The organism is Stenotrophomonas maltophilia (assembly GCF_006970445.1).
GTDB classification, from domain to species: Bacteria; Pseudomonadota; Gammaproteobacteria; order Xanthomonadales; family Xanthomonadaceae; genus Stenotrophomonas; species Stenotrophomonas maltophilia_AU.
Window position 1 is genome coordinate 1,220,869 of the sequence record NZ_CP033877.1, and the last position, 56,014, is coordinate 1,276,882.

Below are 56,014 nucleotides of genomic sequence, written 5' to 3' on the forward strand. Positions count from 1 at the left end.
ACGCATCGAATTAAGTTCCGCTAATGTTGGTTTAGGAAGTTTAGCTCGTCTTTTTCATGTTGCGGCGCGACAATGGCGCTCGTTCCGGTGCTGTCCGCCTTCGCGAGGCACCGTCCCCCCAGCAATACAAGGCAGTGAATCCCATGTTCTCGGTCATCTCCGCCAGCACCGGCCTCGGTGCCTGGTTCTCTGGTGCAGCCACCGGCATCGGCCTGTTCGCCGTGGTCGGGGCCCAGAGCGCCTTCATTCTGCGCCAGGGCATCCTGCGCAAGCACATCGTGCCGGTGGTCGCCACCTGCGCGGCCATCGATGCCATCTTCATCTTCGCCAGCGTGGCTGGCCTGCGCACGCTCACCTCGGCGCTGCCGTGGCTGACCACCGCCGTGCTGTGGACCGGTGTCGCGTTCCTGGCCTGGTATGCGATGAAGTCGGCACGCCGTGCGATCGCCGGCGGCGGTGGCATGGGCGAGGCCGACAGCGATGACGGCAGCCGCCGTGCGGTGCTGATGGCTGCGGTCGGCTTCTCGCTGATCAATCCGCACTTCTGGCTGGACATGATGGTGATCGGCTCCATCGCCGAGAACTTCGGCAACGCCCGCATGGCTTTCGCCGCCGGTGTGGTCACCGCCAGCTGCCTGTGGCTGACCGCGCAGGGCCTCGGTGCCCGCCTGCTGGCGCCGCTGTTCACCAAGCCCAGCACCTGGCGCGTGCTCGATGGCACCATCGCCGTGATCCTCAGCATCCTGGCCCTCATGTTGGCGGTGCGCGGGGTCCATTGACCCGGCGCACGCCCCCCGAACCCACGTCCTGACTCTCTCTCCAAGGTAGTGGCAACGACGGCACCGGCAACGGTGCCGTCGTCTTTTCCGGCTCTGGCGGGAAACGCATGGCCCTGCCTAGAATCGGCCACCAGGACAAGGTGTCCACAGGAGCAGGGGAAGGATGCACAAGACGATTCTGGCGGCCGCACTGGCTGTCATCGGGGGCGTTGCCGCAGGCAGCGTAGGGGCGGTGGACCTGACGCAGTACCTGCGTCGCGAGACCTTCACCGACATCAAGATTTCGCCGGGGGGCGAGTACGTGGCGGCGACGGTGCCGATGGAGGACGCCACCGCGATCGCCGTGCTGCGGTTGAAGGACAAGCAGATGGTCGGCAGTTTCCGGCCACCCAGCCGCAACCACGCGCAGGAATTCGACTGGGTCAGCAACGAGCGCCTGCTGATCGGCCTGGCCCAGAAGTGGGGCTCGCTCGACCAGCCCAATCCCACCGGCGAACTCTATGCCATCGATGCCAACGGCAATCGCGGCGAACTGCTGGTCGGCTACCGCGTGGAGAGCAACGGCCCGGGAACCCGCATCCAGCCGAAGAAGGTCGAAGCAGTAGCCGCCTTCCTGGCCGACGACCTGCCGGGCGACGAGCGCAACGTGCTGGTCACCGTGTGGCCGCTCGCCGAGGATCCGTTCACCCGCGTCGATCGCATGGATGTGACCACGGGCCGTCGCTCGCGGGTGGCGTCTTCGCCGGTACGGCGTGGTGAGTTCACCACCGACGGCGCCGGCGAGGTCCGCTTCGTGCACGGCTCGGGCAGCGACAACATCAACAAGCTGTATTTCCGCGAACGCAGCGGCGACAGCTGGAAGCTGATCAACGATGAGGCGGTCAGCAAGCGCATCGAAACCGCCCTCGGCTTCTCGGCCGATGACAGCCTGGCCTATCTCAACGTCGAGCAGACCCAGGGCCCGGATGCGATCGTCAGCTGGAACCCGCAGACCGGCGAACGCGCGACCCTGCTGCGCGACGAGGTGGTCAATCCGTACCGCATCATCCACCGGCCCGGCACCCATGTGCCGGTAGGCGCGCTGTACCTGGGGGACAAACCGCGCACGCGCTTCTTCGATGAAGGCTCGGCCGATGCGCGGCTGTATCGCAGCCTGGAGGCGGCCTTCGGCGGCGCGGTCTACATCACCTCCAGCACCCGCGATGGCCGCGTCGTGCTGGTGGAAACCTGGTCGGGCACCAATCCCGGCGACTTCTACGTGTACGACACGGTGGCGCGCAAGGCCGACCACCTGATCAGTCGCAGTGACTGGATCGACGTGGAGCGCAGTGCCAGCGTGAAGCCGATTGCACTGAAGGCGCGCGACGGCCTGCCATTGCATGGCTTCCTGACCCTGCCGGCGGGCAGCAACGGGCGCAACCTGCCGATGGTGGTGTTGCCGCATGGCGGCCCGTTCGACATCTTCGATTCCGGCCAGTACGACCGCGAAACGCAGATGCTGGCCGCCGCCGGCTATGCCGTGCTGCAGGTCAACTTCCGCGGGTCGGGCAACTACGGCCGGGCCCACACCCAGGCCGGCGCGCAGCAGTGGGGCGCGGCGATGCAGGACGACGTCACTGATGCCACCCGCTGGGCGATCAGCGAGGGCATCGCCGACGCCCGCCGCATCTGCATCTATGGCGCCAGCTACGGGGCCTACTCGGCGATGATGGGGGCCGCCCGCGAACCCGGGTTGTACCAGTGCGCGGCCGGCTATGTCGGGGTCTACGACCTGCCGATGATGTATACCCGGGGCGACATCCAGGACCGCGGTTCAGGCGTGACCTACCTGCGCGAATGGCTGGGGGATCCGGCCAGGCTGGGCGCGGTGTCGCCGGTGAACCTGGCCGAACGGATCAAGGTGCCGGTGTTCCTCGCGGCCGGTGGCGAAGACAAGCGTGCGCCGATCCAGCACACCGAACGCATGGAAGCGGCGCTCAAGCGCGCCGGCACGCCGGTGGAAAGCCTGTACTACAAGACCGAAGGCCACGGTTTCTACACCGAGGCCCATCGCAGCGAGTACTACGACAAGCTGCTGGCGTTCCTGGCGCGCAGCCTCGGCGGCAAGACCGCGACGACCGCACCGGCGGCCGGCAAGGACAAGGCGCCCTGAGCTGACAGGGCGGCGGATGATCGTTCCGCCGCCCTGGTTTTCCGCATGCGCGGGGTCTACTTCACCCCGTGCATCATCCGCTTCAGCAGCGGCGCTGCGATGAAGGCGGCCAGCGCACAGCCCAGGCCGATCCACATCAGCAGCCAGAACAGGTGCGCGTAGGCGCCGGCGGCAGCCACCATGTCCAGCGATTCGCCTTCCGGCACCTCGATCGCGGCCAGCTTGCCGAACAGCGCGGCCAGCGTTTCCGAAAACGCGGTGGCCAGGAACCAGGTGCCCATCATCAGGCTCATCACCCGCGGCACGGCCAGCTGGGTCACTGCCGACAGGCCGACCGGCGACAGGCACATCTCGCCGCTGGCCAGCAGGAAGTAGGCCAGCACCAGCCACCACACGCTGGCCATCTCACCGGTGGCGCCGACCTGCTGAGCAGCCAGCGCCAGCGGCACGAACGACAGCGCGCCGATCACCAGGCCCCAGGCCGACTTCACCGGCTTGCCCGGTTCCCAGCCACGGCGGTCCATCCACGTCCACAGCGCGGCAAAAGCCGGAGCGAGCAGTACCAGGAACAGGCCGCCGAGGTAGGTCAGCGAGCCGGCGGTCTGCGGAATCACTAGGCAGTCGCGCACCAGCAGTACCAGCATCAGCACGACGATGGCGGCGAAGAACGTGCGCGGTGCAGCCGAACCCGGGCGCCGTTCGGACAGGCGCGCGCTGACCACGAAGCCCAGCGGTGCCAGCAGCAGCGAGATGATCGACCACGGCAGCGGGGTACCGCCGGTGATCACCAGTGAGGGCACGATGTCCTTGGTCAGCAGGCGGTCGGTGAAGGTCACCCACGAGCCGTAGGACTGCTCGTACATGGTGAAGAACACCAGCGCCATGAAGATCAGCACCATCAGCGCGATCATCTGCTGGCGTTGTACTGGCGTGCACTTGCTGCCGGTGAACCAGGCGAACCAGACCAGCACGCCGCCCAGCACCACCAGCATCAGCATCAGCGCCAGGCTGATTTCACCGCCCAGCGCGAACGCGCCGTTGCCGGCGGCCCACATCAGCCACGCCACCGGCAGTACACCGAGCACCGCGCACAGATAGATGAGCCATTCGCGCGGCAGGCCCAGCACCTTCTGCTTCAGCGCCGCCGGTTGCGGCGGTTCGGCGTGGCCCTGCAGGTACTTCTGGCCCCACAGGAACATCGCCAGGCCGGCCAGCATGCCGATGCCGGCTGCACCGAAACCGTACTTCCAGCCGTAGGCCTCGCCGAGGAAGCCGCACACCAGCGAAGAGAACAGGGCACCGAGGTTGATGCCGGCGTAGAACAGCGAGAAGCCAGAATCACGTCGCGGGTCATCCTTGGCGTACAGCTTGCCGACGATGGTGGAGATGTTCGGCTTGAGGAAGCCGACGCCCATGATGATCAACGCCAGCGACAGGTAGGTCACCGCCAGCGCCGAGGTGTCGCGCACCACTTCGCCGTTCACCCGGTACGCCGCGTGGCCCTCGAAGGCCATGCCGAGGTGGCCGAGCACCAGCAGGATGCCGCCGAACAGCACCGCCCGGCGCATGCCCAGCCAGCGGTCGGCCAGCATGCCGCCGAACACCGGGATGCAGTACACCAGGCCACCGTAGGCACCGAGCAGGTCCAGGCCGGCCTTGTCGCCGAACAGGTGGTACTTGGTCAGGTACAGCAGCAGCAGCGCCTTCATGCCGTAGAAGGAGAAGCGCTCCCACATTTCGGTGAAGAAGCAGACATAGACGCCCTTGGGGTGGCCCAGGAAGTCGTCGGAAGCGGTAGCGGCAACGGTCATCGACGGCGGGGACAGCGGAAAGGGCGCGATTATAGAAGGGGAGGGGCCGGATCACGGCGCTTATGACAAATACGACTTAATCCCCTCCGTCCCCCTTTTTGCGGCAAGTGCTGCGTGGCTTTGCGGGATCGGTTGGTTGGCCTTGCCGCACTGGCCGGGCGGCAGGGTGGACCGGGGCCGGCGGTGACCAACCGCACTGGACTTGCCGCCCCCTGAACGCTAGCGTGCAAGGGATTTTTTGCCAGCAGGGGCTTCCATGAACCACGACGCTGCGCCCAAGCAGCTCACCTTCCGCGCAGTGGCCCTGGCCATCGTGCTGGCGGTGGTGCTGTCGGCCGCAAACGCCTACCTCGGTCTGTTCGCAGGCCTGACCATCGCCACCGCCATTCCCGCCGCGGTGATTTCCATGGGCGTGCTGCGCCTACTGGGCGGTGGCTCCATCCTCGAGAACAACATCGTGCAGACCGGCGCCTCGGCCGGTTCGTCGATCGCCGCCGGTGTGATCTTCACCATCCCGGCGCTGGTGATCATGGGCTACTGGCCGGACTTCAAGTACTGGTGGGTGCTGGGCATCGCCGGTCTCGGCGGCCTGCTGGGCGTGCTGTTCTCGGTGCCGCTGCGCCGTTCGATGATCGTCGAAGACCCGCTTCCGTTCCCGGAAGGCAAGGCTGCGGCCGAAGTGCTCAAGGCCGGTGAGAATCCTGGCCCGGGCCTGAAGATCCTCGGCCTGTCGGCGGTGATCGGCGCCTTCGTCAAGCTGGCCGCGGAAAGCGGCATGCGCCTGATTCCCGATGCCTGGGCCACCTCGGCCTACGTCGGCAGCTCCAAGGTCACCGCCTTCATCGGCACCAACCTGTCGCCGGCGCTGCTGGGCGTGGGCTACATCGTCGGCCTCAACGTCGGCATCGTGGTGGTGTCCGGCTCGATCCTGACCTGGCACATCGCCATTCCGATCTACCAGGCGTTCTTCATGAACACCGATCCGGCATTGGCCGCGTCGGTTGCCGCAGCTTCCTCCACCGAAGCCGCGTTCGCCATCTGGGGCGCGAAGATGCGCTATCTGGGCGTCGGCGCAATGCTGATCGGTGGCATCTGGACCCTGATCTCGCTGCGCAAGTCGCTGCTCAACGGCGTCAAGAGTGGCTTTGCCGCCGCCCGCAAGAGCGGCGGCCCGGTGCTGGCGCACACCGAGCGCGACCTGCCGATGAAGTGGATGCTGGTCGCCCTGGTGGTGTTCGTGCTGCCGCTGCTGGCCCTGTACCAGGCCATCGTGGGCCAGTGGCACGTGTCGATCCCGATGACCATCATCATGATCGTCGCCGGCTTCCTGTTCGTTTCGGTTTCGGCTTACCTGGCCGGCCTGATCGGTTCGTCCAACAACCCGGTCTCGGGCATCACCATCTCCACCATCCTGTTCGCCTCGGCCGTGCTGGTCGTGCTGCTGGGTGCCGACGGCCTCAAGCCGGTCGGTGCCGGCGGTGCGCCGCTGGGTGCGGTGGCCGCGATCATGATCGGTGCGGTGGTGTGCTGCGCCGCAGCGGTCGGCGGTGACAACCTGCAGGACCTCAAGGCCGGTTACATCGTCGGTGCCACCCCGTGGAAGCAGCAGCTGATGCTGGGCATCGGTGCGTTCTCGTGCGCGCTGATCATGGCCCCGGTGCTGAACCTGCTGGCCACCGCCTACGGTATCGGCGTGAAGTCCGAGCTGCACCCGAACGCACTGGCCGCGCCGCAGGCCAACCTGATGGCCTCGGTGGCCAAGGGCCTATTCGGCGGTGAACTGCCGTGGACCTTCATCGGCATCGGTGCCGTGGTCGGTGCCGCCATCATCGCCTTCGACAGCTGGCTGAAGTCGCGCAACGCCCGCTTCCGCGTGCCGGTGCTGGCCGCCGCCATCGGTATCTACCTGCCGTTGGAGCTGATGGTGCCGATCTTCCTCGGTGGCCTGATCGCCTACCTGGTCGAGCGCTTCCACAAGGTGCGTGCCGATGACGAAGAAGGCCGCGACCGCGTGCACAAGCCGGGCGTGCTGTTTGCTGCCGGCCTGATCACCGGTGAGGCACTGATGGGCATCGCCATCGCGATTCCGATCGTGGTCAGCAGCCGCGCAGACGTGCTGGCCGTGCCGTTCCACCTGCCGGGCGCACAGTGGATCGGCCTGGCCGTGCTGTTCCTGGTTGGCTGGCTGATCTACCGCACAGGCAAGCGCGCCGTGGCGTAACACCCACGGGGTCGGATCCCTTCCCACAGGGAAGGGCGCTGACCCGGTAGCGCCGGCCGCTGGCCGGCAACCAGACAGATTGCCGGCCAGCGGCCGGCACTACCGCAAACCGCGCTACGGCGCGGTTTGCCTTTTCTGGCGAAGGCATCGACCCGTCCCCAGCCATGACCGATGGCCTTGGCAGCCCCGGTCATGCGGGCCTACCATCGGTTTTTTGCCGTCCTGCGGAGACCTCGATGAAACTGCGTCATGCCCTGCTGCCACTGAGCCTGCTGGCCGCCCTGCCCAGCGTCGCCGCTGCCCGTGGCCTGGAAGTCCGCGACATGGTGGCCATGGACCGCGTCTCCGCGCCGATACTGACCGCTGACGGCGGCACCGTGGTGTTCGCCAAGCGCAGCGTGGATGCCAACCTGAAGGCCTCCACCGCGCTGTACGCACGCAACCTGCGCACCCGCGACGCAGCGCCGCCGAAGCAGATCACCCCGGCCGGCTGGAGCGTCAATTCCGCTTCGCTGTCGGCCGATGGCCAGACCGTGTACTTCCTCAGCGCCAAGAACGGCAGCCAGCAGCTGTACGCGCAGCCGATCAACGGCGGCACCCCGCGCCAGCTGACTGACTTCCCGGTCGACGTGGACAGCTACCACGTATCGCCGCAGGACGACCGCGTGCTGTTCAGCGCCGGCGTATTCCAGGCCTGCGCCTCGGACCTGGCCTGCACCGAGAAGAAGCTCAAGGACGTGGCCGGTGCCAAGGCCAGTGGCAAGGTCTTCGATTCGCTGTTTGTGCGCCACTGGGACACCTGGAACGACGGCCGCCGCAACACCCTGTTCGTCGCTCCGCTGCCGACGGCCAAGGCCGGTGCGGTCAAGGGCGCGTCGGCGCTGAGCGCGACCATCGATGGTGATGCCCCGTCCAAGCCGTTCGGCGGCAATGATGACTTCGCGTGGTCGCCGGATGGCACCAGCGTGGTGGCCAGCATCCGCGTGGCCGGCAAGCAGGAGCCGTGGTCGACCAACTTCGACCTGTACCGCTTCGACGCTGCGGGCAAGCAGGCGCCGGTCAACCTGACCGCCTCCAACCCGGCCTGGGATGCCGGCCCGGTGTTCAGTGCCGACGGCAAGACGCTGTTCTACCGTGCGATGAAGCGCCCGGGCTTCGAGGCCGACCGCTTCGGCCTGATGGCGATGGACGTTGCCAGCGGCAAGACCCGCGAAATTGCTCCGCAGTGGGACCGTTCGGCTGGTGGCATCAGCCTGTCCGCCGACGGCGCCAGCATCTACACCACTGCCGATGACCTCGGCGAACACCCGCTGTTCCAGATCGACGTGGCCAGCGGCAAGGCCACCAAGCTGATCGGCGACGGCAGCGTGACCGCGGTCGACGTGGCCGGCAACAGCGTGGCGATCACCCGCAACAGCCTGAAGAGCAACGACCAGGTGCTGGTCGGCCTGCTGCCGGCTGCGGGCGAAGCCATCGGCGAACTGCGCGCGCTGACCCCTGCCGCTGGTGAGGTGCTCAAGGATGTCAGCTTCGGCGACTACGAGCAGTTCGAGTTCAAGGGTTGGAACAACGACACCGTGCATGGCTATGTGGTCAAGCCGCACAACTACCAGGAAGGCAAGTCGTACCCGGTCGCGTTCCTGATCCACGGCGGCCCGCAGGGCAGCTTCGGCAATGGCTGGAGCTACCGCTGGAACCCGCAGACCTATGCGGGCCAGGGCTACGCGGTGGTGATGATCGACTTCCACGGCTCCACCGGCTACGGCCAGGCCTTCACCGATGCGATCAGCCAGCACTGGGGTGACCGCCCGCTGGAAGACCTGCAGAAGGGTTGGGACGCGGCGCTGAAGAAGTACACCTTCCTCAACGGTGACAAGGCCTGCGCGCTGGGCGCCAGCTATGGCGGCTTCATGGTCAACTGGATCGCCGGCAACTGGAACAGCCCGTTCAAGTGCCTGGTCAACCACGATGGCGTGTTCGACCAGCGCATGATGGGCTACGCCACCGAAGAACTGTGGTTCACCGAGTGGGAGCAGGGCGGTACGCCGTACCAGAAGGCCGCGAACTACGAGAAGTTCAACCCGGTCAACCACGTGGCGGACTGGAAGAAGCCGATCCTGGTCATCCATGGCCAGCAGGACTTCCGCATTCCGGTCGAGCAGGGCCTGGCTGCGTTCACCGCCGCCCAGCGTCAGGGTATCGAATCGAAGTTCCTGTACTTCCCGGATGAAAACCACTGGGTGCTGAAGCCGAACAACAGCATCCTGTGGCATGACACCGTCAATGCCTGGCTGAAGCAGCACATCGGCGAATAAGCCGGTCCAGCGCCGCCCTCCGGGGCGGCGCTTCTTTTCCAACCGGTGGGTGCCGACCGTTGGTCGGCACGCCTTCCTGATCTGCCGCCTACAGCAGCCGGCCAGCGGCCGGTTCTACCCAGAGCGCCTGCATGCCCTCGACCGCCCTGATCCAGAACGACATCGTCGTCTTCGGTTTGATCGCCGCCACCCTTGGCGCCGTGTTCTGGACCGCCTCGCGCGAGCAGGGGCTGTGGAAGCGCTTCTATACCTTCGTGCCGGCACTGTTGCTGTGCTACCTGATTCCCGGCATCTACAACACCGTCGGCCTGATCGACGGCCAGAACACCAAGCTCTACAACCCGATCGCGCGCGACATCCTGTTGCCGGCGGCGCTGATCCTGCTGACCCTGGCAGTGGACATCAAGGGCATCCTGCGGCTCGGCCCGAAGCTGGTGCTGATGTACCTGGGCGCCTCGGCCAGCATCATGCTTGGCGCGGTGGTGGCGTTCCTGGTGATGCGCGCGATCCATCCCGACACCGTGGCTGGTGATACCTGGGCCGGCATGGCCGCGCTGGCCGGCAGCTGGATCGGCGGCGGTGCCAACATGCTGGCGATGCGCGAAGTGTTCGACGTCAATGCGACCACCTTCGGCCAGTTCGCGGTGGTCGATGTCGGCGTCGGTTACGTGTGGATGGCCGCGCTGATCTTCCTGGCCGGACGTGCGGCGAAGATCGACGCACGCAGTGGCGCTGACACCTCGGCCATCGATGAACTGAAGGAGCGCATCGCGCGCTTCCAGGCCGAGCACGAACGCATTCCCAGCCTGACCGACCTGATGCTGATCGTGGCGGTGGCTTTCGGTGGCGTCGGCCTGTCGCATGCGATCGGTGCGCCGCTGGCGGCATGGTTCAAGGCCAACGTCAGCTGGGCGTCGCAGTTCAGCCTGGACGCGCCGTTCGTGTGGGTGGTGGTGCTGTCGACCACGCTGGGCCTGAGCATGAGCTTCACCCGTGCACGCAATCTGGAAGGCGCAGGCGCGTCGCGGCTGGGCTCGCTGCTGCTGTACTTCCTGATCGCCTGCATCGGCATGCAGATGGATCTGCTGGCGCTGCTGGACCGCCCGTGGCTGTTCCTGCTCGGCATCATCTGGATCGCCGTGCACATCGTGCTGCTGTGGTGCCTGGGCAAGCTGCTGAAGGTGCCGTTCTTCTATTTCGCCATCGGTTCGCAGTCGAACATCGGTGGCCCGGCCTCGGCGCCGGTAGTGGCGGCTGCGTTTCATCCGGCCCTGGCGCCGGTGGGCGTGCTGCTGGGCACGATGGGCTATGCCACCGGCACGTACCTGGCCTACATCGTCGGCATCACCCTGCGCGCGCTGGCCGGGCAGGGCTGATGCGGCGATGGGGTGACGGGGTCAGATCCCTTTTGCGACGCAAAAGGGATCTGACCCCGGTTCCCGGTGAATCACGCCACCGGCAACCCGCGTTCGACCAGCCACGCTTTCGCGTCTTCGGCGTCCTCTTCAAACCACGCTTTCGTAGATCCCAGCCGATACGTATACCCCCAGGCATCCATATCGGCCATCAGCCGCTGGCTGCCTACGCCAGGCAGCTGCCCGGCCAGCACGATCTGCAGGTAGCAGGTCGCGTCTTCCTCGGCCACCGAGTCGGTGGCATCGGTGTGCACCTGCGCCCGCCGCTCCGGCGGCAGTACGATCAGGTGGCAGGCCTCATGCAGCATCGAATGCACCGGCGTGTCATCGCGCACGTACACGTTGCTGGCGATGATGCCCGCCTCGGGCTCGCCCCAGTAGCTGCCGGGAATCGGTTCTCCGGCCGCCACGTGGTGCAGCCGAAGGCCATGCGCGGCGAGCAGGCGCTGCGCATCGGCGAAGGCGATGTCGCCCACGCAGGTGATGTCCACGGCGGTTGTCGTATCGGTCATGCGGGTCGGGCAGCCCCGCCCATGCAGGCACGGGCGGGGCAGGGGATCAGGGTTTGTCCGGGCCTTCCGGCAGCGCCACGGAGATGTCCAGCACGTCGTGCTGGCCATCCTTCACCAGGTCGACCTTCACCGCATCGACGTCGATGTTCACGTACTTCTTGATCACTTCCAGCAGCTCGCGCTGCAGCAGCGGCAGGTAGTCCGGGCCACCGCGGTGGCTGCGTTCCTGCGCAATGATGATCTGCAGGCGGTTCTTGGCGGTTTCGGCGGTGGTCTTCTTCGCTTTGAGGAAATCAAACAGGCCCATGCTTACCCTCCGAACAGCTTGCTGAAGAAGCCCTTCTTCTCGACGCTGGTGAAGCGCATCGGGCGTTCTTCGCCGAGGATGCGCGCGACGGCGTCTTCATAGGCCTGGCCGGCAGCGGATTCGACATCCAGGATGACCGGCTCGCCCTTGTTGGAGGCGTTGAGTACGTCGCCGGATTCCGGAATCACGCCGATCGCCTTCAGGCCGAGGACTTCCTCGACGTCGGCGATGCTCAGCATCTCGCCGCTTTCCACGCGCACCGGGGTGTAGCGGGTCAGCAGCAGGAAGGCCGGCACGTCCTGGCCGGACTCGGCCTTGTGGGTCTTCGAGTCGAGCAGGCCGATGATGCGGTCCGAGTCGCGCACTGAAGACACTTCCGGGTTCACCACCACCACTGCACGGTCGGCGAAGTACATCGCCAGGAAGGCGCCCTTCTCGATGCCGGCCGGGGAGTCGCAGATGATGTAGTCGAAGCCGTCGGCAGCCAGGTCCTTCAGGACCTTGCCCACGCCTTCCTGGGTCAGTGCATCCTTGTCGCGGGTCTGCGAGGCAGCCAGCACGTACAGGTTGTCGAAGCGCTTGTCCTTGATCAGGGCCTGCTTGAGGGTGGCTTCGCCGTGCACGACGTTGACGAAGTCATACACCACGCGGCGTTCGCAGCCCATGATCAGGTCGAGGTTGCGCAGGCCGACGTCGAAGTCGATCACCGCCACCTTCTTGCCGCGCCGCGCCAGGCCGCAGGCCAGGCTCGCGCTGGAAGTGGTCTTGCCGACGCCGCCCTTGCCGGAGGTGACTACGATGATTTCAGCCAAAGGACTTCTCCTGATGATTCTGTTTGGGTGCTGCGTCAGTCCAGCGCAGCGATCTTGATCTGGTCCTGTTCCAGCCACACCTGGACGGCCTTGCCGCGCAGGTTGTCCGGGACATCGTCCAGTACCTTGTAATGGCCTGCAATGGCGACCAGTTCCGCATGGAAATCACGGCAGAAAATGCGTGCCGCGGTGTTGCCCTGGGCCCCTGCCAGCGCGCGGCCGCGCAGGGTGCCGTAGATATGGATGCTGCCATCGGCGATGACCTCGGCGCCGGCGCCGACGGTGGCCATCACGGTCAGGTCGCAGTTCTCCGCGTACAGCTGCTGGCCCGAACGCACGTTGCCCAGCTGCATGCGGCCCGGCTGCGGTGCAGCAGCGTCGGCCACCTTGGCCACCGGCGTCGCCGGGGCCGGCTTCGGTTCGGCACGGGCTGCCCGGCGCGGTTCCGGTGCGGGCGGCGGCGGGGCCGGCTCGGCCTCGGCACGCTCGTACTGCGCGCGGAACTTGGCCAACAGCGGCAGGCCGAGCTGCTGCGAGAGCAGATCGACCGCGCTGGTGCCGTAGGCCAGGGCCACCGGCAGCACGCCCGCGCTGCGCAGGCCGTCGACCAGCGCCTGCGCGGTGGACGCGTCCGGCACCTGGCTCAGGCCGCCGAAGTCGAGGATCACCGCGGCGCGGCCGAACAGCTTCGGTGCACGGGTCACGCGCTCGCGCATTTCCTGCACGAGGCGTTCGACATCAAGGGTACGGATGCGCAGGTTGGCGATGCCCACCTGGCCGATCTTCAGTTCACCCGCCTGTTCGTAATCGAAATTCACCGCCACGCTCAGGTCCCCGTCGGCCGCTGTGCCTGCGCCGGCAGCTGCCTGGCGCGTGTCCATGCCACATCCGGCAGCTTGTCGCCGTAGGTCTCCTGGACCCACGGGTAGCTGCACAGTTCCTTGGCCAGCATGCTGGCGCGCACATCGACCTGCGGCATGGTGTTCTGGCCCAGCTCGCGGAAGCCGAAGCTGCCGTGGAAGAGCAGGGCGGCATCGGCGCCATGGTCGAGGAAGACTTCGCAGGTCATCTGCGGGTAGCGCAGCTCGGCGAAGCTCTGCGCGTCGGCATAGAACGCACGGCCGACGCCACCGCCACGACGGCGGCTGGCGACCACGATGCGGTCGATGTAGAAGAACGGGGTGTCCAGCTGCTGCTTGAACCAGGCGAAATTGCTGCTGTCGTGCTGGCTGTCGCTGCCGAAGCCGATCAGGAAGCCGGCCAGGTTGCCGTCGCGCTCGGCGACGCGGAAATACTCAGCGGTTTCATAGAACAGGCGCAGGCGGGCCGCATCCAGGGGAAGGATGGCCAGGCCAGCGTTGTTGTTCAAAGCCAGGACGGAATCGAGCTCGTGCTCGCGCACGTCGCGGATGACAATCGACATTGTGACTCCGTGGGGTAACGCGGTTGGTCCATCAAGGGACCCTGCGCACGATTATTGCATGCCCGGGGTGGGCTGCGGCATGAACAGGCGACCGCGGAGGCATGACTTCCGTGGGAGTGCGCGACGCAGGCCGGCCCCGTAGAGTGCTGGCATGTTGGGAGTCCTCAGCCATACCCGCGTCCTCCGCCTGGCCGGCCTGTTCACCTGGGTCATGGTCGGCCTGCCCCTGGCGTATTCGCAGTTCGAGAACCTGCACAGCCGCAGCGACATGGGCGGCTGGGCGATCCTGCTGTTCGTCGCCTACCTGTCCTTCGGTACGTCCTACTACTGGTTGACCCGCATCCTGCGCAGCGACAGCCACACCAGCTGGCTGGACCGCGGCCTGCTGCTGTTGCTGACGGCCTCGGCGCTGGGGGTCAGCTTCCTCAGCGGTTCGGGCCTGGGCAGCATCCTGATGATGGTGGCCGCCGGGGTCATTCCGTGGATGCTGTCGGTACGGCTGGGGGTGCTATGGCTGCTGGTCAGCCAGCTGGCGGTTGCTCCGGTCTATTACATGCTGCTGCGCTTCCCGCTGTTTGAAGCGGTGATGCAGTCGCTGCTGTACGGCGGCTTCTCCATGTTCATCTTCGTGACCAGCCTGGTCGCGCGGCAGCAGACCGAGGCGCGCGACGAGCAGCGCCGGCTCAATTCGGAACTGCGCGCTACCCGCGCCCTGCTGGCCGAGAGCGCGCGGGTCAACGAGCGCACCCGCATTTCGCGCGAGCTGCATGATCTGCTGGGCCACCAGCTGACCGCGCTGACCCTGAACCTGGAGGTCGCCGGGCACCTGGCCGAGGGCCAGGCGCTGGATCACGTGAAGCGCTCGCACGCGCTGGCCAAGCTGCTGCTGGGCAATGTGCGCGAGGTGGTCAGCCAGCTGCGCGAGACCGGCGCCATCGATCTGGCCGCGGCGCTGCGCCCGCTGACCGAGAACGTGCCCTCGCTGGACATCCAGCTGGAGATCGAGGATCCGCTGAACGTGGAGGACCCGCAGCGGGCCCACGTCCTGCTGCGCTGTACCCAGGAGATCATCACCAACGCGGTGCGCCACGCCGGCGCCCGCCACCTGTGGATCAAGGTGTACCGTGAAGCCCCTGACCGGGTGGTGGTGGAGGCCCGCGACGACGGCGTCGGCGCGGATATGGTCAATGTAGGCAATGGCTTGCGCGGCATGCGCGAGCGCCTGCAACAATGTGGTGGCCAGCTGCAGATCGAAACCCGTCCCGGTGAAGGCTTCCGGCTGCGGGCGACGGTGCCGGCAACGGTGCTGGTGGCGGCCCTTACCAAGGTTCCTGAAGGAGTGCGTTGATGATTCGCGTCTGCCTGGTCGACGACCAAACCCTGGTGCGGCAGGGAATCCGCTCCCTGCTTGCGCTCGACGACGGCATCGAGGTGGTGGCCGAGGCCGGCGACGGCCGGCAGGCGGTCGAGCTGATACCGCAGGTGCGCCCCGACGTAGTGCTGATGGACATGCGCATGCCGGTGATGTCCGGCCTGGAGGCACTGCAGGTGCTGTCGCGGCAGGAACAGCTGCCGCCGACCATCATCCTCACCACCTTCGACGACGATCAGCTGGTGCTGGCCGGGCTCAAGGCCGGTGCCAAGGGCTACCTGCTCAAGGATGTCACCCTGGCGCAGCTGGTCGGTGCCATCCGCACCGTGGCCGACGGCGGTTCGCTGGTGCAGCCGGCGGTGACCCAGCGCCTGTTGTCCGGCCTGGAGCACATGCGCAACGAGTTCGTCAGCCTGGACCGCCCGGACCCGCTGACCGACCGCGAGACCGAGATCCTGCGGCTGATGGCCAGTGGTTTCTCCAACAAGGAGATCGCCAACTCGCTGGGCGTGGCCGAAGGCACCATCAAGAACCACGTGTCCAACATCCTCTCCAAGCTGGGCGTGCGCGACCGTACGCGTGCCGTACTGAAGGCGTTCGAACTCCAGCTGGTCTGAGGAAAATCGTTCAAGTACAAAGACTTGGATCGAGGTTGGGGGTTCCCGCCAAGGTTGCCCCCTACTTGCCGGGTAGCGGTATGCGTTACCCTTCGAATTCTTTGTCCATACAAATACGCAGCCGGCAGGGAAACCGGTGCGCCAATCCCGATAAACAATGCCCGCGAAGCCTGCTAGGATTGGCGCTTCGCTTCAATCAACCCGGCCGTGGGATCGGCCCCGGAGACTCTCTGAATGACCCGTATTATCGAGTTCCTGATCGCCTTGGGGATCGTGGCTGGCCTGTTCGTCATTATTGGCGTATGTCTGCCGGGCGAGCGTCACATCACCGAAAGCATCGAGACCAACCGCAAGATGACGATCGTGTACGACACGGTCAGCAGCCTGCGCCGCTTCAAGGACTGGAACCCGCTGGTACTGCGCGATCCCGCCGTTGAACTGAAGCTGTCCGGCCCGGCCTCCGGTACCGGTGCCACCCTCGACTTCACCTCCAAGGACCTGGGCACCGGTTCCTGGAAGATCACCGAAGCCGAAGAGAACAAGCGTGTTGTGATCGCCATCGAAGACGCCACCAAGGGTCACGACAAGGTCACCACCTTCAGCCTGGAGCCGACCGGCAAGGGCGGTCGCAACGTCAAGATCACCCAGGACTACTCGGTGAAGTACGGCTTCGACCTGTTCGGCCGTTACGCAGGCCTGTATGTCAGCCGCCAGATCGGCGACGACATCAAGATGGGTCTGTCGCGCATGGCCAACATGCTCGCCAGCGTTCCGAACGTCGACTACCGCACGCCGGAAGCCCCGCTGACCGACCTGGCCATTGTTGAAGTGCCGGCCGAGAACCTGCTGGTCGTCAACGCCGGCAACGTCGATCGCGGTCAGGACACCATCACCAAGTCCATCAAGGACAACCAGGAGTGGATCAAGCGCGTGATGGAGGCCAATGGCCTTGAAGCCGCCGGTCCGTTCCGCATCATCACCACCGACTTCGGTCAGGAGAAGTACGCCTTCGATATCGCCCAGCCGGTGAAGAAGAAGGGTGCTGAAGGTGCTGCTGCCGACGAGCTGACCGTCAAGATCGACGGCGGCGCTCCGGTCAAGTACGTGCACGTTGCTCCGCACCGTTCGGCACATGCGGCCTACACCGGCCACATGGCGGGTCTGGACGTGGCCCGCAACGGCCTGCGTGCCTGGGCCGTGACTTCGGGCAACGAAGTCATCGATCGTCCGTACGAAACCTGGAAGGACGGCATCGACAAGTCGTTCACCCCGGAAGCGACCTACGACATCTACTGGGCCGTCAAGTAAGCCTCGGCTGACCCATGTAATGTTGGACACGAAAACGCGCCGCTTATTGCGGCGCGTTTTTTTTCATCTGGCGCCCGGCAAGGGGCGCTGCGCAAGGAGCCCTCATGTTCAATCTGGAACGTCGCGCGCGTAAGCCTTCCCTTCTGGCCTGCCTGGGCGCGCTGTTGGCCGCCGCCTCGATCGGCCTGTCTGCCTACGCATCGCATGGCGTGGCCGATCCGTTGGCGCAGCAGCACCTGAACATGGCGGCGCTGTATGCGTTCGCGCATGGCGCGGTGCTGGTGGCGCTTGGCCCGCGTGCACAGGGTGCAATCGCACACCTGGCGCTGTATGTGCTGCTGCTGGGCGTGTTGTTGTTTTCCGGCAGCCTGGTGGGTGGGGCGCTGTGGCAGTGGCCGACGCGGATGGCGCCGATCGGTGGCACCAGCATGATGGCCGGATGGGTGCTGCTGGCGATCAATGCGTTGAGGCGGTGAGGGTCGCAGGGCTGTCGCTCCGATCCATACCGATGCGATCGTGATGGTTCATGGGCGTTACTTTTCTTTTCGCGCGAAAAGAAAAGTAACCAAAAGAAACGCGCCGCCGACCGCGAGCCGGTGCTGCGCACCGGTCCCCTGCGCTCCTCGGCCCGTCGAGGGACGGTGCGGGAACTCGCTGCGCTCAGACACCCGCACCTCTTCGCCCTCGCCGGACCTGCGGTGCTCGGCTCGCTTGAAGGCGGACCCAACAGCTGCACGCTGATCCGTTGTTGAGGCTTCGAGCTTTGCCTTTGCCTTCTTGTCCCATTTCGTGGCGGACGCACGCGGAATCCGCCCGGACAGCTCCATGAATTTCGCCGTGCAGCCGCCACGAGGGGCTCAGCCGTTGGCCGGTCTCCAGCACCAGTGCCACGGTTCGTAGACGATCCCGTGCGGGTTGTCGCGTGGGTAGCTCAGATGGAAGCCGTGCGTGCTGGCATGAGTCTGCAGCCACGCGAAGGCGTCTGTGGCTTCGAACGATTCCTCGGCCGGGGCATCGTCCGGTGTACCGATGTCCAGTGCATGGCCGCTGTGGTGTTCGCTGAAACCCGGCGCGGCATTGACCTTCAGGATCTCCGTCACGCTCAGCCCGCGTGCAAGCTTCCGTTCGAAGATGCCCAACTGGTAGGCATGGCTGCGGAAACCGGAGATTGCATCCAGTGCGATGCCATCCCGCGCGGCGTGCAGGCGCATCCGTCGCCAGCCCTGTGCGGCACCACGGCGCAGCCATAGCGGGCGGGCGAAGCGGTCGCGGCCAGCGAAGTGCAGCAGGCACGGTTCGGGTTCCAGGGGCAGGCCGCTGTCATCGGCATAGCGCTGCACATCCAGGCCAAGCTGCTGTAGCCGCTGCTGCAGCCCGGTCAGCGGAAGCCATTGTTCTTCCAGCGCAGCGCCAAACGGGCGCGACGCCGCTGCATCCAGCAGCGCCAGTGCTTCCTCGACCCCGGGCTCGCGCGGCAGGCGCGGCACCATCGAATGCACGCCGTGCGGCAGTACGGCCGCCAGATAGCGGCCATCGCGCTTGCGTCGCAGTACCCAACGCGCCTGCGACAGCAGGCGTGCATCCAGGTTGCTGCGTGCACGCAGCAGGTGGGCGGGCCACAGCTCGATGGCCTCGGTATTGATCAGCAGGGGCGGGCGTCGTTGCATCGCCGCAGCTTACTGCCGTGGCGCCGGCGCGGCCACTTTGCGCAGTGCGTCCAGCAGCACCTGCGGCCGGTCCAGGCTGAGCAGCAGCGTGCTGCCATCGCTGACCGGCAAGGCGAGAACGCGCGTGCGGTCGGTGACCAGCGCAAACCCCTTGCCGCCGCCCTGCAGGCGGAAGTGGCCGGAATAGAAACCCGGCATCGCATAGCCGTTGGTCTTGAAGCGGATGCCATAGCGGGAGTCACGCTGCAGGTCGACCACCTCGGCCTGGTCCAGCCGCAGCTGTGCCACCGGCACGCGACGGCGGTACATCGTCGAGCGCACGTCCAGTACGTCGTCGGCCAACTCCACCCGGCGACGGAAGAACGCCGCGCCCAGCCCGATGCCGAGCGCGGCGATCACCAGCAGGCTCCAGGCGGCACTGCCACCCATCCGGAACCAGGGCGGCGACAGCGTTACTTCGATCCAGGGCGCGGTCGCCGGTGCCTTGTACAACTGCGCATAGAGACAGGCCACGAACGCGGCGAGCAGGGGCAGCACGATCCACAGCACGCGCAACGGCGAGCTCTCGGCCACCTCGTACTGTTTCGGATCGCTGGCGCCCATGGCTCAGGCCTCCTTCTTGAACACCAGCATCGCCGGGCGCATCGGTGCGGGGATGATGATGTTGACCAGCTCCCAGCCCAGTTGGCCCTGGCGGCTCAGTTCGCTCTGGATGTCCTCGGCCTTGAGCAGGCCCATCATGGACGTCTTGACCTCGATCGTCTGGTAGCTCCAGCGCTTGCTCATTCCTTGTCCTCCGAAGATGGCGTGGGTTTCGGCAGGCGTCCTGCCTTGCGCAGGGCGTCGCGCAGCACGTATTCGATCTGTGCGTTGAGGCTGCGCAGCTCGTCGTCAGCCCAGCGTTGCGCGGCGGCCAGGACGTCGGCATTGATGCGCAGCGGGTAGGCTTTCTTCTCACTCATGCAAGCTCCTGGCGGGGCGGTGGGGCGCCCCGTTGCGAGGGTGGTTCAGTACAGCGAACCGGCGTTGACGATCGGCTGGGTACCGCGGTCCGAGCACAGCACGGTCAGCAGGTTGCTGACCATGTGTGCCTTGCGTTCCTCGTCCAGCTGCACCACGCCGTTCTTCTGCAGTTCGGCCAGGGCCATTTCGACCATGCCCACCGCACCGGCCACGATGCGCGTGCGTGCGGCGATCACCGCGTTGGCCTGCTGCCGCTGCAGCATCGCCTGGGCGATTTCGGCGGCGTAGGCGAGATGGCTGATGCGCGCGTCGATCACCTGCACGCCGGCATCGGCCAGGCGCTCGGCCAGTTCGTTCTTCAGGTGCTGGGAGATCTCGCTGGCATGGCTGCGCAGGGCCAGCTGGCCGTCCTCGTGCTGATCGTAGGGATAGCTGGTGGCCATCGCGCGCAGCGCCGATTCGGACTGGATGTGCACGAAGCTCTCATAGTCGTCCACGTTGTAGACGGCCTCGGAGGCATCGACCACCTGCCAGACGATCACTGCGGCGATTTCGATCGGGCTGCCGTCCAGCTCGTTGACCTTCAGCTTGCCGCTCTCGAAGTTGCGCACGCGCTGGCTGACCCGGCGCTTGGCGAAGAAGGGGTTGTTCCAGCGCAGGCCGTTGTCCTTCACGGTACCCACGTACTTGCCGAACAGGCTCAGTACCGCCGCCTGGTTGGGCTGGATGGTGTACAGGCCGGCCAGGATGAACACGCCCAGCGCCACCAGCAGTGCGCCCAGCAGCATCAGCAGCAGGTTGGGCGAGCCGGTGCTGGCCTTGGCTGCCACGCCCACCACGAACAGGGCGGCGCCGGCGAGGCCGACGAGCAGGGCGCCGGCCAGCGTGCCGAGGCCGTTGAGGGAAGACAGTGACTTCTCTTTCATGGCGGTACGTCCTTGAGGGTTCGGAGAAAAGATATCAAAGTGATATCACTTGTCCACTACCGTTCGTCGGATGCCATGGCCGGGGTGCCCGGCCAGCTAGAATGCCCACCCGCCTTCAGATAGCTGCTGGAACCGCCATGGCCAAGCTCGGAACTCCGTTGTCCCCCACCGCCACCCGCGTGCTGCTGCTGGGCTCGGGCGAACTTGGCAAGGAGGTGGCCATCGAGCTGCAGCGGCTGGGCGTGGAAGTGATCGCCGCTGACCGTTATGCCGATGCGCCGGCCATGCAGGTTGCGCACCGCTCGCACGTGATCGACATGCTCGATGCGATGGCCCTGCGCGCGCTGATTGCCCAGGAGCAGCCGCATCTGGTGGTGCCGGAGATCGAGGCCATCCACACCGAAACCCTGGTCCAGCTGGAACAGGAGCAGGGCCTGCGGGTGATCCCGACCGCGCGCGCCGCACGCCTGACCATGGATCGCGAAGGCATCCGCCGCCTCGCCGCCGAAACCCTGGGCCTGCCGACCTCGCCCTACCGCTTCGTCGATACCGAGGCCGAATACCGCGCTGCCGTGGCTGCCATCGGGCTGCCGTGCGTGGTCAAGCCGGTGATGTCGTCCTCGGGCAAGGGCCAGAGCACGCTGCGCAGCGAAGCGGATATCGCCCCGGCCTGGGACTACGCACAGACCGGTGGCCGCGCCGGTGCCGGTCGCTGCATCGTCGAGGGCTTCATCGATTTCGATTACGAGATCACCCTGCTGACCGTGCGCCATGCCGGCGGCACCTCGTTCTGTGCGCCGATCGGGCATCTGCAGAAGGATGGCGACTACCGTGAAAGCTGGCAGCCGCAGCCGATGTCGGGCGCGGCACTGGCGCGTGCCGAAGAGATTTCGCGCGCGATCACCGACGACCTCGGCGGCTGGGGCCTGTTCGGTGTCGAGCTGTTCGTGAAGGGCGACGAGGTGTGGTTCAGCGAAGTGTCGCCGCGCCCGCACGATACCGGCCTGGTGACCCTGGTTTCGCAGGAACTGAGCGAGTTCGCGCTGCACGCGCGCGCCATCCTCGGCCTGCCGATTCCGGTGATCCGCCAGAGCGGGCCGTCTGCCTCGTGTGCGCTGCTGGCACACGGTGAGGGCGTGCCGTACTTCAACAACGTCGCCGCCGCCCTGCAGGTGCCGGACACCGCCGTGCGCCTGTTCGGCAAGCCGAGCGTGCATGGCCACCGCCGCGTCGGCGTGACCCTCGCGCGCGCGGAAACCATCGACGAAGCACGCGCCATCGCGCGTGATGCAGCCGACGCCATCGGCGTCGAACTGCGCCCGTAAAGCAAAAAGGGGACGGAGGGGATTAAGTCGTTTTTCCACAAACGACTTAATCCCCTCCGTCCCCTTTTTGTGTGGGGTTACGGCTTCACGTCCACCCACACCAGGTGGTGGTCGCTGCCGTCGGCGATCTTCGCTTCCGGGCTTTCATTGGCCGGCCAGAAGATGCCGCTGCCCACGTATTCGAAACCGGTCGAGGGCAGCACGTAGTCCAGGCGCATGGTGCCGGACTTCGGGCCGAAATCGCCGGTGGCGTGGAACGGTGCGCCCTTGCGCTCGATGCCCTTGGCCGCATAGGCCAGGCTGGTCTGCTCGCCGCCGACGCTGCGCGGGGTGGGGTAGCGCAGCACGCGGGCGTTCTCGATCAGCTCGACGATCGCCTCATGGCGGCCATCGCCATCGACCGGGTCGTTGTTGAGGTCGCCGAGGATCACGAAGCGCGCGTCCTGCGCCAGGCCGCCGCACTGGCCCTTGTCGTCGCACAGCCACGGCTTGTCACCCTTGGACAGGTATTCCTGCCACAGGCGCAGTTCGTCGTGGTTGCGCGCCGCGTTGCGCTTCTCCGGGCCGTCGAACACCGGCGGGGTCGGGTGCGAGACCAGCGCGTGCACCACACCGGCCGGGGTCTTCACCGGCACGTCCCAATGCGACTTCGACGACAGCCGCAGCTGCGACCACACGTGGTCGTTGTAGAAGCTCTTGCCGGTGCGCGGGTCGACCGGGCGGATGGCACCGGGCATCGCACTCCACTTCAGCAGCTGGAAGCTGCGTACCTTGGCTTCATCGATCGGGTAGCGCGACAGCACCAGCATGCCGTACTGGCCCGGGTGCAGGCCGTAGCCCCATGCATCATTGCCGCGGCTGCGGCCTTCGCCGCCGACCACGCCGTTGTTGTCCAGGTCCAGGCCGCTGGGCACGCCGGTATTGACCGGCGCCAGGTAGCGGTAGGCGAAGTGCAGCGGCTTGCCGCCGCCGGGCTGGGCGACTTCCAGGTAGCGCTTCTGGAACAGGTCGGCGGCGCGATGGGCGTCGTCGAAGTCGAATTCGTTCAGCAGCACCAGGTCCGGGCGCACCTGCTGCAGCACCGCGGCGATCTTGCGCGCGTGCTCGCTGTCGCCTTCCAGTTCCTTGATCAGGCCACCAGCATCGTCGGAGTACAGTGAGGTGTTGTAGGTGGCCAAGCGCAGCGCAGCGGACGGCTTTTCGGTCATCGCAGGGGATTTGGCGAAGGCAGGGGCGGTGGCGCCGCAGAGCAGGGCCAGGGCGAGGATCAGGGGATGGCGGCGGGTCATGTTCATGGACCGTATTGTGCACCCGGCCCGGTGTCAGCGGTTTGTCAGCGCCCGTCCAGATCCTTGTCGAAATCGTGCCAGCGGCGGCCATCGTAGGCTTCCAGCGGATGGAAGCGACGCTTGTAGTCCATCTTCTGGTGGCCGCGGATCCAGTAGCCCAGGTACACGTGCGGCAGGCCCTCGCGGCGCGCCCACTCGATCTGCTGCAGGATCGCGAAGGTGCCCAGCCCGCGAGCGGCGTGGTCCGGGTCGAAGAAGGTGTAGACCGCCGACAGGCCGTGCTCGGTGACGTCGGTCACCGCCACCCCCAGCAGCTGGCTGGGCTGGCCGTCGTGGCCGGGCAGGCGCATTTCCATGAAGCGGGTGTGCGACCAGCTGCCGATCAGGAACTGCTCGAACTCGTGCGGGCCGTGATCGTCCATGCCGCCATTGGCGTGGCGGTGGGTGAGGTAGCGGTGGTACAGCGCGAACAGGTCGTCGCGGGCGGTGGCGGCAGTGATCCGCACCTCCAGGTCGTCATTGCGGGCGGCACAGCGGCGCTGGCTGCGGTCCGGGGCGAAGCGCGCCACCGGAATGCGCACCGCCACGCAGGCCTGGCAGTGCGCGCAATGCGGCCGGTAGACCAGGTCGCCGCTGCGGCGGAAGCCCCAGCTCAATGCCAGCGGGTACAGGCCGCCAAGGCGCCGATCGTGCGGGTCCAACACCAGATCGCGCGCCACCCGGTCCGACCAGTACCCGCAGGGGTGCTCGCCGGTCTGGAAAAGTCGCAGTTCGTCGTCTCTGTCGCCATGCATCGCCATGGGCACAGCATAGCCCCAGCCTGTCGCAGTGGCGGCGACTGTCCGCCGGATGAATGGAACTGGCGGCGGCGTCAACCGATGTCGCGCCCGGGCGTTGTTGTCCCCCGAGGGTGAACTGATCACCCCGACGCTGTTCCCATCCCCAGGAGTGACCTCATGATCCGTACCCCCCTGCTGCTGGCCCTGCTGCTCGGCACCTCCGCTTCCGGTATCGCGCTGGCGGCCGATACCCCGGCCACGCCGGCGCAGCGCCCGGCCAAGCTGGACACCAATGGCGACGGCGTGATCGACCGCAGCGAGGCGGCTGCCAATCCGCGCCTGGCCGCGAAGTTCGACGAGCTGGACAAGAACAAGGACGGCAAGCTCTCGCGCGATGAACTGCCGCGCTGGCAGCATGGCCGCCGTGGCCACGGCGGTGAGCGCTGGGCAAAGCTGGATGTCAACAAGGACGGCCGCATCAGCCGCGAGGAAGCCAAGGCCGATCCGCGCCTGGCCGCGCGCTTCGACCAGCTTGATCTGAACAAGGATGGCTACCTGGACAAGGCCGACCGCGAGCTGCGCATGAAGCAGCGTCGTGACGCCTGGTTCGCTGCCGCCGACACCAACAAGGATGGCCAGCTGAGCAAGGCCGAGTTCGACGCCGCCAAGGGCCCGATGCACGGTGGCCCGCGCCATGGCGGTCCGCGCGACGGCGGCGCACCGAAGCCGCAGCACTGAGGTTCAACACAATGATTGATGACAACGCCGGCGCACTGCCGGCGTTGTCCGTTACAGGCCGCCGCCGCGTAGCAGTGAGTACAGCACCAGCGCGATGACCATCAGGTTCATGGCGATGATGCCGGTGCGGCCGTACATGGACTCGTACTTCCAGTTGGTCCCGCTGCGTCCGCGACGCGCCGAGTCGCGCACGATCATCGGTGCCATCACCCGTTGCAGCGTCACCAGGCATTGGTAGTTGACCACGACCAGGCCGACCGCCAGCGCCAGCAGCTGCCCCCAGACCGGCGCCCGCAGCATCACCGCCAGCAGGATCGCCAGGCACCAGACCATGCCGGTGATGATGTTGAGGTAGAGGAAGCGACGGACCTGGCTGCGCTCACCTTCGGTCTCGGTGTACGACATCAGGAAGCGCCCGCCGAGATAGCTGCCGATCGCGCCACCGACCACACCGCCGATCACCGCCCCCCAGCTTTCAGCCGGCAGCACATGCAGCTGGCCCAGGGTGGCGGTCAACGAGCCCATCGCGGTGCCACCGGCAACGCTGGCGCCGCCGAGGCCGAGCTTGCTGCCGCCGAGGCCGACGCCGGTGCCGAGCAGGATCGCGGCACTTGCGGTTCCGGGCGCGGCCACCAGCACCATCGACACCACAGCGGTGGCGAATGCGGCGCTCGGCGCGCTGCTGCGCGCGAATTCGCCGAAGCGCTGCAGCAGGCCTTCGCGCACCAGGGCACGTGCACGCGACAGGCGCTTGCGCACGGCCGCATCGCTGAGCCCGAGCAGGTCGGCGACCTGTTGCGAGCGCTGTCCTTCGCGGTAGTACAGCAACAGGACTTCGCGGCTGTCGGCGGGCAGGGTGGAGATGATGTCCTCGGCGGCAATCTCCTCTTCCACCCGCTGCAGGCGATCGGCCGCCCCTGGGCTCGGGTCGGCGGCCATGCCCATCGCGACCTCGGCCGCCTCGCCGGTCAGCGGCCGGCCACGTTGCGCACGCAGCCAGTCACGGGCCAGGTTGCGGGTGATCTGCCGCAGCCACGGCAGGAAGCTGGTCGCGCTGCGCAGCTGGTGCAGCTGCTGCCAGCCCTTCACGAAGGCTTCCTGGGCGATGTCCTCGCTGGCCTGGCGGTCGCGGGTGATGGCCAGGGCGATGGCGGTAACCGTGTTCTGGCAGGCCAGCACGATGCGGCCATAGGCGTGCTGGCAACCGCTGGCAGCGGCAGGCAGTTCGCGTTCCAGGGTCTGGTCGATCGATGCGGCGAACGTCGTCATGGCGGCGGCTCTCCTGCTGGGATTGTGTCCCAAGACGGAGCTGAGTTCCCGATGTGACCAGAAAAAAGGGGACGGAGGGGATTAAGTCGTTTGTGCCACAAACGACTTAATCCCCTCCGTCCCCTTTTGGAGACTGCCGGCCAGCGGCCGGCACTACCCGTGTGTCATTTCGAGGGCTGGATGCGGACCCGGACTTCTTCCTCTTCCGGCGCTGCCTGCGGGGCCGGTTGCGCCTGCTGCGGCTGTGCCTGCGGGGCAGGGGCCGGTACGGCCGGAGCCGGAGCGCCGCGATGGCGCAGGCCGATCACCAGCGCCACGCCGGCGATCACCACCAGCAACGCGATGCGGATGCGCCAGGCCCAGCCGCGGCCGCCGCCCGTGGTTTCCTGCGTGTCGCGGAAGGCGAATTCGGCCGTCGGGTGGTCGCGGCGGGTGGTGTCGAGCAGGCGTGCCTCACGCAGGATCTCGCGTGCGCGCGGCTGGTCGTCAGCGCGCACGATCCACACCGCCGGGTAGGCGTTGGCGTTGCCCAGGTCGGTATAGCTGAACTGACCGCGGCGGCGGGTCTTGTACGAGCGCCCATTGGTCACCTTGACGTCGATGCCATGCCCGCGCAGGAGCTCGGCCACGCCTTCGACGGTTTCCACGCGCTGGCTGCTGAAAATCTGGCGCATCGGATCAATCCTTGGCCGGCACGGCTGCCGCCGCTGCCTGGTCGGGAACCACGCGGATCAGGCCTTCCTGCGCAGTGCTGGCCACCAGCACGCCATTGCGGGTGAAGAACTGGCCGCGGGCCAGGCCGCGCGAATCCTGCGCGCTGGGACTGTCCAGCGAGTACAGCAGCCAGTCGTCGGCGCGGAACGGGCGGTGGAACCAGATCGCGTGGTCGAGCGAGGCCATCTGCACGTGCGGGTGGTAGTAGCTGATGCCATGCGGGAACGTTGCCGTGCCCAGCAGGTGGAAGTCGGAGGCATAGGCCAGCAGCGCCTGGTGCAGCTCGGGCGCATCGCCGACCGGCTCGCTCAGGCGCAGCCACACCTGGTGGTAGGGCGGGCGCTTGGGCGGGTTCAGTTCGTCGCGCGGGTAGACGTGGCGGAACTCGAACGGACCACCGCGCGACAGCCAGCGCTGCACCTTGATCGGCAGCCGCTCCAGCACTTCGGCCGGCAGCGGACGGTTCGGTTCGATGTCTTCCGGCTGCGGCACTTCAGGCATCTTGTGCTGGTGCTCGGCGCCGGTCTCGGCCTGCTGGAACGAGGCCGCGCAGAAGAAGATCACCTTGCCGTGCTGGATCGCGGTGACCCGGCGCACCGAGAAGCTGCCGCCATCGCGGGTGCGGTCCACGTCGTAGACGATCGGGTGGTCGATGTTGCCGGCGCGCAGGAAGTAGGCGTGCAGCGAGTGCACGTGGCGGCCGTTGTCGACCGTGGCCTGTGCCGCAGCCAGCGCCTGGCCCAGCACCTGCCCGCCGAACACGTACTTGGTGCCGATGTCGCGGCTCTGCCCGCGGAACAGGTTGTCCTCCAGCCGCTCCAGGGTGAGCAGGTCGATCAGCTCGGAGACGACGGGTTCGGGCGTGTCGTTCAAGGGGGCGGCCACAGCAATGAAGAGGCCCCGATTATACCGTTGCAGCCCAGTCCATCATTGGTAGTGCCGGCCGCTGGCCGGCAACCTCATGATCCTCCTGGGGTGCCTGCGGCTGCCGGCCAGCGGCCGGCACTACCGTTTACTTGCCCAGCCGGGCCACCAGCGCCTGCAGCGCATTCTGGGCGTCCGGGGCAAACCAGGCTTCGACGAAGCGGTCGAGCTGGATCAGGTCCGGCTGCAGCGCCACATGCAGGTCGGCACGAGCGATGGCGCGGGTCAGCAGCATCGGCTGCCGCGGCTGCTTGAGCAGGTTCTGCAGCCAGGCCACGGCACGCGCGACCACCAGGTCACCCTCGGCCAGTTCATCGACCAGGCCGATCTGCACCGCCTGTTCGGCCGGCACCAGCGAACCGGTGGTCAGCAGGACGCCGGCGCGGTGCACGCCCACCGCACGGCGCAGCAGGCGCTGGATGCCCTCCGGTGCGATCAGGCCGACCTGCACTTCGTTCAGACCGATGGCATACGGCCGCGACGGATCGGCGCTGCGCGCCATCACCCGGTAGTCGCAGCACAGGGCCAGTACGCAACCGCCGGCCGGGGCGTGGCCGGTGATCGCCGCGACCACCGGGATCCGGCTCTCGGCCAGTGTGCGCACGGCGCCAAAGAAGGCGTTCCAGGTGTCCAACAGCTTGTGCTTGTCATCGCCATGCGAGAGCAGGTGCGGCACGTCCATGCCACCGGTGAAGATGCGCTCGCTGCCCGACAGCACGATGCCGTGCGCGTCTTCGGCCATGGCCAGCTCGATGGCATGGATCAACTGTCGGCACAGTTCGGTGTCCAGTGCGTTGACCGGCGGCCGCGCCAGGCGCAGTTCGCGGATGGGGCCATGGTTGATCACCTCGATGAGCGTCGTCATGCTGCGGTCTCGTTGCGAAGAAGGAACCTGGGCGATGATAACCAAACCATTCGTTGGCGTATTGTTGGTTCTGTGTGCGGCCGCAGCATCGGCCTCGGCTGCGGAATCGGGCTGCGTCACGGTGGAGCAGGGCTGGGCGCGGTTGCCACCGAATCCGGCGATGCCGATGACCGCCGGCTACGGCGTGATCCACAACGGCTGCAGCAAGGCGGTGGTGATCACCGGCGCGGCCAGCAGTGGCTTCGGGGATGTGTCGCTGCACGAGACCACGATCGTCGACGGGGTCAGCCGCATGCGGGCGATCGAGCGCATGCCACTGGCACCGGGTGCGCGCGCCGAGCTCAAGCCCGGTGGCCTGCACCTGATGCTGATGCAGGGCAAGGGCGCATTGAAGGAAGGGCAGGCGCTGCCACTGCGGCTGCAGCTGGAAGGCGGTGGCGAAGCGAGTACGACGTTGACCGTGCGCAAGGCTGCGAAATGACGGTCGGGTAGTGCCGGCCGCTGGCCGGCAACACAGGAAATGCCGGCCAGCGGCCGGCACTACCAAAGGGGCTTAGGTCCAGTCGTACGAGAACAGCACCGTGCGGCTTTCCGGCTCGTACAGCATCACGATCGCATCGGCGCCGGTGGCGCACCAGTTGTATCCGGCAACGTCGGCCACGGCGAAGAACTTGCTGCCATTGCGGGTGATGATCACCGTTTCGGCATCGTCCGCAGCGTTGGGGTCATCGGCAGCGTCGGTGAAGCCCAGCTCGAAGGCGGCGGGGATCTCCGCGGTCTCGGTCCAGTTGCCGAAACCAATCGGTCCCCCCAGCGTATCCAGGTAATCGCGCTCGCTGGCCTCACCCTTGCCATAGCGCGAGTAGCAGGCGAGGCGACCGTGTGCGGCATGGTAATCGCGGGCCTTGGCGTAGCTCTCGCGCATCTGCGCGATGTGCTCCTGCGCGTCCTTGTCCTGCGCCGCGTCGCCGATGAAATAGCCCTCGTTGCCGAGGAAACGCATCTCGTTGCCGGCGGTCAGTTCGAAGGCGATCCAGTTGGTGCCGGTGAAGTCGTTGTGGTGTTCTTCGGTTGTCTCGCCGATGCAGCCGTCATACGGCTCGATCGGGCACAGCATCGTCGCCACCTGGCCGGCCAGTTCCGGGCGCAGCACCCCAAGGTCGATCTTCAGCAGCGGCAGCAGGTGCTGGCCGAGCCAGGCCTGGTCTGCGGGGAAGACGTCGGTGGGGAAGGGGACCATGCCTGGCAGCAGGTCGCTCAGTTCAGTCTGGTGGATCATGTCAGTCCTTTGAATTGGATCGGTAGTGCCGGCCGCTGGCCGGCAACCTCATTGCCGCCGAAGCGTGCCGACCAAGGTCGGCACCTACCAGAGCGCGTCAGGTAGAGGCGTTGCGGATCGCGTCCGGCAGCGGTGCGCTCTTGCCGGTCTGCGTATCCATCCACACCACCACTACGTTGCCATCCGAGTACAGCTTCGACTCGTCCTGCTGGTCGACGATGCGGTGGCCGATGGTCACGCTGCTGTTGCCCAGGCGCTCGACGAACAGCTCGACCAGGATGTCGTTGGGCCACACGATCGGCAGCCGATAGTTGACGTTGGTCGCGGCCACCACCGGGGCGATGCGGTCGGTCATCGACACGCCGTCCACGCCCAGCATCCAGCGCACGCGCGCTTCTTCCAGGTAAGAGATGTACTTGGCGTTGTTGACGTGGCCCATGCTGTCCATGTCACGCCAGCGCACGCTGATCGGGATGCGGGCCAGGATCTTGTGTTCGCTGCTCATCAGGCGTCCTTCTTCTTCGTCGTGCTCTTGCTGGCCTTGCCGGTGCTCTTGGCGGCCACGGCCTTCTTCGCCACCTTGGCCGGCTTCTCAGGCTTCACCTTGCGCGGCGGGCGGGCATCGGGCTTGTTGGCCACCGCGGCCGGCTGCTCGGGGCGCGCGCTGGTGGAGGGCAGCATGCGGGCCAGGAACTGGCCGGTGTACGACTGCGGGCAGGCCGCCACGTCTTCCGGCGTGCCGGTGACCAGGACGGTGCCACCACGATGGCCGCCTTCCGGGCCCAGGTCGACGATCCAGTCGGCGGTCTTGATCACGTCCAGGTTGTGCTCGATCACCACCACCGTGTTGCCTTCGTCGCGCAGCTTGTGCAGCACGCCCAGTAACGCTTCGATGTCGTGGAAGTGCAGGCCGGTGGTCGGCTCGTCGAGGATGTACAGGGTGCGGCCGGTATCGCGGCGCGACAGTTCCTTGGACAGCTTCACGCGCTGCGCTTCGCCACCGGACAGCGTGGTCGCGCTCTGGCCCAGCTTGATGTAGCTCAGGCCGACGTCGACCAGTGTTTCCAGCTTGCGTGCGATCGACGGCACCGGCTCGAACAGCTTCAGTGCATCCTCGACGGTCATTTCCAGCACGTCGTTGATGTTGAAGCCCTTGTACAGGATCTCCAGCGTCTCGCGGTTGTAGCGCTTGCCATGGCAGACGTCGCACGGCACATACACGTCCGGCAGGAAGTGCATCTCGACCTTGATCAGGCCATCGCCCTGGCAGGCTTCGCAGCGGCCACCACGCACGTTGAAGCTGAAGCGGCCCGGCGAGTAGCCGCGTGCACGCGCTTCGGGCACCTGTGCGAACAGTTCGCGCAGGGGGGTGAACAGGCCGGTATAGGTGGCCGGGTTCGAACGCGGGGTGCGGCCGATCGGCGACTGGTCGATGTCCACCACCTTGTCGAACAGGTCCAGGCCATCGATCTCCTTGTACGGGGCGATCGGGTGCGAGGAACCATTGATCTCGTTGGCAGCCAGCGAGAACAGGGTGTCGTTGATCAGGGTCGACTTGCCGGAGCCGGAAACACCGGTCACGCAGGTCAGCAGGCCCGACGGAATCGCCAGGTCCACGCCCTTCAGGTTGTTGCCGGTCGCTCCGCGCAGGTGCAGGGTCATCTTCGGGTTCGGCTTGTGCCGGCGCGCCGGGATCTCGATCGCGCGCTTGCCCGACAGGTACTGGCCGGTCAGCGAGCGCGGTGAATCCAGGAGGTCCTGCAGGGTGCCCTGGCCGACGATTTCGCCACCATGCACGCCCGCGCCCGGGCCGATGTCCAGCACGTAGTCGGCCAGGCGGATCGCATCCTCGTCATGCTCGACCACGATCACCGTGTTGCCGAGGTCGCGCAGGCGGGTGAGGGTGCCGAGCAGGCGCTCGTTGTCGCGCTGGTGCAGGCCGATCGATGGTTCGTCGAGCACGTACATCACGCCGACCAGGCCGGCGCCGATCTGGCTGGCCAGGCGGATGCGCTGTGCCTCGCCACCGGACAGGGTGTCGGCCTTGCGCTCCAGGGTCAGGTAATCCAGGCCCACATCGACCAGGAAGCCGAGGCGTTCACCGATTTCCTTGACGATCTTCGAGGCGATCTCGCCACGCCAGCCGGGCAAGCTCAGCTCGCTGAAGAACTTCAGCGCCTCGTCGATCGGCAGCACCACCAGGTCCGGCAGCGGGCGGTCGGCCACGAACACATTGCGTGCCGCCTTGTTCAGGCGCGCGCCATGGCATTCCGGGCACGGCTGTTCGCTGATGTACTTGGACAGCTCTTCGCGCACCGCCGGCGATTCGGTTTCCTTGTAGCGGCGCTCGAGATTGGGAATGATGCCTTCGAAGCGGTGCTTGCGCTGGGTGCGGCCACCGGCTTCGGTGAAGTAGGTGAAGGTGATCGCCTCCTCGCCACTGCCATACAGCACGGCCTGCTGCACGTTCTGCGGCAGCGAGTTCCACGTCGCGTCGACGTCGAACTTGTAGTGCTTGGCCAGCGAGGCGATCAGCTGGAAGTAGTAGGCATTGCGGCGGTCCCAGCCGCGCACCGCACCGGCGGCCAGCGACAGCTCGGGATGCACCACCACGCGCGAAGGATCGAAGAATTCGGCGATGCCCAGGCCATCGCAGCCGGGGCAGGCGCCCATCGGTGCGTTGAACGAGAACAGGCGCGGTTCCAGCTCCGGCAGCGAGTAATCGCAGACCGGGCAGGAGTACTTGGAGGAGAACAGGGTCGGCGCGGCATCGGTGTTGTCCAGGCTCTGCACCGAGGCCATGCCGTCGCCCAGTTTCAGCGCGGTCTCGAAGCTCTCGGCCAGGCGCTGCTTGATGTCCTCGCGCGGGCGGAAGCGGTCGATCACCGCCTCGATGGTGTGCTTCTGGCGCAGCGCCAGCGGCGGCACCGCGTCGATTTCATGCAGCTCGCCGTCCACGCGCACGCGCACGAAGCCCTGCGCGCGCAGCTGGTCGAACACCTGCGCGTGCTCGCCCTTGCGGTCGCGGATGACCGGGGCCAGCAGCATGTAGCGCTGTTCCGGGTCCAGGGTCAGCACCTGGTCGACCATCTGGCTGACCGTCTGCGCTTCCAGCGGGTAGCCGTGGTCCGGGCAGCGCGGGGTGCCGACGCGGGCGTACAGCAGGCGCAGGTAGTCGTAGATCTCGGTGATGGTGCCGACCGTCGAACGCGGGTTGTGCGAGGTCGACTTCTGCTCGATCGAGATCGCCGGGGACAGGCCCTCGATGTGGTCCAGGTCCGGCTTTTCCATCACGCTCAGGAACTGGCGCGCATAGGCCGACAGCGACTCGACGTAGCGGCGCTGGCCTTCTGCATAGATGGTGTCGAACGCCAGCGAGGACTTGCCCGAACCGGACAGGCCGGTGATCACGATCAGTTTGTCGCGGGGCAGGTCGAGGTCGATGTTCTTGAGATTGTGCGTCCGCGCGCCGCGGATGCGGATGAAATCCATCGCCATGGGGGATCCGGTTGTGGGGGCGTTGGCTGGGTGCCGGGCCAGCAGGGAACGGCAATCGGTCAGCCTACCGAGGTGACCAGATGGGGGCAATGGGCGACAATGCCAGCCCGGTGTCTCACCTTGTGAGACAGGCCGTCAGGCAGGGGTCAGATCCCTTTTCACGGGGTGGAAAGGGATCTGACCCCGTTCCGGTGCCGTCCCCCGCGGCGTTCAGGGGTTGACTTGACCCGCGCCCGCTGATCTGCGTACAATTCCGCTCCTGTCCGCCCTCGATGGCGGCAGCTCAGACCACAATAACTACAGAGGAAGGCCTGGTCATGTACGCAGTACTGGTCACCGGCGGTAAGCAATACCGCGTGGCGCAGGGCGAAAAGCTCCGCATTGAAAAGCTCGAAGTCGAAGTCGGCAGCGAGATCAAGTTTGACAACATCCTGATGCTGGGTGACAGCGACGGCGTGAAGCTGGGCGATGCGCTGAAGGGCGCTGCCGTCACCGCCAAGGTCCTGTCCCAGGGTCGTGCTGACAAGGTCCGGATCATCAAGTTCCGTCGCCGCAAGCACCACATGAAGCGTCAGGGTCACCGTCAGTACTACACCGAAATCGAGATCACCGGCATCGCCGGCTAAGCATCAGGAGAAGCAGTCATGGCACATAAAAAGGGCGTAGGCTCCTCGCGCAACGGTCGCGACTCCAACCCGAAGTACCTGGGCGTCAAGATCTTCGGCGGCCAGGCCATCGAAGCCGGCAACATCATCGTGCGTCAGCGCGGCACCCAGTTCCACCCGGGTTCGGGCGTTGGCCTGGGCCGTGACCACACCCTGTTCGCCCTCGTGGACGGCAAGGTGGAGTTCTCGGTCAAGGGCGCCAAGAAGCGTCGCACCGTCAGCATCGTCTCGGCCGACGCCTGATCCAGGCATCGCCGGCACCCGTGCCCCGGCATGGGAGTGCTGCATGAAGAGCCCCGCTTCGGCGGGGCTTTTCGTTAGAGTGGAAGCAAGACCGGCCAGGCCGGGCTGCCGGCCATCGGCAGGCATAACATTCAAGGCGGCGGCCGGCAGGCCGCGCCCATCGCAGGCATCGAAACAATGAAACTGGTAGACGAAGCAGAAATCGAAGTGTTCGCCGGCAACGGCGGCAACGGCTGCATTGGCTTCCGTCGCGAGAAGTTCATTCCGCTCGGCGGCCCGGACGGCGGCGACGGCGGTGCGGGCGGCAGCGTGTACATCCGCGCCGACGAAAACCTGAACACCCTGGTCGACTTCCGCCATGACCGCATCTTCAAGGCGCAGCGCGGCGAGAACGGCATGGGCCGCCAGGCCTATGGCAAGGGCGGCGAAGACCTGACCATCACCGTGCCGGTCGGCACCGTGGTCATCAATGTCGCCACCGATGAAGTCATCGGCGACCTGACCCAGCACAATGACCGTCTGCTGGTGGCCCAGGGTGGCCGCGGCGGCCTGGGCAACATGCACTTCAAGAGCTCGACCAACCGCTCGCCGCGCCAGGCGCTGCCGGGCGAGCCGGGCGAAGAGCGCACGCTGAAGCTGGAGCTGAAGCTGCTGGCCGACGTCGGCCTGCTGGGTTTCCCCAACGCCGGCAAGAGCACCCTGATCCGCGCCGTTTCGGCGGCGACGCCGAAGGTGGCTGATTACCCGTTCACCACGCTGTACCCGAACCTGGGTGTGGTGAAGGTGGAGAACTACCGCAGCTTCGTGATCGCCGACATTCCGGGCCTGATCGAAGGCGCGGCGGATGGCGCCGGCCTCGGTGCGCAGTTCCTGCGCCACCTGCAGCGCACCCGCCTGCTGCTGCACCTGGTGGACATCTCGCCGATGGAAGGTGGCGTGGAAGGCATTTCGCCGGTGGAGCAGGTGCGTGCGATCGAGCGCGAGCTGGAGAAGCACGATCCGGAGCTGCTGAACAAGCCGCGCTGGCTGGTGCTGAACAAGGCCGACCTGATGTTCGAGGACGAGGCGCAGGCGGCAGCCGAGCAGATCGTCGCCGAGCTGGGTTGGAAGGAGCCGTGGTTCCTGGTCTCCGCGCTGGGCCGCGAAGGTACCTTCCCGATCATGAGCCGGATCATGGCCTTCTTCGATCGCCAGAAGGAAGATGAGCTGGAAGCCCGCAACGCGCAGTAATGCTGTTGTGGTTCCATGCGAAAAACCCGGCTTCGGCCGGGTTTTTCATTTTCCGGTAGTGCCGGCCGCTGGCCGGCATTCCTCGGGGTTGCCGGCCAGCGGCCGGCACTGCCGGATCGCAGGCAACAAAAAACCCGGCCGGGGCCGGGCTTTTGTCTGCAGCCCAACCCCGAAGGGCAGGGCGGCAACGCCGGATCAGGCGGCCTTGAGGGCCTTGATGCGGTCGTTCAGGCGGCTCTTGTGGCGAGCAGCCTTGTTCTTGTGGATCAGGCCACGCGCGCTGAAGCGATCCAGGATCGGCTGGGCAACGGCGAAGGCGGCTTCGGCGCCGGCGGCATCGTTGGCGTCCAGCGCCTTGATCACTTTCTTGACAGCGGTGCGCAGCATCGAGCGCTGAGCCACGTTGCGCGCGTTGCGCACGACGGTCTGCTTGGCGCGCTTCTTGGCGGACTTGATATTGGCCACGGTGGTGGTTTCCTGAAAAAATCGGTGTTATGGGAACAGCAAGCTAGCTAGTATGATGGCCCGAGAAATGCACGTCAAGTCGATTGTCAAGAGGGACGCTGAGTGAGTTCACCGAAGATGTTGCGGGGCCTGCTGTCGTTCAGCAGCATGACCATGGTCTCGCGGGTGCTCGGACTTGTCCGGGATCAGGTGATCACTACCACGTTCGGCACCAATGCGGTTACCGATGCGTTCTGGGTTGCCTTCAGGATACCCAATTTCCTGCGCCGGTTGTTCGCGGAGGGGTCCTTCTCCACCGCCTTCGTGCCGGTGTTCACCGAGGTGAAGGAGACCCGCAGCCACGCCGAACTGCGCGAACTGATGGCCCGGACCGCCGGCACCCTGGGTGGGGTGCTGATGCTGGTCACCGCGCTGGCGCTGATCTTCGCGCCGCAGCTGGCGGTCGCATTCTCAAGTGGTGCTGATACCGACCCGGTCAAGCAGACCCTGCTGGTCGACCTGTTCCGCCTGACCTTCCCGTTCCTGCTGTTCGTCTCGTTGACCGCACTGGCCGGCGGTGCGCTCAACAGCTTCCAGCGCTTTGCCATGCCGGCGCTGACCCCGGTCATCCTCAACCTGTGCATGATCGCCGGTGCACTGTGGCTGGCACCGCGGCTGGGCGGCACCCCGGAAAAGCAGATCCTGGCGCTGGGCTGGGCGGTGCTGGCCGCCGGCCTCCTGCAGCTGCTGTTCCAGCTGCCCTCGTTGAAGGGCATCAACCTGCTGACCCTGCCGCGCTGGGGCTGGAGCCATCCGGGCGTGCGCAAGGTGCTGACGCTGATGGTGCCGACCCTGTTCGGTTCGTCGGTGGCGCAGATCAATCTGCTGCTGGATACCCTCATCGCCGCCAAGCTGACCGACGGCTCGCAGTCGTGGCTGTCGCTGGCCGACCGCTTCCTGGAGCTGCCGCTGGGTGTGTTCGGCGTGGCCCTGGGCACGGTGATCCTGCCGGCGCTGGCCCGCCACCATGTCAGCACCGACCGCGAGGGCTTCTCGCGCTCGCTGGACTGGGGCCTGCGGATGACCCTGCTGATCTCGGTGCCGGCCATGCTGGGCCTGGTGCTGCTGGCCGAGCCGCTGATCGCCACTTTGTTCCAGTACCGCCAGTTCACCGCCTTCGATACCCGCATGACCGCGCTGTCGGTGTACGGCCTGAGTTTCGGCCTGCCGGCATTCGCCCTGCTGAAGGTGGTGCTGCCGGCCTTCTACGCCCGCCAGGACACCAAGACCCCGGTGCGCGCCGGTGTGGCGGCACTGGTGGCGAACATGGTGTTCAACTTCGCCCTGCTGGCCGTGCTGTACCAGGTGATGGTGCCGGACGTGCTGAAGGCACAGGGCGTGATGGCAGCCATCGGCAAGCAGCCGGGCCTGCATCTGGCGCTGGGCATCGCCAGTGCGCTGTCCAGTTACCTGAACCTGGGCCTGCTCTGGTACTGGCTGGGCAAGACCGACGTCTACCAACGCCGGCCGGGCTGGGGCGGCTATCTGGCGCGGCTGGGGGTGGCCTGCGTGGCCATGGTCGGCGTGCTGCTGGCCCTGCTGCACTGGGTTCCCGACTTCACCGACATGGACAAATGGCACCGTATCGGTGGCCTGATGCTGCTGGTCGGTGGTGGCGGTGCGACCTACGCGGTGGCCATGCTGGCGATGGGCTTCCGCCCGCGCGACCTGCGCGGGCATTGATCGCGGCCCGTGGCGGCTATACTTCAGGGTTACACCATTGAAGCGGCGGCCCCGGTCGGGCCGGAACGAGAGTTGATGAGCAGGCTGTTCAGAAGCGTCGAGGGCGGGGAGCTGTTCCCCAACGGAAGCGTGGTCTGTATCGGTGCATTCGACGGCCTCCACCTGGGCCATCGTGCGCTGGTCCGCCACGCGGTTGCCCGCGCGCGCGCCTTGGGCGTGGCCGCAGTGGCCGTGGCGTTCGAGCCGTTGCCGCGTGAATTCTTCGCCCAGGGCACGCCGCCGCCGCGGCTGACCCTGGCGCGCAGCAAGGTCGAGATCCTGCGCGAGCTGGGCGTCGATGCGATCGGCCTGCTGCGTTTCGATGCGGCGATGGCGGCGATGCCGGCCGAGACCTTCGTGCGCCAGTTGCTGGTGCACCGGCTGGGCGCCCGCGAAGTGTGGATCGGGCCGGAGTTCTGCTTCGGCAACCGCCGCCGCGGCGACCTGGCCCTGCTGCAGGAGATGGGCGCCGAGCTGGGCTTCAGCGCCGGCGAGATCGAAGCGGTCGACCTGCATGGCGAGCGCATTTCCAGCACCCGTATCCGCCAGCTGTTGCAGGACGGTGATTTCACCCGTGCCGGCGACCTGCTCGGCCGTCCCTACGCGATCAGCGGGCGGGTGGTGCGCGGGCGCCAGCTCGGCCGTACGCTGGGCTTCCCCACCGCCAACCTGCGGTTCCCGAAGACTCCGGCGCTGTCGGGCATCTATGCAACCTGGGTGCACGGCGTGTTCGACCAGCCGTGGCCTTCGGTGTCCAGTTTCGGCACCCGGCCGACCGTGGAGGGCGTGGAGCCACTGCTGGAAGCCCATCTGTTCGATTTCCAGGGCGACCTGTACGGGCGCCACATCGAGGTGGAGTTCGTCGCCAAGCTGCGCGACGAAGAGAAATTCAATGATCTGGCGGCCCTGACCGACCAGATGCACCGCGACGCCGAACAGGCGCGCGCCATCCTTTCCGAACATAGATTGCGAGCCACTGCGTGAGCCAGGACTACAAGACCACCCTGAACCTGCCAGCCACCGAATTCCCGATGCGCGGCGATCTGCCCAAGCGCGAGCCGGGCATTCTGGCGCGGTGGGAAGAGCAGGGGCTCTACCAGCAGCTGCGCGACAACGCCGCCGGCCGCCCGCTGTTCGTGCTGCACGACGGCCCGCCGTACGCCAACGGCCGCATCCACCTGGGCCACGCGGTCAACAAGATCCTGAAGGACATCATCGTCAAGTCGCGCTACCTGGCCGGCTTCGATGCGCCCTACGTGCCGGGCTGGGATTGCCATGGCCTGCCGATCGAGATCGCAGTGGAAAAGAAGTGGGGCAAGGTGGGCGTGAAGCTCGACGCCGTCGAGTTCCGCCAGAAGTGCCGCGAGTTCGCCGAAGAGCAGATCAACATCCAGCGCGTGGACTTCAAGCGCCTGGGCGTGACCGGCGACTGGGACAACCCGTACAAGACCCTGAGCTTCGACTTCGAAGCCAACGAGATCCGTGCGCTGGCCAAGATCGTGGCCAACGGTCACCTGGTGCGCGGCGCCAAGCCGGTGTACTGGTGCTTCGACTGCGGATCGGCGCTGGCCGAGGCGGAGATCGAGTACCACGAAAAGGAATCGCCGGCGATCGACGTGGCCTACGCCGCGCGTGACGCGCAGGCCATCGGCCAGGCGTTCGGCGTGAGCGTGCCGGCTGACGTCGAGGTGGCGGTGCCGATCTGGACCACCACCCCGTGGACGCTGCCGGCCTCGCTGGCGGTGTCGCTGGGTGCGGAGATCAACTACGTGCTGGCCGAAGGCCCGGCCCACAACGGCAAGCGCCGTTGGCTGGTGCTGGCCGCGGCCCTGGCCGAGCGCGCGCTGCAGCGCTATGGCGTGGACGAGGTGGTGCTGCACGGTGAAACCACCGGCGCGGCGCTGGAAAACCAGCTGCTGGCGCATCCGTTCTACCCGGAACGCGAGATCCTGGTGCTCAACGGCGACCATGTGTCCGATGAGGACGGTACCGGTGCGGTGCACACCGCCCCCGGCCACGGCCAGGAAGACTTCGTGGTCAGCCAGAAGTACGGCCTGCTGGACAAGTACAACGCCGGGCAGGTGACCCCGATCGACGGCCGCGGCGTATACCTGGAATCGACCCCGCCGGCCGGTGACGTGGTGCTGGCCGGCCAGCACCTGTGGAAGGCGCAGGAGGCCATCGTCGGCGTACTGCGCGACAACGGTTCGCTGCTGGCATTCCACCCGATCCGCCACAGCTACCCGCACTGCTGGCGCCACAAGACGCCAGTGGTGTTCCGCGCCACCCCGCAGTGGTTCATCTCGATGGACAAAGCCAACCTGCGCAACGATGCGCTGGCCGCCATCGACACCGTCGGCTGGTTCCCGAGCTGGGGCAAGGCGCGCATCCAGAGCATGGTCGACGGTCGCCCGGACTGGACGATCTCGCGCCAGCGCACCTGGGGCGTGCCGATCGCACTGTTCACCCATCGCCAGACCGGTGAGATCCATCCGCGCTCGGTGGAGCTGATGCAGCAGGTCGCCGACCGCGTCGAAGCCGAGGGCATCGACGTGTGGTACTCGCTGGATGCCGCCGAACTGCTGGGTGCTGAAGCGGCCGACTACGAGAAGGTCACCGACATCCTCGACGTCTGGTTCGATTCGGGCGTGACCCATGAAGGCGTGCTCGCCGCGCGTGGCTTCGGCAAGCCGGCCGACCTGTACCTGGAAGGTTCCGACCAGCACCGCGGCTGGTTCCAGTCCTCGCTGCTGACCGGCGTGGCGATCGACAAGCGCGCGCCGTACAAGCAGTGCCTGACCCACGGCTTCACTGTGGACGAGCACGGCCGCAAGATGTCCAAGTCGCTGGGCAACGGCATCGAGCCGCAGGACATCATGAACAAGCTGGGCGCGGACATCCTGCGCCTGTGGATCGCCTCGGCCGACTACAGCAACGAGATGTCGCTGTCGCAGGAGATCCTGAAGCGCAACGCCGACGCCTACCGCCGCCTGCGCAACACCGCACGCTTCCTGCTCGGCAACCTGGATGGTTTCGATCCGGCCCAGCACCTGCAACCGCTCGACCAGATGGTCGCGCTGGACCGCTGGATCGTGCACCGTGCGTGGGAGCTGCAGGAGAAGATCAAGGCAGCCTACGACGGCTACAACATGGCCGAGATCGTGCAGCTGCTGCTGAACTTCTGCAGCGTGGACCTGGGCTCGCTGTACCTGGACGTGACCAAGGACCGCCTGTACACGATGCCGACCGATTCGCACGGTCGCCGTTCGGCACAGAGCGCGATGTACCACATCGCCGAAGCGTTCACCCGCTGGGTGGCGCCGATCCTGACCTTCACCGCCGACGAGCTGTGGGGTTACCTGCCGGGCGAACGCGCCGAGCACGTGCTGTTCACCACCTGGTACGACGGCCTGGCGCCGCTGCCGGCCGATGCCCAGCTCAACGCCGCCGACTTCGACCAGCTGCTGGCCGTACGCGAGCAGGTGGCCAAGGTGCTCGAGCCGATGCGTGCCAACGGTGCGATCGGTGCCGCACTGGAAGCGGAGATCACCATTGCCGCCAACGAAGAGCAGGCGGCGCGCTGGCAGCCGCTGGCCGATGAACTGCGTTTCCTGTTCATCAGTGGCGACGTGCAGGTGCGCCCGGCGACCACCGACGAGGTGTTCGTCAGCGCCCAGCCGACCACCAAGGCGAAGTGCGTGCGCTGCTGGCACCACCGCGCCGACGTCGGCAGCAACGCCGACCATCCGGAACTGTGTGGCCGCTGCGTGAGCAACATCACCGGTGCCGGTGAAGTGCGGAGCTGGTTCTGATGGCCGCGCCCCGTCCGCATCCGAACGCCCTGGTCTGGCTGCTGCTGTCGGCCGCCATCATCGGCCTGGACCAGTGGTCCAAGGCCTGGGTGCTGTCGAGCCTGCCGGAGTTCCAGCCGGTGGTGGTCATCGACGGCTTCTGGAACTGGTACCGCACCTACAACACCGGTGCGGCGTTCAGTTTCCTGAGCGACGCTGGTGGCTGGCAGAAGCACTTCTTCACCGTGCTGGCGATCGCCATCAGCGGCCTGATGGCCTGGTGGCTGCGCGGCACCGCCCGCGGCAACTGGAAGGCCGCGGTGCCGTATGCACTGATCATCGGCGGCGCCATCGGCAACGTGATCGACCGCCAGGTGCACGGTCACGTGGTTGATTTCATCCAGTGGTACGTGGGCAGCTATACCTGGCCCTCGTTCAACATCGCCGACTCGGCCATCGTGGCGGGTGCCATCGGCATCGCCCTGTTTGGCCTGTTCGACGGCAAGTCCGCCAAAAAGGCGGATAATGCCAACCCGAAACCGTAAGCCGGCCGCTGCCGGGAGATTGAACTGATGGATGTGCTGCTCGCCAACCCGCGTGGTTTCTGTGCCGGTGTCGATCGTGCGATCGAGATCGTCAAGCGCGCGATCGAAACGCTGGGTGCACCCATCTACGTCCGCCATGAAGTGGTGCACAACCGCTTCGTGGTCGACGACCTGAAGCAGCGCGGCGCGATCTTCGTCGAAGAACTCGACGAAGTGCCGGACAACAACACGGTGATCTTCAGTGCCCATGGCGTGTCCCAGGCGGTGCGCCAGGAAGCCGAGCGCCGTGGCCTGAAGGTGTTCGACGCCACCTGCCCGCTGGTGACCAAGGTCCACTTCGAAGTCGCCCGCCACTGCCGTGCCGGCCGTGACGTGGTGCTGATCGGCCACGCCGGTCACCCGGAGGTGGAAGGCACCATGGGCCAGTGGAACCGCGAAGCCGGTACCGGCCAGATCTACCTGGTCGAGGACGTGGAGCAGGTCGCCACGCTGCATATCAACCAGCCGGAAAACTTCGCCTACACCACCCAGACCACGCTGTCGGTGGACGACACGCGCGGCATCATCGATGCACTGCGCGAGCGCTTCCCGGCGATGCAGGGCCCGAAGAACGACGACATCTGCTACGCCACGCAGAACCGCCAGGACGCCGTGCGCGACCTGGCCAAGCGCTGTGACCTGGTGCTGGTGGTCGGCTCGCCGAACAGCTCCAACTCCAACCGCTTGAGCGAGCTGGCCCGTCGTGAGGGCGTGGAGTCGTACCTGATCGACGGCGCGCACGAGATCGACCCGCAGTGGGTGGCCGGCAAGCAGCACATCGGCGTGACCGCCGGCGCCTCGGCACCGCAGGTGCTGGTCGATGGCGTGCTGGCGCGCCTGGCCGAGCTGGGCGCGACCGGCGTCGGCGAGCTGGACGGCGAACCGGAATCGATGGTGTTCGCGCTGCCGAAGGAACTGCGTCTGCGCCTGGTCGACTGACCGGGAAAGGCCGCATCCACGCATGGCGTGGATCTACTGAAAGCGCTCTGGTGGATGCAAACCAGCACAAGGTGGGTGCGCACCTTGGTTCGCACGCCTTTGGCATGCACGGATGGGCGCACCGCCCATGACCTTTGGCCATGGGGCCGGCCACCACACAGGCCTAGCATCGGAGGATTCTCCGTTGTTGGAAGTTGCCCGATGAAGACCCGAGCCCTGGCGATGTCGTTGCTGTTCGCGCTGGCCGCCGCGCCTGCGCTGGCGCAGGCCCCGCCATCGGGTGACGCCGCCGCCCCGGGCCTGCTGCGCATCGATGTGGACGCGCGCGATCTGGCCAGGCGCATCTTCAAGGTGACCGCTACGGTGCCGGCCAAGCCCGGCCCGATGACCCTGCTGTACCCGCAGTGGATTCCCGGCAACCATTCGCCCACCGGCCCGATCGATAAATTGGCAGGCCTGCGCGTGACCGCCAACGGCAAGCCGCTGGCCTGGCAGCGCGACCAGTACAACGTCTATGCGTTCAAGGTGGATGTGCCGGAGGGTGTCAGCGAGATCGTCGCCCATTTCGATTTCCTGTCCTCGCAGGGCGGCAGCCAGGGCCGGGTCGTGATGACCCCGGAGATGCTCAACCTGCAGTGGAATGCCAACTCGCTGTACCCGGCCGGGGTGGATGCACGCAACCTGCAGGCGCAGGCCAGCGTGACCCTGCCCAAGGGCTGGTCGTTCGCCACTGCATTGGAGACTGCGCGCCGCGACGGTGACACTGTGGTGTTCAAGCCGATCTCGTATGACCATCTGGTCGATTCGCCGTTGTTCGCCGGCGAGCACTACCAGCGCATCGATCTCGATCCGGGCGCGAAGGTGCCGGTGCACCTCAATGTGTTCGCCGACGACGCCAAGTCGCTGAAGCCGAGCGAGGCGCAGATCACGATGCACCGCGCGCTGGTGCAGCAGGCCGACAAGCTTTACGGCGCGCGGCACTACAACCACTATGAGTTCCTGCTGGCATTGACTGACCGCCTCGGTGGCATCGGCCTGGAGCATCATCGTTCCAGCGAGAACAGTGCCGACCCGGGCTACTTCACCGAGTGGGACAGCAACGCGTGGATGCGCGATCTGCTGCCGCACGAGTACACCCATTCCTGGAATGGCAAATACCGTCGCGGCGCCGATCTGGCCACCGCCAACTTCAACACGCCGATGGGCGACAGCCTGCTGTGGGTGTACGAAGGCCAGACCCAGTTCTGGGGACAGGTGCTGGCGGCACGCTCGGGGCTGTGGTCGGCCGCGCAGGCGCGCGACATGCTGGCCAATGTGGCCGCGACCTATGATCGTGGTCGCCCCGGCCTGGCCTGGCGCCCGCTGCAGGACACCACCAACGACCCGACCATCGCGCAGCGCCGCACGCTGCCTTACCGCAACTACCAGATGAGCGAGGACTACTACTCCGGCGGCCAGATGCTGTGGCTGGAAGTGGAGGGCAAGCTGCGCGAACTGAGTGGTAACCGCCGCAGCCTGGATGACTTCGCGCGCGCCTTCTTCGGGGTTGGCAACGGTGACTGGGACGTCAACCCTTACACCTTCGATGACGTGGTTGCGACCTTGAACGGCATCACGCCGTACGACTGGGCGACGTTCCTGCGCGGGCGCCTGGACGGCCATGGTTCGTTGACCGGTGGCCTGGAACTGGCGGGCTGGAAGCTGGTCTACCGCGATACTCCGAACGACGCCTACAAGGCACAGGAAAAACGCGCCAAGGCGGCGCTGCTCGCCTATTCGCTGGGCGCGACCGTGCTCGACAGCGGCGTGGTCGGCGACGTGATCTGGGACAGCCCGGCCTTCAATGCCGGCCTGGCGCCGGGCATGAGGGTGATCGCGGTTGGCGGGCGCGAGTACAGCAGCCAGCGCTTGAAGGATGCGGTAGCTGCGGCGGCGAAGGACAAGGCGCCGATCGTGTTGCTGGTGAAGCAGTTCGACCGCATCGAAACGATGAACATCGCCTACCACGGTGGCCTGCAGTACCCGGTGCTGGAGCGTATCACCGGCAAGCCTGACCGCCTTGCGGACCTGTGGAAGGCACGATGACGCCGCGCGCCCGCGATGGCGTGATCCTGCTGATGGCGACGCTCGCCATCATTGGCGCGTTCCTGCACGGTGATGGGCGCTGGCTGCATTGGCTGGCCAAGCCGACGACCACGCTGCTGATCGCTGCCATCGCCTGGCGCGTGCATGATCCGGCGCAGCCGTTCTACCGCCGTGCGGTGCTGGCCGGCATGTTGCTGTCGTGCGTGGGCGACATCGCGCTGATGCTGCCGATGGATGCGTTCGTACCGGGGCTGGTCGCGTTCCTGCTGGCGCACCTCTGCTACATCGTGGCCTTCCGCGATGGCGTGCGTGCCGGACGTGGCCTACTCGCCGCCAGCGTCCTGCTCGGCGCGTTCGCTGTGCTCAATGTACTTGGCCTGTGGCCGCACCTGCCCGCACCGATGCGCATTCCGGTGCTGGCGTACGTGGTGGTGCTGGCGTCGATGGCGGTACTGGCGCTGGCACGCCAGTGGCGCCGGCCACCGCCCGCTGCCGTGGAAGCCAGCAGTACACGCTGGGCGGCCGCCGGTGCACTGCTGTTTGTCGCCAGCGATTCGCTGCTGGCCTGGGACCGCTTCGCCGGCGGCCTGCCGCTGGCCAGCCTGCTGGTGCTGTCCACCTACTACAGCGCGCAGTACGCCATCGCCCGCTCGGTGAAATAGCAAAAAGGGGACGGAGGGGATTAAGTCGCAGACGGCACCAAGGCACAAACGACTTAATCCCCTCCGTGCCCTTTTTGCGTTGACTATCGGAGGCTTGGGTTGCCGGAGCGTCCCTGTGCGTCGAAGGAGAGGCGTGCGGACTGGCGATCACCGGTGACTTCGTCCGGCAGCCAGGCCAGGGTGCCGCCCTTGCGCACGATCACATAGACGTGGCCGACTTCACCCGGTGTGCCCATCAACGCATTGCGCTGTGCCTGCAGCGCCTGGGCGACGCGTGGCACCGCCTCGAAATCGATGTTGGCCAGCGCCGTACTGCTGCGACGCAGGGTGATGGTGGGCGCGAAGCGCTGCGGATTGACCGGGTCGCCCTTGCGCCACTGGCCGCGTTCGAAGTGGTAGCTGTCCACGCGTGACGGTTGCTGCGGATCCACCAGGTCCAGATTGATCCGGCCATCGTCGTAGAAGTGGATGCTGTGGAATACCGTTAACCGATGCCCGGCCAGCGCCGGCAGCTCTTCGAGTGCCTGGCGCGCGGCCAGCAGATGGTCGGCATCGAACAGGCGGTTGCTGCGCGTGGGAATCGGTGCGGGCTGCGGCCCGGCAGGCACGGTGACGCCGGGCGCGAGCGATGCGGGCTGCTCGCGCGGCGGCTGCGACGAAACGAACGGCGGCAACCGATCGGCCTGCACCGAATGGCCCATCGTTTCACCAAGCGTCTGCAGCGCACCACCGGCAACGGCGACGCCGGCCAGCACCAGCAGCACCATGGAAAACACCAGCCGGGTCGAGGGCGGCTGCTTCATACACCCACCAGGCGAACGTTGCGGCGATCTTCCGGGTCGTACAACAGCGTGACCTGCTCGCGTGGAAGGTTGGCCAGCTCGATCAGCGGGATGAAGCGGCGCACGCTCACCTGCTGCACACCGCCTTCGCGGTCGATGTACTCCAGCTGGAACTCCACCTGCGGCTGCTCGTTGAGGTAGGTTCCGGTCTGGCGCAGCTTCAGCACCTTGGCATCCACGCCGATGCCGCGATACTTCAGCGCATCGCCGCGTGCATCGGCCTGCAGCAGGCGGCCGAGCAGGCGCAGGCCCAGCGCATAGCCGCACAACACCAGCGGGCACACCAGCAGGGGATGGCCGAGGGACAGGAAGGTCCAGCCCAGGCCCTCGCTCTGCAGCCGGTAGGCAAACACGTAGGCGCTGGCAACCGCCACGATGCCGATCGCCGCACCGACGCCACGACGCCAGAGGCTGGCGACATCCAGTTCTGGTTGTGCCCCCTCCAGCACCACATTGGGAAACGCGCCCGGTTCGCGGCTCAGGCGCACCTCGATGCGCTTGCCGGCAACGAAGCGCTGCAGCTGCGGCTTGCTGTCCACCACCAGCATCTGTTCGTTGATCGGCGTGCCGGACAGGTTCTGGAAGCCCAGCTGCAGCGTCCACTGCGCGAAACCGCGCACCTGCACGGCGGTCTGTTCTGCCTGTTCGATCATCGCATCACGCGGCTCGCCGTCGGCGAGGATCGAGCGCACCCGATGCAAGGCACGCGGCGGGCCCAGCAGCAGGTAGTGCAGGAAGGCGAGCAGCAACGCCAGCCACAGGGCCAGCGACAGGGCGAGCAACAGCAGTGCCAGCCAGGGTGCGCTGCGATCGGCCAGCTGCACCGGCCACGACGTGCCGAAGTAGAGAATGCACGGGAAGGGCAACGCGAAGAACAGCAGGAACGCGCCCCAGAACCAGAGATAGGCCTTCATGGGGTGGTGGGGTACCGATGGAACAGGGCGCGTAGGGTACTACGCTCAGCGGATCTGCAGGGTCAGCAGGAAGTAGCGGCCGAGTGGGTCGTCCAGCCCCGGCATCTGCCCGCCATTGCCGACCAGGTAGTTCACCGGTTGCGTGTCGAGCACGTTGTGCACGTCCAGTGCGGCGACCACGCGCGGCCCCAGCCGCCGTGCGAGATGCAGGTTCCAGCGCAGCTGCCGCGGGTTCATGCAATGGTTCTGCTCGCGCTGCTCCTCCGGGCATTCCGCACCGGGCAGCCAGGCACGCGTGCGCCCCACCTGGTTGCCGCGCAGGGCGATGTCCCAGTTGCTGTTCTGCCACTGCACATTGAGCACGGCGGCCATCGTCGGCGTGACATGGCCGCGCAGGTCCACTGTTGCCTCGCGGCCACGCTCGCGGCGCAGCTCCTGCTGCTTCAGCGCATCGAGCGAGAACAACCATTGGCCGGTGCTGCCGGTGTCGATGTGGTACTCACCGCGCAGTACAAAGTTGCGCGACGTAGTGCGGCCGATGTTGTCGAACGACAGGCGCAGGCTGTTCAGGTGGCCGTCCTCGTCCAGCTCCCAGGTGCTGGGGTTCCACACCGCGTCGACCGGTTGCAGGGCCAGGATCTCGTTGCGCAGTTCGACGATGTTGTGGGTCAGCGACAGCGAGAACGCCTCGGTTGGCGTCCAGGTGGCGGCCAGGGAATGGCTGCGCGACCGCTCGGCCTTCAATGCATCGTTCTCCACCACGTCCACGGTAACGCTGCAGCGTCCGTTGCCGGTACTCTGCGCGCAGTCGGGCAGAGCGCTGGAAGCGGGCAGTTCGATCGCGCCGAAATAGCCCGGTGGTCGCCGCTGCTCGAACAGGCTGGGGGCACGGTAGCCGCGCCCGGTGGCAAGCAGGAATGACCACTGCGGTGTTGGGCTCCAGCGCACGCCCACGCGGGGCGAGAAAGCCTGGTAGCCACCATCTCGATCCCAGCGTGCGGCCAGGTCCATGCGCAGCGTGCGTGCCAATGGCAGGCCGAGTTCGGCGTAGGCGCCGCCACTGCGGCGCGACAGGTGGCGTTGTTCCTGAGGCAGCCCCAGCGCCAGGTCACCCTGGCTCAGCAGCGCGTCGGGATGCGACGTCCAGCGTTCCTGGCGCAGGTCGATGCCGGTGGCCAGTTGTACAGCACCGCCGGCCAACGGCATCAACTCGCGCTGCATGCCCCACCAGCCCTGCCACTGCTCGGTACGACCGCGGTTGCGGATCGACGGGAACAACTGCTCGGCCGCGCCCGCCGGCAACGTGGTGAAGCCGGGCAGGAAATCCAGTGTCTCGGCTACACGCAGCAGTGGTTCGGCGCGCACGGTGCCCGAGGTGGTCAGGGTGACATCGCTGCGCTGTGCGCTGATGCCGGCATCCCAGCTGCGCCGGCCCTGATCGCGGCCGATGCCGAAGGTGACGTCGGCATCGGTGGCGCGCACATGCGGACGCACGTTGCCGGCTTCGCGCAGCACGCTGTTGAAGGTGTATCCATACAGACCGATGGCAACGGCGGTCGGGCCGAGGTCGAAGCGTTGCCGGTTGTGGCTGGCCCGCGCTTCGGCGTAGGCATAGCGACCTTCGCCGCGCTCGTGCCGATAGCGCAGGTAGGCCGAGGCGGTGTCCGAGGCCGGTTGCAGCGAGCGCGGGCGCGCGCTGTCGAACCAGCAGGCACCATTGCGCCGCTTCAATGGCCCCTCGCAGCGTTTTGCCGGCCAGTAGCGTCCATCGCGGAACGCGCCGATCAGGTACTGCGAGGTTTCCGCATGCCATTCGCGGCGATCGCCGGCGACGTGGTCGATGCGGTGCAGGTCGACGCCGGCGAACCAGCGGTCCCCTCCGTCGCGCACGCCGCCGGTGGCCGCCTGCAGGCGATACTGGCCGGCGTCACCGCGCCCGCTCAGGCCGGTCTGCAGCATGGCTTCAGGGCCATCGGCCTGGTCACGCAGGATGATGTTGACCACGCCGGACATTGCATCGGCACCATAGATGGCCGAGGCGCCGCCACGTACCAGTTCGATGCGTTCGACGAAGCTGAGCGGGATGCCCCCCAGGTCGGTGAGCCCGCCCTGTTCCAGCGACACCATGGGATAGCGCGGCAGGCGCCGGCCGTTGACCAGGAACAAGGTCGCCCGCGGGCCCATGCCGTCCAGGCTGGTGGTGGTGGCCGCACCTACTGGCAGGTATTGCGAATCGCCGCTGCGCGAGGTGCTCATCGCCGGGTGGCCGTTCATGCCCGGCAAGTGCCGCAGCAGGTCGAACAGGCTGCCGTAGCCGCTGCGCAGGATGTCATCGCGGTCGATGATGGTGACCGGCAACGTCGTCTGTACGGAGGTGCGCGGCAGCCGGCTGCCGGTGACATGGATCGGCGCCAGTTCCACCTGCGGTGGCGCTTCGGCAGCCTTGTGTGGCGGAGGTGCTGCGGGCGTGGCGCGTGCCGCGACCGGCGGTGGCGATGGCAGCGCGGGGTGGGTACGGCGGACGACGAATCCGCCAGATGACGTGCGCAGGATGTTCACCGGCATGCCGGCCACCAGTTCCTTCAGGGCCGCAGCCGCGTTGCTATGGCCGTGGGTGCCCGAGGTGCGCAGGCCATCCAGCTCACGCGCGTCGAACAGCAGGGCGATGCCACTCTGGCGTGCCCATTGCTGCAGGGCCGGTGCCAGCGGACCTGCATCGACATGGACCTCCAGGGTGCCGGCCTGTTCGGCTGCATCGGCAGAGGGCAGCGCGGTGAAGCTCAGCGCGAAGCAGAACAGGGTGCGGAGCAGCCCCCCCTGCAGCGCGCCCGGTACTGCCATCACTGCAGGCCTCCTCAGTACGTGCGGCGCAGTTCCAGCGCGCCATCCGGTCGCGTCTGGCCAGCCACCGACCAACCCAGTTCCAGCGCCGACAGCAGTTCCTGCGCGTCGCCGGCACGGAACGTGCCACTCACGGCCAGGCTGGCGATCTCGGGATCGGCGATGACCAGCGGCGTGCGGCCGTAGCGGTTCATGCGCTCGACCACGATCGACAGCGGCGTGGCATCGAACACCAGCTGTCCCTGCAGCCAGCCTTCGGCAGCGGCATTGGACGACAGCGCCGGGCCAGGCTGGATGCGGCCCGATGGCAGCACCTGCAGCTGCTGACCGGGCGCCAGGGTGTGCTGGGTCCCCCCATTGCTGACTTCCACCGCACCTTCCAGCAGTGCGACTTCGACCAGGCCATCATGCAGGCGTTCCACCTGGAAGGTGGTGCCGATGTCGCGGATGGTGCTGTCGCCGGCGCGCAGCTGCAGCGCCTTGCTGGACGGTGCGACCTGCAGTTGCAGACGGCCACGATCCAGCACCAGGTTGCGATGGCGCCAACCGAAACGGGCGTGCAGGGTGGTGCCGGCATCCAGCGTCGCTACGCTGCCATCGGCCAGCGTCTGTTGCCGGGGCTGGTGGGAATCGTTGGCATAACGCAGCGGCGCGGGGTTGCCGTCGACCGCTACCATCCAGCCGATCCCGACGGCCAGGCAGACGCCTGCGGCAGCGCCCAGCGCCGGCAGCCAGCGGCGCCGCACCGGCCGCGCCACGCGTGCCGCGGCAGTGCGCAGCCACGGGTCGGCGGCCAGTTCTTCGCTCTGCTGGAACAGGCTCTCGGCCTCGATCCAGGCGCTGACATGGGCCGGGTCTTCGGCCAGCCAGTCCTCGAACGTCTCGCGCTCGGCCGGCGTACAGTCCGCAGCTTCCAGCCGCGCCACCCAGATGCTGGCGCGTTCGAACAGCTGGGTGTCTTCCCTGGGCCTGGCGTGACTCATCCGTTGTCCCTGTCGTTGTGCAGCGGATCCGATCCGAGTTCCTGGCGCAGGCCCTGCAGGGCGCGGGCGATATGTTTTTCCACGGTCTTGGCGGTGATTCCACAGTGCCGCGCGATCTGCGTATAGCTCATGCCGGTGATCCGGTTGAGCAGGTACACCTCGCGCGCGCGCTCGGGCAGCTTGAACAGGGCCTGCCGCAGCAGGGACAGCATCTGCCCGGACTCGGCCTGGCGCAATGGATCGGGCGACGTGCTGGAAGGCTCGTTGCCGCCATCATGTTCGGCGAGGGACAGATGCGGCCGCGACTGCGACGAACGGCCGCGGTCTGCCAGGCGGTTGCGGGCGATACGATACAGCAGCAACCGCAGCTCGTCGGCACTATGCGCGCGATAGCGGATCAGCCGCTCCATGCAGTCCTGCGCGATGTCCTCGGCATCCTCCGGCCCAACACCGCGCGTGCGCAGGAAGGCGCACAACGGCGCGCGTTCTTCCCGCACGAACGCAATGAACGCGTCCGTCGGCACGGACAGGTCCGGCGCGCGATGGATCAGAGGAGAGGGGGTGGACAGGGCTGGCCTCGTGCTTCGGTGGCAGGTGCGTCTTCGAGTTTTACGCGACGATGACCGGATGGGGAAGAGTGTGCAGGGCCCCTGATTCCATTGTGAATGCATTCATGTTTCGGGGGGCGGTGCGCTGGGGGAGATCGCATCGCCCGGACGTTGAACTCTTGACCCGTGTGTTGCGGGTGGAGAGAGAGAACACATGAAGCATTCGAAGTTGAGCCTGGCCCTGGCAGGGCTGATGGGTATCACCGTCATCGCGGCGGCTGATGACGTCATGGCGATGAATTATCACGTGCAGGATGATCGCGTCTTCCTCAGCGGCGGCGTAACCGTTGCCGATGTGGTGGCGCTGCCCGCGCTGCTGGCCAAGGCACAGGCCGAAGGCCGCCCGATCCGCGAAGTCGTGCTGCGCACGTCCAATGGTGGCGCGCTGATCGCCGGCGAGTGGCTGCAGGCGGTGATCCGCACCCAGGGCCTGGACACCATCGTGTCGGGCCACTGCATTTCGTCCTGCTCGATCATGCAGTCCGGTGGCGTCAACCGCTACCTTGGCGGCGATCTGCCGCTGGTCGATTCGGTGCAGATCCATGCCGCCAGCAGCGGTGGCAGGATCACCTACGCACCGTCGCCGCGCATGACCCAGATCTACACCGGCAATTACGGTGGCGGCATGGATGCGGGCCTGCTGCACAAGGCGATGTATGAAGTGGTGCAGCCCAATGGCCTGCTGGTGTTCCGCGACCCGGCGCGCACCACGGGTACCTCGGTCACCTTCGATCCGGATGGCAGTGGCAGCAAGCTGGAGTCGTTCCCGGGCCAGGACATCCGCGGCAACAACATCATCAACACGGCAGGCTACCGCGATCCGGGCGACACCCTGCATGTCACCAGCAACGTCAGCGGCGACATCAACCCGGGCTACCTGCGTACTGCGCGCCAGCTGCAGGCCTTCGTCGACGACGATTTCGCGCGCTGGAACACCGACTGGGCCAGCACCTACATCAACTACGCGGTGAGTCTGTACAACGTCTCCACGCGGGGACCGAACGGCATCGGCGCACAGTCACTGCAGCAGATGCTCGCCGATCCCGACCTCCAGGACGCGTTGCGCGGCCAGCTGCGGCTGGCCGATCTGGATGCCTCGACCCTGGCCAGTTCGGCCGGCGTGATCCGTGTCAGCAATGGCGCCACCTGGCGCACCGCCGAAACCACCGGCGCCGATTTCATGCTGGTCGACAACGGCACCATCGCACTGGAGGGTGGCGCGCTGCGCACCCCCGAGCTGCGGGTGATGCCGGGCAGCATCGTGGTTGGCCATGGCGATATCGCATCGGTCGGCACCGACAGCGATGCGTTGCTGGATGGCACCGGCCCGTCCTACCGCGAAGACGGCTTCAACCGCCTGCGCGTGTTCGGCACGCTGATGCCGCGTGGCGGTGATCTGGTGACCCACGGCTACGTCAACATCATGCCCGGCGGGCAGGTGCTGTTCGATGTTACCGAGGCCGGTGGCACCGGCAGTGGCCGCCTGCGCGTTGGCAGCTTCTACGATGGCGGTGCCGAAGAGGGGGCGCTGGTGATCGCGCAGGGCGCACACCTGGCGTTGAACGTGGCCCAGGGCTTCTATGCCGGTGCCTACCGCCGCGACCTGGTGGAAGGGCCGATCTACCAGGGCGGTTTCCAGGATGTCGTGCGACTGGGCGACACCGGCTACAGCGCCAGCATCACTGCGGGCGAAGTATTCCGCCCGCGCCACAATTCGCTGCTCAGCTTCAACGTCAACCAGACGGCCGACGGCCTGTGGCTGACCGCCAACCCGGGCTTCGACCAGCTGGGGCTGTTTGCCAACGGCACCTCCGGCGATGGACTGGGGCGCGCGCTGGCAGCCGCATCGGATCGCCAGGACAGCGGCCTGAAGTCGCTGCTCGGCGCGCTGCAGTTCACCGACCGCGATGTGATCGCACAGCAGGCCGGCGCCCTGCGCGGTGATGCGCATGCCAGCCTGCGCCTGGCCGACAACGCACTGCTGGGCAGCATCGGCAACGTGGTGCAGCAGCACCAGGCGGCGATGCGCAGTGGCGGCGATGCCGATGGCCTGGCCTCGCAGGCAGCGCAGTCGGTCTCGGCGCAGCCGGGCATGCGCCATGGCAGCCTGTTCAACCAGCTGGCCATGCATCTGGTCGAACCGGCCGGCGAGGGGACTGGCGGTGGCGGTGCGACGGGACGCAGCCATGGCCTGTGGGCGCGCGGTTTCGCCAGCCATGGCCGCATCGACGCCGACGGTGGCGTGGCCGGCCTGAGCCATAACATCGGCGGTATCGTGGTCGGTGCCGACACCCGCGTGGCCGATGACCGCGTCACCCTCGGCGTCAGCGTGGCTGCGGCCGACATGTCGACCAAGGCCAGCGATGGCTCCGGTTTCAGTGGCGACGTGCGCGCGCTGGATGTGGGCGGCTACCTGGATGCGACCTATTCGCGTGGCTACCTGTCGGCGGCCGTGCGCTATACCGATCTGCGCCATGACACCCGCCGCAACCTCTCCGCCATCGATGGCCTGCAACAGCCGCTGCGCGCCCGGTACAGCAACGATGCGATCTCGGCGCGGGTCGAACACGCGTTCTCCTTCACCACCGGCAAGGGACTGGTGATCCAGCCGCTGCTGCCGGTGGTGGATTACGCGCGGACCTCGGCCACCCGCTTCAACGAAGGGCAGGGTGCTGGCGCGCTGGTGGGGCGTGGCGGCAGCCTGGAGAGCATCCGCGTGGGTGCCGGCCTGCAGTTGTTCAAGACCTTCGAGGGCAACAACGGCGAGCGCATCACCCCGCGTGCCCGCGTGGTCTGGCAGAAGGAGCTGGGCGATTCACAGGCGCGCTACAGCACCGGTTTCGCTGCGGCCCCGGACCTGGTGTTCGGTGCCAGCAGCCAGGCCGTGGGCGAGCAGGTGCTGGCCTGGAACGTGGGCGTGACCAGTCGCGCCAGCGAGCGCCTGTCGATCATGGCCGACTACGTGGGTGAGCGCCGCGACGGTCAGATCCAGAATGGCGTGATGCTGGGCCTGGGCTACCGGTTCTAAGTGGTACGCGGCCCCGGCGATATCCGTATCGCCGGGGCCATCCCATCAGGGCAGGTGCTGCGGTATGGTCGGCAGGGAACTCCAGCCAGGCCTGTCCATGCAGATCGCCGTTTTCAGTGCACGCCCCTACGATCGTCGCTTCCTGGACGAGGCCAACCAGCGCGATGCGGCCGGGCAGGGCTTCGCGTTCGTGTACTTCGATGCCGCGCTGGACGTGCATACCGCCGCGCTTGCGCAGGACTGCGCCGCCGTCTGCGTGTTCGTCAACGACCGTCTCGACGCGTCGGTGCTGCATGCCCTGCATGCGTTGGGCGTACGCGCCATCCTGCTGCGCTGCGCCGGCTTCAACAATGTGGACCTGGCAGCCGCGAAAGCGCTGGACCTGTTCGTCGCGCGGGTGCCGGCCTATTCCCCCGAAGCCGTGGCCGAGCACGCGCTGGCGCTGGTGATGACGCTCAACCGGCAGACCCATCGCGCCTACAACCGCGTGCGCGAGGGCAACTTCATGCTCGATGGCCTGCTCGGGCGCACCCTGCATGGGCGCACGGTCGGCATCGTCGGCACCGGCAAGATCGGCCTGGCCACCGCGCGCATCTTCAACGGCATGGGCTGCACCGTGCTGGGGCACGACCCGTACCCGTCGCCGGCCTTCGCCGGCGTGGGCGACATGGTTGGACTGGACGAACTGCTGGCGCGCGCCGACATCGTCTCGCTGCATTGCCCGCTGACGCCCGACACCCAGCACCTGATCAACGACGTCTCGCTGGCGCGGATGAAGACCGGCGCGATGCTGGTCAACACCTCGCGCGGCGCGCTGGTCGATACCCATGCGGTGATCCGCGCGCTGAAGTCGCGGCGGCTCGGCCATCTGGCAATCGATGTCTACGAGCAGGAAAGCGCACTGTTCTTCCAGGACCTCTCGGGCGAGATCATCGACGACGAGGCCTTCCAGCGTCTGATGACCTTCCCCAATGTACTGGTGACCGGCCACCAGGGCTTCTTCACCGTGGAGGCGCTGCAGGAGATCTCGGCGATCACGCTGGGGAACCTGCAGGATTTCGCCGAGGGGCGGGTGTGTACGAACCGGGTGGGG

The 56,014-nt window shown here is 66.8% G+C and carries 52 protein-coding genes (2 of these 52 running past the window's edge); 24 read left to right on the plus strand and 28 right to left on the minus strand.

The genetic code is table 11. The features are described from left to right. A protein-coding gene (locus EGM71_RS05610; RefSeq protein WP_006424060.1) for a LysR family transcriptional regulator ArgP crosses the window boundary here: on the minus strand, positions 1-6 show its start. Its footprint begins 900 nt before the window's first position; 6 of the gene's 906 nt are visible here — the first part of the coding sequence; its start codon is at positions 4-6; its stop codon lies off the left edge, out of view. A 137-nt stretch (positions 7-143) separates the two neighbouring features. Between EGM71_RS05610 and EGM71_RS05615 the strand changes: the two genes are divergently transcribed. Together EGM71_RS05615 and EGM71_RS05620 are read left to right on the plus strand one after the other, a co-directional pair. After that, positions 144-779 (plus strand): LysE/ArgO family amino acid transporter, encoded by a 636-nt coding sequence (locus tag EGM71_RS05615; protein ID WP_005415673.1) that lies wholly within the window; start codon positions 144-146, stop codon positions 777-779. A gap of 163 nt (positions 780-942) precedes the next feature. After that, entirely contained in the window at positions 943-2,931 is a 1,989-nt protein-coding gene (locus EGM71_RS05620; protein WP_188488338.1) for an alpha/beta hydrolase family protein, read from the plus strand. A 56-nt stretch (positions 2,932-2,987) separates the two neighbouring features. On the opposite strand, the gene EGM71_RS05625 is transcribed toward EGM71_RS05620, so the two are convergent. Next, positions 2,988-4,742 carry a peptide MFS transporter gene (locus EGM71_RS05625; protein ID WP_188488340.1) on the minus strand — a complete coding sequence of 585 codons (1,755 nt, stop codon included), beginning with the start codon at positions 4,740-4,742 and terminating at the stop codon, positions 2,988-2,990. A 256-nt stretch (positions 4,743-4,998) separates the two neighbouring features. On the opposite strand from EGM71_RS05625, the gene EGM71_RS05630 reads away from it, so the two are divergent. From EGM71_RS05630 to EGM71_RS05640, 3 genes are all read left to right on the plus strand, one after another. Then, complete coding sequence (locus EGM71_RS05630; RefSeq protein ID WP_100439294.1) at positions 4,999-6,963, plus strand: OPT family oligopeptide transporter; 1,965 nt, start codon at positions 4,999-5,001, stop codon at positions 6,961-6,963. A gap of 236 nt (positions 6,964-7,199) precedes the next feature. Next, positions 7,200-9,278 carry an alpha/beta hydrolase family protein gene (locus EGM71_RS05635; protein WP_188488342.1) on the plus strand — a complete coding sequence of 693 codons (2,079 nt, stop codon included), beginning with the start codon at positions 7,200-7,202 and terminating at the stop codon, positions 9,276-9,278. Positions 9,279-9,409: 131 nt separating this feature from the next. After that, entirely contained in the window at positions 9,410-10,654 is a 1,245-nt protein-coding gene (locus EGM71_RS05640) for a DUF819 domain-containing protein (RefSeq protein ID WP_188488344.1), read from the plus strand. A gap of 71 nt (positions 10,655-10,725) precedes the next feature. Here the strand turns inward: EGM71_RS05640 and EGM71_RS05645 are convergent, their stop codons facing one another. From EGM71_RS05645 to EGM71_RS05665, 5 genes are read right to left on the minus strand one after another with little or no spacing between them, the layout of a single operon-like run. After that, positions 10,726-11,205, minus strand: a complete 480-nt coding sequence (locus EGM71_RS05645) for a hypothetical protein (protein ID WP_188488346.1) — start codon at positions 11,203-11,205, stop codon at positions 10,726-10,728. A 46-nt stretch (positions 11,206-11,251) separates the two neighbouring features. After that, positions 11,252-11,512, minus strand: a complete 261-nt coding sequence (gene minE / locus EGM71_RS05650; protein ID WP_005408532.1) for a cell division topological specificity factor MinE — start codon at positions 11,510-11,512, stop codon at positions 11,252-11,254. A gap of 2 nt (positions 11,513-11,514) precedes the next feature. Further along, positions 11,515-12,324: a septum site-determining protein MinD gene (minD, locus tag EGM71_RS05655; protein ID WP_188488347.1), complete on the minus strand. Its 810-nt coding sequence runs from the start codon at positions 12,322-12,324 to the stop codon at positions 11,515-11,517. Between the two features lie 35 nt (positions 12,325-12,359). Further along, a complete protein-coding gene (minC, locus tag EGM71_RS05660) occupies positions 12,360-13,205 on the minus strand; it encodes a septum site-determining protein MinC (protein WP_188488349.1) in 846 nt (281 codons plus the stop codon). Continuing rightward, positions 13,151-13,747 carry a GNAT family N-acetyltransferase gene (locus EGM71_RS05665; RefSeq protein WP_014036357.1) on the minus strand — a complete coding sequence of 199 codons (597 nt, stop codon included), beginning with the start codon at positions 13,745-13,747 and terminating at the stop codon, positions 13,151-13,153. Before EGM71_RS05665 ends, minC begins: the two co-directional genes overlap by 55 nt. A gap of 151 nt (positions 13,748-13,898) precedes the next feature. Between EGM71_RS05665 and EGM71_RS05670 the strand changes: the two genes are divergently transcribed. The 4 genes from EGM71_RS05670 (at position 13,899) to EGM71_RS05685 (ending at position 17,520) form a co-directional block, all read left to right on the plus strand. After that, the gene (locus tag EGM71_RS05670; protein ID WP_188488351.1) at positions 13,899-15,095 is read left to right on the plus strand and encodes a sensor histidine kinase; all 1,197 of its coding nucleotides are present in this window, start codon (positions 13,899-13,901) and stop codon (positions 15,093-15,095) included. Beyond that, complete coding sequence (locus EGM71_RS05675; protein ID WP_006424175.1) at positions 15,095-15,736, plus strand: response regulator; 642 nt, start codon at positions 15,095-15,097, stop codon at positions 15,734-15,736. Before EGM71_RS05670 ends, EGM71_RS05675 begins: the two co-directional genes overlap by 1 nt. A gap of 234 nt (positions 15,737-15,970) precedes the next feature. Beyond that, on the plus strand, positions 15,971-17,044 hold the full coding sequence (locus tag EGM71_RS05680; RefSeq protein ID WP_014036359.1) for an SRPBCC family protein: 1,074 nt from the start codon (positions 15,971-15,973) through the stop codon (positions 17,042-17,044). A 104-nt stretch (positions 17,045-17,148) separates the two neighbouring features. Next, entirely contained in the window at positions 17,149-17,520 is a 372-nt protein-coding gene (locus tag EGM71_RS05685) for a DUF423 domain-containing protein (RefSeq protein ID WP_019659313.1), read from the plus strand. 57 nt (positions 17,521-17,577) lie between these two features. Here the strand turns inward: EGM71_RS05685 and EGM71_RS05690 are convergent, their stop codons facing one another. From EGM71_RS05690 to EGM71_RS05715, 6 genes are read right to left on the minus strand one after another with little or no spacing between them, the layout of a single operon-like run. Continuing rightward, positions 17,578-17,871, minus strand: a complete 294-nt coding sequence (locus EGM71_RS05690; protein WP_188488353.1) for a hypothetical protein — start codon at positions 17,869-17,871, stop codon at positions 17,578-17,580. 30 nt (positions 17,872-17,901) lie between these two features. Further along, positions 17,902-18,711: a M15 family metallopeptidase gene (locus tag EGM71_RS05695; protein ID WP_188488355.1), complete on the minus strand. Its 810-nt coding sequence runs from the start codon at positions 18,709-18,711 to the stop codon at positions 17,902-17,904. A 9-nt stretch (positions 18,712-18,720) separates the two neighbouring features. Next, positions 18,721-19,314: a PH domain-containing protein gene (locus EGM71_RS05700; protein ID WP_188488357.1), complete on the minus strand. Its 594-nt coding sequence runs from the start codon at positions 19,312-19,314 to the stop codon at positions 18,721-18,723. Between the two features lie 3 nt (positions 19,315-19,317). Next, positions 19,318-19,497, minus strand: coding sequence for a DUF4177 domain-containing protein (locus EGM71_RS05705; RefSeq protein WP_005415690.1), 180 nt, complete (start codon positions 19,495-19,497; stop codon positions 19,318-19,320). Then, on the minus strand, positions 19,494-19,673 hold the full coding sequence (locus EGM71_RS05710; protein WP_005415691.1) for a hypothetical protein: 180 nt from the start codon (positions 19,671-19,673) through the stop codon (positions 19,494-19,496). The genes EGM71_RS05705 and EGM71_RS05710 overlap by 4 nt, the downstream gene beginning before the upstream one ends. A gap of 45 nt (positions 19,674-19,718) precedes the next feature. Beyond that, positions 19,719-20,600 carry an SPFH domain-containing protein gene (locus EGM71_RS05715; RefSeq protein ID WP_135966099.1) on the minus strand — a complete coding sequence of 294 codons (882 nt, stop codon included), beginning with the start codon at positions 20,598-20,600 and terminating at the stop codon, positions 19,719-19,721. A 137-nt stretch (positions 20,601-20,737) separates the two neighbouring features. On the opposite strand from EGM71_RS05715, the gene purT reads away from it, so the two are divergent. Then, positions 20,738-21,925 carry a formate-dependent phosphoribosylglycinamide formyltransferase gene (gene purT, locus EGM71_RS05720; RefSeq protein WP_188488359.1) on the plus strand — a complete coding sequence of 396 codons (1,188 nt, stop codon included), beginning with the start codon at positions 20,738-20,740 and terminating at the stop codon, positions 21,923-21,925. A 77-nt stretch (positions 21,926-22,002) separates the two neighbouring features. Here purT and EGM71_RS05725 read toward each other — a convergent pair whose 3' ends face one another. Both EGM71_RS05725 and EGM71_RS05730 read right to left on the minus strand, forming a co-directional pair. Next, positions 22,003-23,220 carry an endonuclease/exonuclease/phosphatase family protein gene (locus EGM71_RS05725; RefSeq protein ID WP_188488361.1) on the minus strand — a complete coding sequence of 406 codons (1,218 nt, stop codon included), beginning with the start codon at positions 23,218-23,220 and terminating at the stop codon, positions 22,003-22,005. Positions 23,221-23,258: 38 nt separating this feature from the next. Further along, complete coding sequence (locus EGM71_RS05730) at positions 23,259-24,014, minus strand: arginyltransferase (RefSeq protein WP_188488363.1); 756 nt, start codon at positions 24,012-24,014, stop codon at positions 23,259-23,261. 156 nt (positions 24,015-24,170) lie between these two features. Between EGM71_RS05730 and EGM71_RS05735 the strand changes: the two genes are divergently transcribed. After that, complete coding sequence (locus EGM71_RS05735) at positions 24,171-24,731, plus strand: EF-hand domain-containing protein (RefSeq protein ID WP_188488365.1); 561 nt, start codon at positions 24,171-24,173, stop codon at positions 24,729-24,731. A gap of 51 nt (positions 24,732-24,782) precedes the next feature. On the opposite strand, the gene EGM71_RS05740 is transcribed toward EGM71_RS05735, so the two are convergent. The 4 genes from EGM71_RS05740 to EGM71_RS05755 all read right to left on the minus strand — a co-directional run bounded on the left by EGM71_RS05740 (position 24,783) and on the right by EGM71_RS05755 (position 28,503). Next, entirely contained in the window at positions 24,783-26,000 is a 1,218-nt protein-coding gene (locus EGM71_RS05740) for an RNA polymerase sigma factor (protein WP_188488367.1), read from the minus strand. Between the two features lie 164 nt (positions 26,001-26,164). Then, a complete protein-coding gene (locus tag EGM71_RS05745) occupies positions 26,165-26,674 on the minus strand; it encodes a pathogenicity-like protein (protein ID WP_188488369.1) in 510 nt (169 codons plus the stop codon). A 4-nt stretch (positions 26,675-26,678) separates the two neighbouring features. Further along, positions 26,679-27,599 carry an acyl-CoA thioesterase II gene (tesB, locus tag EGM71_RS05750; protein ID WP_004148214.1) on the minus strand — a complete coding sequence of 307 codons (921 nt, stop codon included), beginning with the start codon at positions 27,597-27,599 and terminating at the stop codon, positions 26,679-26,681. 127 nt (positions 27,600-27,726) lie between these two features. Beyond that, the gene (locus EGM71_RS05755) at positions 27,727-28,503 is read right to left on the minus strand and encodes an enoyl-CoA hydratase/isomerase family protein (protein WP_087921878.1); all 777 of its coding nucleotides are present in this window, start codon (positions 28,501-28,503) and stop codon (positions 27,727-27,729) included. Between the two features lie 34 nt (positions 28,504-28,537). On the opposite strand from EGM71_RS05755, the gene EGM71_RS05760 reads away from it, so the two are divergent. Further along, on the plus strand, positions 28,538-28,984 hold the full coding sequence (locus tag EGM71_RS05760) for a copper chaperone PCu(A)C (RefSeq protein WP_188488371.1): 447 nt from the start codon (positions 28,538-28,540) through the stop codon (positions 28,982-28,984). 72 nt (positions 28,985-29,056) lie between these two features. On the opposite strand, the gene EGM71_RS05765 is transcribed toward EGM71_RS05760, so the two are convergent. The 3 genes from EGM71_RS05765 to uvrA form a co-directional block, all read right to left on the minus strand. Continuing rightward, positions 29,057-29,782, minus strand: coding sequence for an enolase (locus EGM71_RS05765; RefSeq protein ID WP_188488373.1), 726 nt, complete (start codon positions 29,780-29,782; stop codon positions 29,057-29,059). Between the two features lie 97 nt (positions 29,783-29,879). After that, positions 29,880-30,287, minus strand: coding sequence for an acyl-CoA thioesterase (locus EGM71_RS05770; RefSeq protein WP_100439276.1), 408 nt, complete (start codon positions 30,285-30,287; stop codon positions 29,880-29,882). Continuing rightward, positions 30,287-33,280, minus strand: a complete 2,994-nt coding sequence (gene uvrA, locus EGM71_RS05775; RefSeq protein ID WP_188488375.1) for an excinuclease ABC subunit UvrA — start codon at positions 33,278-33,280, stop codon at positions 30,287-30,289. The genes EGM71_RS05770 and uvrA overlap by 1 nt, the downstream gene beginning before the upstream one ends. 317 nt (positions 33,281-33,597) lie before the next feature. On the opposite strand from uvrA, the gene rplU reads away from it, so the two are divergent. The 3 genes from rplU to cgtA all read left to right on the plus strand — a co-directional run bounded on the left by rplU (position 33,598) and on the right by cgtA (position 35,418). Continuing rightward, entirely contained in the window at positions 33,598-33,906 is a 309-nt protein-coding gene (rplU, locus tag EGM71_RS05780; RefSeq protein WP_005408557.1) for a 50S ribosomal protein L21, read from the plus strand. A gap of 18 nt (positions 33,907-33,924) precedes the next feature. After that, positions 33,925-34,188 carry a 50S ribosomal protein L27 gene (gene rpmA, locus EGM71_RS05785; RefSeq protein WP_005415704.1) on the plus strand — a complete coding sequence of 88 codons (264 nt, stop codon included), beginning with the start codon at positions 33,925-33,927 and terminating at the stop codon, positions 34,186-34,188. 177 nt (positions 34,189-34,365) lie between these two features. Then, positions 34,366-35,418, plus strand: coding sequence for an Obg family GTPase CgtA (gene cgtA, locus EGM71_RS05790; RefSeq protein ID WP_075675046.1), 1,053 nt, complete (start codon positions 34,366-34,368; stop codon positions 35,416-35,418). Positions 35,419-35,613: 195 nt separating this feature from the next. On the opposite strand, the gene rpsT is transcribed toward cgtA, so the two are convergent. Beyond that, on the minus strand, positions 35,614-35,883 hold the full coding sequence (gene rpsT / locus EGM71_RS05795; RefSeq protein WP_005408560.1) for a 30S ribosomal protein S20: 270 nt from the start codon (positions 35,881-35,883) through the stop codon (positions 35,614-35,616). Between the two features lie 117 nt (positions 35,884-36,000). Here rpsT and murJ point away from each other — a divergent pair, with 117 nt between their 5' ends. The 7 genes from murJ to EGM71_RS05830 all read left to right on the plus strand — a co-directional run bounded on the left by murJ (position 36,001) and on the right by EGM71_RS05830 (position 45,705). Continuing rightward, positions 36,001-37,605 carry a murein biosynthesis integral membrane protein MurJ gene (murJ, locus tag EGM71_RS05800; protein ID WP_188489755.1) on the plus strand — a complete coding sequence of 535 codons (1,605 nt, stop codon included), beginning with the start codon at positions 36,001-36,003 and terminating at the stop codon, positions 37,603-37,605. 75 nt (positions 37,606-37,680) lie between these two features. Continuing rightward, positions 37,681-38,628, plus strand: coding sequence for a bifunctional riboflavin kinase/FAD synthetase (locus tag EGM71_RS05805; RefSeq protein ID WP_188488378.1), 948 nt, complete (start codon positions 37,681-37,683; stop codon positions 38,626-38,628). Then, the gene (gene ileS / locus EGM71_RS05810; protein ID WP_188488380.1) at positions 38,625-41,456 is read left to right on the plus strand and encodes an isoleucine--tRNA ligase; all 2,832 of its coding nucleotides are present in this window, start codon (positions 38,625-38,627) and stop codon (positions 41,454-41,456) included. Before EGM71_RS05805 ends, ileS begins: the two co-directional genes overlap by 4 nt. Beyond that, on the plus strand, positions 41,456-41,980 hold the full coding sequence (gene lspA, locus EGM71_RS05815) for a signal peptidase II (RefSeq protein WP_188488382.1): 525 nt from the start codon (positions 41,456-41,458) through the stop codon (positions 41,978-41,980). Before ileS ends, lspA begins: the two co-directional genes overlap by 1 nt. 27 nt (positions 41,981-42,007) lie before the next feature. Further along, entirely contained in the window at positions 42,008-42,958 is a 951-nt protein-coding gene (gene ispH / locus EGM71_RS05820; protein WP_188488384.1) for a 4-hydroxy-3-methylbut-2-enyl diphosphate reductase, read from the plus strand. A gap of 201 nt (positions 42,959-43,159) precedes the next feature. Continuing rightward, positions 43,160-45,043, plus strand: coding sequence for a M61 family metallopeptidase (locus EGM71_RS05825; protein WP_188488386.1), 1,884 nt, complete (start codon positions 43,160-43,162; stop codon positions 45,041-45,043). Next, positions 45,040-45,705, plus strand: a complete 666-nt coding sequence (locus EGM71_RS05830) for a lysoplasmalogenase (RefSeq protein WP_188488388.1) — start codon at positions 45,040-45,042, stop codon at positions 45,703-45,705. Before EGM71_RS05825 ends, EGM71_RS05830 begins: the two co-directional genes overlap by 4 nt. An 83-nt stretch (positions 45,706-45,788) precedes the next feature. On the opposite strand, the gene EGM71_RS05835 is transcribed toward EGM71_RS05830, so the two are convergent. The 5 genes from EGM71_RS05835 to EGM71_RS05855 are packed head-to-tail and all read right to left on the minus strand — an operon-like array spanning position 45,789 to position 51,809. Beyond that, complete coding sequence (locus EGM71_RS05835) at positions 45,789-46,508, minus strand: hypothetical protein (protein ID WP_188488390.1); 720 nt, start codon at positions 46,506-46,508, stop codon at positions 45,789-45,791. Beyond that, positions 46,505-47,461 (minus strand): hypothetical protein, encoded by a 957-nt coding sequence (locus EGM71_RS05840; protein WP_188488392.1) that lies wholly within the window; start codon positions 47,459-47,461, stop codon positions 46,505-46,507. The genes EGM71_RS05835 and EGM71_RS05840 overlap by 4 nt, the downstream gene beginning before the upstream one ends. Positions 47,462-47,506: 45 nt before the next feature. Continuing rightward, on the minus strand, positions 47,507-50,302 hold the full coding sequence (locus EGM71_RS05845) for a TonB-dependent receptor plug domain-containing protein (protein WP_188489757.1): 2,796 nt from the start codon (positions 50,300-50,302) through the stop codon (positions 47,507-47,509). A gap of 14 nt (positions 50,303-50,316) precedes the next feature. After that, positions 50,317-51,285 carry a FecR family protein gene (locus tag EGM71_RS05850; RefSeq protein ID WP_188488394.1) on the minus strand — a complete coding sequence of 323 codons (969 nt, stop codon included), beginning with the start codon at positions 51,283-51,285 and terminating at the stop codon, positions 50,317-50,319. After that, on the minus strand, positions 51,282-51,809 hold the full coding sequence (locus tag EGM71_RS05855; RefSeq protein WP_188488396.1) for an RNA polymerase sigma factor: 528 nt from the start codon (positions 51,807-51,809) through the stop codon (positions 51,282-51,284). Before EGM71_RS05855 ends, EGM71_RS05850 begins: the two co-directional genes overlap by 4 nt. A gap of 238 nt (positions 51,810-52,047) precedes the next feature. Here EGM71_RS05855 and EGM71_RS05860 point away from each other — a divergent pair, with 238 nt between their 5' ends. Both EGM71_RS05860 and EGM71_RS05865 read left to right on the plus strand, forming a co-directional pair. Next, positions 52,048-54,921, plus strand: coding sequence for an autotransporter domain-containing protein (locus EGM71_RS05860; RefSeq protein ID WP_188488397.1), 2,874 nt, complete (start codon positions 52,048-52,050; stop codon positions 54,919-54,921). Positions 54,922-55,018: 97 nt separating this feature from the next. After that, positions 55,019-56,014, plus strand: partial view of a 2-hydroxyacid dehydrogenase gene (locus EGM71_RS05865; RefSeq protein WP_188488399.1) — the 5' portion only. 45 nt of this gene lie beyond the right edge of the window; the window shows 996 of its 1,041 coding nt (coding positions 1-996); it begins with the start codon at positions 55,019-55,021; its stop codon lies off the right edge, out of view.

Excerpts from the sequence above, each read along its gene's own strand:
- EGM71_RS05640 (WP_188488344.1), top strand. The coding sequence starts at position 9,410 with ATGCCCTCGACCGCCCTGATCCAGAACGACATCGTCGTCTTCGGTTTG.
- purT (WP_188488359.1), top strand. The coding sequence starts at position 20,738 with ATGGCCAAGCTCGGAACTCCGTTGTCCCCCACCGCCACCCGCGTGCTG.
- uvrA (WP_188488375.1), bottom strand. The coding sequence starts at position 33,280 with ATGGCGATGGATTTCATCCGCATCCGCGGCGCGCGGACGCACAATCTC.
- EGM71_RS05735 (WP_188488365.1), top strand. The coding sequence starts at position 24,171 with ATGATCCGTACCCCCCTGCTGCTGGCCCTGCTGCTCGGCACCTCCGCT.
- EGM71_RS05620 (WP_188488338.1), top strand. The coding sequence starts at position 943 with ATGCACAAGACGATTCTGGCGGCCGCACTGGCTGTCATCGGGGGCGTT.
- EGM71_RS05805 (WP_188488378.1), top strand. The coding sequence starts at position 37,681 with ATGAGCAGGCTGTTCAGAAGCGTCGAGGGCGGGGAGCTGTTCCCCAAC.
- EGM71_RS05670 (WP_188488351.1), top strand. The coding sequence starts at position 13,899 with ATGTTGGGAGTCCTCAGCCATACCCGCGTCCTCCGCCTGGCCGGCCTG.
- EGM71_RS05740 (WP_188488367.1), bottom strand. The coding sequence starts at position 26,000 with ATGACGACGTTCGCCGCATCGATCGACCAGACCCTGGAACGCGAACTG.
- EGM71_RS05695 (WP_188488355.1), bottom strand. The coding sequence starts at position 18,711 with ATGCAACGACGCCCGCCCCTGCTGATCAATACCGAGGCCATCGAGCTG.
- EGM71_RS05615 (WP_005415673.1), top strand. The coding sequence starts at position 144 with ATGTTCTCGGTCATCTCCGCCAGCACCGGCCTCGGTGCCTGGTTCTCT.
- minE (WP_005408532.1), bottom strand. The coding sequence starts at position 11,512 with ATGGGCCTGTTTGATTTCCTCAAAGCGAAGAAGACCACCGCCGAAACC.
- EGM71_RS05745 (WP_188488369.1), bottom strand. The coding sequence starts at position 26,674 with ATGCGCCAGATTTTCAGCAGCCAGCGCGTGGAAACCGTCGAAGGCGTG.
- EGM71_RS05685 (WP_019659313.1), top strand. The coding sequence starts at position 17,149 with ATGTTCAATCTGGAACGTCGCGCGCGTAAGCCTTCCCTTCTGGCCTGC.
- EGM71_RS05835 (WP_188488390.1), bottom strand. The coding sequence starts at position 46,508 with ATGAAGCAGCCGCCCTCGACCCGGCTGGTGTTTTCCATGGTGCTGCTG.
- EGM71_RS05845 (WP_188489757.1), bottom strand. The coding sequence starts at position 50,302 with ATGGCAGTACCGGGCGCGCTGCAGGGGGGGCTGCTCCGCACCCTGTTC.
- EGM71_RS05710 (WP_005415691.1), bottom strand. The coding sequence starts at position 19,673 with ATGAGTGAGAAGAAAGCCTACCCGCTGCGCATCAATGCCGACGTCCTG.
- EGM71_RS05665 (WP_014036357.1), bottom strand. The coding sequence starts at position 13,747 with ATGTCGATTGTCATCCGCGACGTGCGCGAGCACGAGCTCGATTCCGTC.
- EGM71_RS05725 (WP_188488361.1), bottom strand. The coding sequence starts at position 23,220 with ATGAACATGACCCGCCGCCATCCCCTGATCCTCGCCCTGGCCCTGCTC.
- minC (WP_188488349.1), bottom strand. The coding sequence starts at position 13,205 with ATGGACACGCGCCAGGCAGCTGCCGGCGCAGGCACAGCGGCCGACGGG.
- EGM71_RS05765 (WP_188488373.1), bottom strand. The coding sequence starts at position 29,782 with ATGATCCACCAGACTGAACTGAGCGACCTGCTGCCAGGCATGGTCCCC.
- EGM71_RS05860 (WP_188488397.1), top strand. The coding sequence starts at position 52,048 with ATGAAGCATTCGAAGTTGAGCCTGGCCCTGGCAGGGCTGATGGGTATC.
- rplU (WP_005408557.1), top strand. The coding sequence starts at position 33,598 with ATGTACGCAGTACTGGTCACCGGCGGTAAGCAATACCGCGTGGCGCAG.
- EGM71_RS05625 (WP_188488340.1), bottom strand. The coding sequence starts at position 4,742 with ATGACCGTTGCCGCTACCGCTTCCGACGACTTCCTGGGCCACCCCAAG.
- EGM71_RS05690 (WP_188488353.1), bottom strand. The coding sequence starts at position 17,871 with ATGGAGCTGTCCGGGCGGATTCCGCGTGCGTCCGCCACGAAATGGGAC.
- EGM71_RS05645 (WP_188488346.1), bottom strand. The coding sequence starts at position 11,205 with ATGACCGATACGACAACCGCCGTGGACATCACCTGCGTGGGCGACATC.
- rpmA (WP_005415704.1), top strand. The coding sequence starts at position 33,925 with ATGGCACATAAAAAGGGCGTAGGCTCCTCGCGCAACGGTCGCGACTCC.
- EGM71_RS05700 (WP_188488357.1), bottom strand. The coding sequence starts at position 19,314 with ATGGGCGCCAGCGATCCGAAACAGTACGAGGTGGCCGAGAGCTCGCCG.
- lspA (WP_188488382.1), top strand. The coding sequence starts at position 41,456 with ATGGCCGCGCCCCGTCCGCATCCGAACGCCCTGGTCTGGCTGCTGCTG.
- EGM71_RS05630 (WP_100439294.1), top strand. The coding sequence starts at position 4,999 with ATGAACCACGACGCTGCGCCCAAGCAGCTCACCTTCCGCGCAGTGGCC.
- cgtA (WP_075675046.1), top strand. The coding sequence starts at position 34,366 with ATGAAACTGGTAGACGAAGCAGAAATCGAAGTGTTCGCCGGCAACGGC.
- EGM71_RS05760 (WP_188488371.1), top strand. The coding sequence starts at position 28,538 with ATGATAACCAAACCATTCGTTGGCGTATTGTTGGTTCTGTGTGCGGCC.
- EGM71_RS05830 (WP_188488388.1), top strand. The coding sequence starts at position 45,040 with ATGACGCCGCGCGCCCGCGATGGCGTGATCCTGCTGATGGCGACGCTC.
- EGM71_RS05770 (WP_100439276.1), bottom strand. The coding sequence starts at position 30,287 with ATGAGCAGCGAACACAAGATCCTGGCCCGCATCCCGATCAGCGTGCGC.
- EGM71_RS05730 (WP_188488363.1), bottom strand. The coding sequence starts at position 24,014 with ATGGCGATGCATGGCGACAGAGACGACGAACTGCGACTTTTCCAGACC.
- EGM71_RS05675 (WP_006424175.1), top strand. The coding sequence starts at position 15,095 with ATGATTCGCGTCTGCCTGGTCGACGACCAAACCCTGGTGCGGCAGGGA.
- EGM71_RS05755 (WP_087921878.1), bottom strand. The coding sequence starts at position 28,503 with ATGACGACGCTCATCGAGGTGATCAACCATGGCCCCATCCGCGAACTG.
- EGM71_RS05705 (WP_005415690.1), bottom strand. The coding sequence starts at position 19,497 with ATGAGCAAGCGCTGGAGCTACCAGACGATCGAGGTCAAGACGTCCATG.
- EGM71_RS05715 (WP_135966099.1), bottom strand. The coding sequence starts at position 20,600 with ATGAAAGAGAAGTCACTGTCTTCCCTCAACGGCCTCGGCACGCTGGCC.
- ispH (WP_188488384.1), top strand. The coding sequence starts at position 42,008 with ATGGATGTGCTGCTCGCCAACCCGCGTGGTTTCTGTGCCGGTGTCGAT.
- EGM71_RS05635 (WP_188488342.1), top strand. The coding sequence starts at position 7,200 with ATGAAACTGCGTCATGCCCTGCTGCCACTGAGCCTGCTGGCCGCCCTG.
- murJ (WP_188489755.1), top strand. The coding sequence starts at position 36,001 with ATGTTGCGGGGCCTGCTGTCGTTCAGCAGCATGACCATGGTCTCGCGG.
- EGM71_RS05680 (WP_014036359.1), top strand. The coding sequence starts at position 15,971 with ATGACCCGTATTATCGAGTTCCTGATCGCCTTGGGGATCGTGGCTGGC.
- EGM71_RS05840 (WP_188488392.1), bottom strand. The coding sequence starts at position 47,461 with ATGAAGGCCTATCTCTGGTTCTGGGGCGCGTTCCTGCTGTTCTTCGCG.
- EGM71_RS05825 (WP_188488386.1), top strand. The coding sequence starts at position 43,160 with ATGAAGACCCGAGCCCTGGCGATGTCGTTGCTGTTCGCGCTGGCCGCC.
- EGM71_RS05850 (WP_188488394.1), bottom strand. The coding sequence starts at position 51,285 with ATGAGTCACGCCAGGCCCAGGGAAGACACCCAGCTGTTCGAACGCGCC.